Origin of the sequence: Mesorhizobium sp. B3-2-1, from assembly GCF_006439515.1 — a bacterium.
In the GTDB taxonomy this organism is placed as follows: Bacteria; Pseudomonadota; Alphaproteobacteria; order Rhizobiales; family Rhizobiaceae; genus Mesorhizobium.
In genome coordinates, this window is record NZ_VFTI01000037.1 from 1 (window position 1) to 56,900 (window position 56,900).

Annotated in this window: 52 protein-coding genes, 2 tRNA genes and 2 pseudogenes (1 of these 56 running past the window's edge); 32 read left to right on the plus strand and 24 right to left on the minus strand. The window is 63.5% G+C overall.

The features are described 5' to 3' along the window. Positions 1–259: 259 nt before the first annotated feature. Positions 260–658 (plus strand): GFA family protein, encoded by a 399-nt coding sequence (locus FJW08_RS27980; RefSeq protein WP_140813144.1) that lies wholly within the window; start codon positions 260–262, stop codon positions 656–658. Positions 659–677: 19 nt separating this feature from the next. Here the strand turns inward: FJW08_RS27980 and FJW08_RS27985 are convergent, their stop codons facing one another. Then, the gene (locus FJW08_RS27985) at positions 678–1,568 is read right to left on the minus strand and encodes a DMT family transporter (RefSeq protein ID WP_140813145.1); all 891 of its coding nucleotides are present in this window, start codon (positions 1,566–1,568) and stop codon (positions 678–680) included. 106 nt (positions 1,569–1,674) lie between these two features. On the opposite strand from FJW08_RS27985, the gene FJW08_RS27990 reads away from it, so the two are divergent. Continuing rightward, positions 1,675–3,078, plus strand: a complete 1,404-nt coding sequence (locus FJW08_RS27990) for a PLP-dependent aminotransferase family protein (protein WP_140813146.1) — start codon at positions 1,675–1,677, stop codon at positions 3,076–3,078. A gap of 15 nt (positions 3,079–3,093) precedes the next feature. Here FJW08_RS27990 and FJW08_RS27995 read toward each other — a convergent pair whose 3' ends face one another. Continuing rightward, positions 3,094–3,984, minus strand: a complete 891-nt coding sequence (locus FJW08_RS27995) for a LysR family transcriptional regulator (RefSeq protein ID WP_140813147.1) — start codon at positions 3,982–3,984, stop codon at positions 3,094–3,096. Between the two features lie 123 nt (positions 3,985–4,107). Here FJW08_RS27995 and FJW08_RS28000 point away from each other — a divergent pair, with 123 nt between their 5' ends. Continuing rightward, complete coding sequence (locus FJW08_RS28000) at positions 4,108–5,571, plus strand: MFS transporter (protein ID WP_281408466.1); 1,464 nt, start codon at positions 4,108–4,110, stop codon at positions 5,569–5,571. Between the two features lie 45 nt (positions 5,572–5,616). Here the strand turns inward: FJW08_RS28000 and FJW08_RS28005 are convergent, their stop codons facing one another. From FJW08_RS28005 to FJW08_RS28015, 3 genes are all read right to left on the minus strand, one after another. Next, positions 5,617–6,114, minus strand: coding sequence for a MaoC family dehydratase (locus FJW08_RS28005; RefSeq protein ID WP_140813149.1), 498 nt, complete (start codon positions 6,112–6,114; stop codon positions 5,617–5,619). A gap of 257 nt (positions 6,115–6,371) precedes the next feature. Further along, the gene (locus FJW08_RS28010) at positions 6,372–6,800 is read right to left on the minus strand and encodes a phasin family protein (RefSeq protein ID WP_140813150.1); all 429 of its coding nucleotides are present in this window, start codon (positions 6,798–6,800) and stop codon (positions 6,372–6,374) included. Between the two features lie 104 nt (positions 6,801–6,904). Next, positions 6,905–8,200 carry a DUF445 domain-containing protein gene (locus FJW08_RS28015; RefSeq protein ID WP_140813151.1) on the minus strand — a complete coding sequence of 432 codons (1,296 nt, stop codon included), beginning with the start codon at positions 8,198–8,200 and terminating at the stop codon, positions 6,905–6,907. 273 nt (positions 8,201–8,473) lie between these two features. Between FJW08_RS28015 and rirA the strand changes: the two genes are divergently transcribed. Further along, on the plus strand, positions 8,474–8,938 hold the full coding sequence (rirA, locus tag FJW08_RS28020) for an iron-responsive transcriptional regulator RirA (protein ID WP_140813152.1): 465 nt from the start codon (positions 8,474–8,476) through the stop codon (positions 8,936–8,938). A 150-nt stretch (positions 8,939–9,088) separates the two neighbouring features. Here the strand turns inward: rirA and FJW08_RS28025 are convergent. Both FJW08_RS28025 and FJW08_RS28030 read right to left on the minus strand, forming a co-directional pair. Then, positions 9,089–9,879 (minus strand): annotated as a pseudogene (locus FJW08_RS28025) (heme ABC transporter ATP-binding protein). 26 nt (positions 9,880–9,905) lie between these two features. Beyond that, positions 9,906–10,481: pseudogene (locus tag FJW08_RS28030) on the minus strand (iron ABC transporter permease); the annotation flags it as partial. Between FJW08_RS28030 and FJW08_RS28035 the strand changes: the two are divergent. The 3 genes from FJW08_RS28035 (at position 10,459) to FJW08_RS28045 (ending at position 14,161) form a co-directional block, all read left to right on the plus strand. Continuing rightward, on the plus strand, positions 10,459–12,552 hold the full coding sequence (locus tag FJW08_RS28035) for a TonB-dependent hemoglobin/transferrin/lactoferrin family receptor (protein WP_181183076.1): 2,094 nt from the start codon (positions 10,459–10,461) through the stop codon (positions 12,550–12,552). The pseudogene FJW08_RS28030 and the gene FJW08_RS28035 overlap by 23 nt on opposite strands. 127 nt (positions 12,553–12,679) lie before the next feature. Beyond that, positions 12,680–13,789: a TonB family protein gene (locus FJW08_RS28040; protein WP_348642699.1), complete on the plus strand. Its 1,110-nt coding sequence runs from the start codon at positions 12,680–12,682 to the stop codon at positions 13,787–13,789. 57 nt (positions 13,790–13,846) lie between these two features. Continuing rightward, a complete protein-coding gene (locus tag FJW08_RS28045) occupies positions 13,847–14,161 on the plus strand; it encodes an antibiotic biosynthesis monooxygenase (protein ID WP_027144060.1) in 315 nt (104 codons plus the stop codon). 12 nt (positions 14,162–14,173) lie between these two features. Here the strand turns inward: FJW08_RS28045 and putA are convergent, their stop codons facing one another. Beyond that, complete coding sequence (putA, locus tag FJW08_RS28050; RefSeq protein WP_140813153.1) at positions 14,174–17,782, minus strand: bifunctional proline dehydrogenase/L-glutamate gamma-semialdehyde dehydrogenase PutA; 3,609 nt, start codon at positions 17,780–17,782, stop codon at positions 14,174–14,176. A gap of 162 nt (positions 17,783–17,944) precedes the next feature. On the opposite strand from putA, the gene FJW08_RS28055 reads away from it, so the two are divergent. Continuing rightward, entirely contained in the window at positions 17,945–18,397 is a 453-nt protein-coding gene (locus FJW08_RS28055) for an Lrp/AsnC ligand binding domain-containing protein (protein ID WP_027046935.1), read from the plus strand. Positions 18,398–18,401: 4 nt separating this feature from the next. Here the strand turns inward: FJW08_RS28055 and FJW08_RS28060 are convergent, their stop codons facing one another. From FJW08_RS28060 to FJW08_RS28075, 4 genes are all read right to left on the minus strand, one after another. After that, positions 18,402–18,716 carry a helix-turn-helix transcriptional regulator gene (locus FJW08_RS28060; protein ID WP_140758293.1) on the minus strand — a complete coding sequence of 105 codons (315 nt, stop codon included), beginning with the start codon at positions 18,714–18,716 and terminating at the stop codon, positions 18,402–18,404. Then, a complete protein-coding gene (locus FJW08_RS28065; RefSeq protein ID WP_140758292.1) occupies positions 18,713–19,036 on the minus strand; it encodes a type II toxin-antitoxin system RelE/ParE family toxin in 324 nt (107 codons plus the stop codon). The genes FJW08_RS28060 and FJW08_RS28065 overlap by 4 nt, the downstream gene beginning before the upstream one ends. 68 nt (positions 19,037–19,104) lie before the next feature. Further along, a complete protein-coding gene (locus FJW08_RS28070) occupies positions 19,105–20,304 on the minus strand; it encodes a cytochrome c peroxidase (RefSeq protein WP_140813154.1) in 1,200 nt (399 codons plus the stop codon). A gap of 7 nt (positions 20,305–20,311) precedes the next feature. After that, positions 20,312–20,761: a FixH family protein gene (locus tag FJW08_RS28075; RefSeq protein ID WP_140813185.1), complete on the minus strand. Its 450-nt coding sequence runs from the start codon at positions 20,759–20,761 to the stop codon at positions 20,312–20,314. 151 nt (positions 20,762–20,912) lie between these two features. Here FJW08_RS28075 and FJW08_RS28080 point away from each other — a divergent pair, with 151 nt between their 5' ends. Further along, positions 20,913–21,836, plus strand: coding sequence for a sugar kinase (locus FJW08_RS28080; protein WP_140813155.1), 924 nt, complete (start codon positions 20,913–20,915; stop codon positions 21,834–21,836). 5 nt (positions 21,837–21,841) lie between these two features. Here FJW08_RS28080 and FJW08_RS28085 read toward each other — a convergent pair whose 3' ends face one another. The 3 genes from FJW08_RS28085 to FJW08_RS28095 form a co-directional block, all read right to left on the minus strand. After that, entirely contained in the window at positions 21,842–22,864 is a 1,023-nt protein-coding gene (locus tag FJW08_RS28085; protein ID WP_140813156.1) for an aldose epimerase family protein, read from the minus strand. A gap of 85 nt (positions 22,865–22,949) precedes the next feature. Further along, the gene (locus tag FJW08_RS28090; RefSeq protein ID WP_140813157.1) at positions 22,950–24,407 is read right to left on the minus strand and encodes an NAD-dependent succinate-semialdehyde dehydrogenase; all 1,458 of its coding nucleotides are present in this window, start codon (positions 24,405–24,407) and stop codon (positions 22,950–22,952) included. A 183-nt stretch (positions 24,408–24,590) separates the two neighbouring features. Then, entirely contained in the window at positions 24,591–25,541 is a 951-nt protein-coding gene (locus tag FJW08_RS28095; RefSeq protein ID WP_140813158.1) for an AEC family transporter, read from the minus strand. A 255-nt stretch (positions 25,542–25,796) separates the two neighbouring features. On the opposite strand from FJW08_RS28095, the gene FJW08_RS28100 reads away from it, so the two are divergent. From FJW08_RS28100 to FJW08_RS28140, 9 genes are all read left to right on the plus strand, one after another. Next, on the plus strand, positions 25,797–26,345 hold the full coding sequence (locus FJW08_RS28100; protein ID WP_140813159.1) for a histidine phosphatase family protein: 549 nt from the start codon (positions 25,797–25,799) through the stop codon (positions 26,343–26,345). Positions 26,346–26,574: 229 nt separating this feature from the next. Further along, positions 26,575–26,648 (plus strand) — tRNA-Tyr (locus FJW08_RS28105). 2 nt (positions 26,649–26,650) lie between these two features. Further along, positions 26,651–26,718: transfer RNA gene (locus FJW08_RS28110), tRNA-Met, on the plus strand. Between the two features lie 358 nt (positions 26,719–27,076). Then, entirely contained in the window at positions 27,077–28,219 is a 1,143-nt protein-coding gene (locus FJW08_RS28115) for a slipin family protein (RefSeq protein ID WP_181183077.1), read from the plus strand. 175 nt (positions 28,220–28,394) lie between these two features. Next, the gene (locus FJW08_RS28120; protein ID WP_140813160.1) at positions 28,395–28,688 is read left to right on the plus strand and encodes an acyl carrier protein; all 294 of its coding nucleotides are present in this window, start codon (positions 28,395–28,397) and stop codon (positions 28,686–28,688) included. 55 nt (positions 28,689–28,743) lie between these two features. After that, on the plus strand, positions 28,744–29,931 hold the full coding sequence (locus FJW08_RS28125) for a beta-ketoacyl-ACP synthase (RefSeq protein WP_140813161.1): 1,188 nt from the start codon (positions 28,744–28,746) through the stop codon (positions 29,929–29,931). A gap of 45 nt (positions 29,932–29,976) precedes the next feature. After that, positions 29,977–31,248 (plus strand): beta-ketoacyl-ACP synthase, encoded by a 1,272-nt coding sequence (locus tag FJW08_RS28130; RefSeq protein ID WP_140813162.1) that lies wholly within the window; start codon positions 29,977–29,979, stop codon positions 31,246–31,248. A 36-nt stretch (positions 31,249–31,284) separates the two neighbouring features. Then, positions 31,285–32,313 carry a zinc-binding dehydrogenase gene (locus tag FJW08_RS28135; protein ID WP_140813163.1) on the plus strand — a complete coding sequence of 343 codons (1,029 nt, stop codon included), beginning with the start codon at positions 31,285–31,287 and terminating at the stop codon, positions 32,311–32,313. 13 nt (positions 32,314–32,326) lie between these two features. Further along, positions 32,327–33,310, plus strand: coding sequence for a lipid A biosynthesis lauroyl acyltransferase (locus FJW08_RS28140; protein WP_181183074.1), 984 nt, complete (start codon positions 32,327–32,329; stop codon positions 33,308–33,310). Between the two features lie 63 nt (positions 33,311–33,373). Here FJW08_RS28140 and FJW08_RS28145 read toward each other — a convergent pair whose 3' ends face one another. Then, positions 33,374–33,802: a L,D-transpeptidase gene (locus FJW08_RS28145; protein ID WP_140813165.1), complete on the minus strand. Its 429-nt coding sequence runs from the start codon at positions 33,800–33,802 to the stop codon at positions 33,374–33,376. Between the two features lie 214 nt (positions 33,803–34,016). Here FJW08_RS28145 and FJW08_RS28150 point away from each other — a divergent pair, with 214 nt between their 5' ends. From FJW08_RS28150 to FJW08_RS28170, 5 genes are all read left to right on the plus strand, one after another. Then, a complete protein-coding gene (locus FJW08_RS28150; protein WP_140813166.1) occupies positions 34,017–35,297 on the plus strand; it encodes an acetylornithine deacetylase/succinyl-diaminopimelate desuccinylase family protein in 1,281 nt (426 codons plus the stop codon). A gap of 164 nt (positions 35,298–35,461) precedes the next feature. Beyond that, complete coding sequence (locus tag FJW08_RS28155) at positions 35,462–36,943, plus strand: ABC transporter substrate-binding protein (protein WP_140758279.1); 1,482 nt, start codon at positions 35,462–35,464, stop codon at positions 36,941–36,943. A 211-nt stretch (positions 36,944–37,154) separates the two neighbouring features. Further along, positions 37,155–38,102 carry an ABC transporter permease gene (locus FJW08_RS28160; RefSeq protein ID WP_140813187.1) on the plus strand — a complete coding sequence of 316 codons (948 nt, stop codon included), beginning with the start codon at positions 37,155–37,157 and terminating at the stop codon, positions 38,100–38,102. After that, complete coding sequence (locus tag FJW08_RS28165; protein ID WP_140813167.1) at positions 38,099–38,968, plus strand: ABC transporter permease; 870 nt, start codon at positions 38,099–38,101, stop codon at positions 38,966–38,968. The genes FJW08_RS28160 and FJW08_RS28165 overlap by 4 nt, the downstream gene beginning before the upstream one ends. Next, complete coding sequence (locus FJW08_RS28170) at positions 38,965–40,587, plus strand: dipeptide ABC transporter ATP-binding protein (RefSeq protein ID WP_140813168.1); 1,623 nt, start codon at positions 38,965–38,967, stop codon at positions 40,585–40,587. The genes FJW08_RS28165 and FJW08_RS28170 overlap by 4 nt, the downstream gene beginning before the upstream one ends. Before the next feature lie 106 nt (positions 40,588–40,693). On the opposite strand, the gene FJW08_RS28175 is transcribed toward FJW08_RS28170, so the two are convergent. Continuing rightward, positions 40,694–41,125 (minus strand): TerB family tellurite resistance protein, encoded by a 432-nt coding sequence (locus FJW08_RS28175; RefSeq protein WP_140758276.1) that lies wholly within the window; start codon positions 41,123–41,125, stop codon positions 40,694–40,696. A gap of 117 nt (positions 41,126–41,242) precedes the next feature. Between FJW08_RS28175 and FJW08_RS28180 the strand changes: the two genes are divergently transcribed. The 4 genes from FJW08_RS28180 (at position 41,243) to FJW08_RS28195 (ending at position 43,672) form a co-directional block, all read left to right on the plus strand. Continuing rightward, positions 41,243–42,028 (plus strand): TSUP family transporter, encoded by a 786-nt coding sequence (locus tag FJW08_RS28180; RefSeq protein WP_140813169.1) that lies wholly within the window; start codon positions 41,243–41,245, stop codon positions 42,026–42,028. A gap of 51 nt (positions 42,029–42,079) precedes the next feature. Next, on the plus strand, positions 42,080–42,250 hold the full coding sequence (locus FJW08_RS28185; RefSeq protein ID WP_140758274.1) for a hypothetical protein: 171 nt from the start codon (positions 42,080–42,082) through the stop codon (positions 42,248–42,250). 99 nt (positions 42,251–42,349) lie between these two features. Continuing rightward, entirely contained in the window at positions 42,350–43,180 is an 831-nt protein-coding gene (locus FJW08_RS28190; RefSeq protein WP_140813170.1) for an AraC family transcriptional regulator, read from the plus strand. Between the two features lie 72 nt (positions 43,181–43,252). Next, a complete protein-coding gene (locus FJW08_RS28195) occupies positions 43,253–43,672 on the plus strand; it encodes a VOC family protein (RefSeq protein ID WP_140813171.1) in 420 nt (139 codons plus the stop codon). Between the two features lie 127 nt (positions 43,673–43,799). Here the strand turns inward: FJW08_RS28195 and FJW08_RS28200 are convergent, their stop codons facing one another. Continuing rightward, a complete protein-coding gene (locus FJW08_RS28200; protein WP_140758271.1) occupies positions 43,800–45,275 on the minus strand; it encodes a cobyric acid synthase in 1,476 nt (491 codons plus the stop codon). After that, positions 45,275–45,889, minus strand: a complete 615-nt coding sequence (locus FJW08_RS28205; protein ID WP_140758270.1) for a dimethylsulfonioproprionate lyase family protein — start codon at positions 45,887–45,889, stop codon at positions 45,275–45,277. Before FJW08_RS28205 ends, FJW08_RS28200 begins: the two co-directional genes overlap by 1 nt. Positions 45,890–46,025: 136 nt before the next feature. On the opposite strand from FJW08_RS28205, the gene FJW08_RS28210 reads away from it, so the two are divergent. The 3 genes from FJW08_RS28210 to mmsB are packed head-to-tail and all read left to right on the plus strand — an operon-like array spanning position 46,026 to position 48,512. Next, on the plus strand, positions 46,026–47,192 hold the full coding sequence (locus FJW08_RS28210; protein WP_140813172.1) for an isobutyryl-CoA dehydrogenase: 1,167 nt from the start codon (positions 46,026–46,028) through the stop codon (positions 47,190–47,192). Positions 47,193–47,212: 20 nt separating this feature from the next. Then, complete coding sequence (locus FJW08_RS28215) at positions 47,213–47,581, plus strand: four helix bundle protein (RefSeq protein ID WP_140813173.1); 369 nt, start codon at positions 47,213–47,215, stop codon at positions 47,579–47,581. A gap of 46 nt (positions 47,582–47,627) precedes the next feature. Then, entirely contained in the window at positions 47,628–48,512 is an 885-nt protein-coding gene (mmsB, locus tag FJW08_RS28220) for a 3-hydroxyisobutyrate dehydrogenase (protein WP_140813174.1), read from the plus strand. Positions 48,513–48,793: 281 nt separating this feature from the next. On the opposite strand, the gene FJW08_RS28225 is transcribed toward mmsB, so the two are convergent. The 5 genes from FJW08_RS28225 to FJW08_RS28245 all read right to left on the minus strand — a co-directional run bounded on the left by FJW08_RS28225 (position 48,794) and on the right by FJW08_RS28245 (position 54,617). Next, the gene (locus tag FJW08_RS28225; RefSeq protein ID WP_140758266.1) at positions 48,794–49,438 is read right to left on the minus strand and encodes a cytochrome c oxidase assembly factor Coa1 family protein; all 645 of its coding nucleotides are present in this window, start codon (positions 49,436–49,438) and stop codon (positions 48,794–48,796) included. A gap of 224 nt (positions 49,439–49,662) precedes the next feature. Then, positions 49,663–51,042, minus strand: coding sequence for an aspartate aminotransferase family protein (locus tag FJW08_RS28230; protein WP_140813175.1), 1,380 nt, complete (start codon positions 51,040–51,042; stop codon positions 49,663–49,665). Between the two features lie 48 nt (positions 51,043–51,090). Next, positions 51,091–51,216 (minus strand): capsid protein, encoded by a 126-nt coding sequence (locus FJW08_RS28235; protein ID WP_140813176.1) that lies wholly within the window; start codon positions 51,214–51,216, stop codon positions 51,091–51,093. Positions 51,217–51,286: 70 nt separating this feature from the next. Beyond that, complete coding sequence (locus tag FJW08_RS28240; RefSeq protein WP_140813177.1) at positions 51,287–53,356, minus strand: prolyl oligopeptidase family protein; 2,070 nt, start codon at positions 53,354–53,356, stop codon at positions 51,287–51,289. Between the two features lie 100 nt (positions 53,357–53,456). Further along, a complete protein-coding gene (locus tag FJW08_RS28245) occupies positions 53,457–54,617 on the minus strand; it encodes an MFS transporter (RefSeq protein WP_140813188.1) in 1,161 nt (386 codons plus the stop codon). 405 nt (positions 54,618–55,022) lie between these two features. Between FJW08_RS28245 and FJW08_RS28250 the strand changes: the two genes are divergently transcribed. Both FJW08_RS28250 and FJW08_RS28255 read left to right on the plus strand, forming a co-directional pair. Next, positions 55,023–56,600: a trimethylamine methyltransferase family protein gene (locus FJW08_RS28250; RefSeq protein ID WP_140813178.1), complete on the plus strand. Its 1,578-nt coding sequence runs from the start codon at positions 55,023–55,025 to the stop codon at positions 56,598–56,600. Between the two features lie 99 nt (positions 56,601–56,699). Continuing rightward, positions 56,700–56,900: the 5' portion of an FAD-dependent oxidoreductase gene (locus FJW08_RS28255; protein ID WP_140813179.1), read on the plus strand. It continues 2,370 nt past the right edge of the window; only the first 201 of its 2,571 coding nucleotides appear in the window; the start codon lies at positions 56,700–56,702; its stop codon lies beyond the right edge, outside the window.

The window sequence follows — 56,900 nt, forward strand, 5'->3', positions numbered from 1 at the left end:
TCGCCACCCCGCAGATGTCCTCACTGTCAGAAGCTGCCCGCACACGCCCTCAAACCTAAACTGCCAAAGTAGTGCTAGGCTGCGGACTCAAGCGAAGCGACAATCGGATGGCAGCCAAGGCCATGCTCGACAGACAGAAGGCGCCGCTGGTACTTTCATCGGCAATGTCGCAATTGAGCGCCAGCTCGGCGCATCTCATGGCGACTCTCCCACCACGCCCGGTACAACTTATTGGGTCAGTGACTTGAGGAGAGTTTCCATGCGTGGTCATTGCTTATGTGGCGCTATTGCTTTCGAAGTCGATGGGCCGGCGCAAGCATGCGTGGCCTGTCATTGTGAAAGTTGTCGGCGGCAATGTTCCGCGCCGATGACCACCTACATTGGCGTCTTGGACGGCCACTGGCGATGGCTGGGCAAGCCACCGAAAATATTCAATTCCTCTCCCGGTGTGGAAAGAACATTTTGCGATAACTGCGGAACGCCGCTGTCCTTCCGCTCGACGAACATGTCTGGTGTCATGCATTTTTTTGCCGCGGCGATGGAGGAGCCAGAAAAATTCGCACCCACGCTGCATGTCGCTTTTGAGGAGAAGCTCCCTTGGTTGAAACTCGCCGACGGCCTGCCGACACGCGTTGGGCCTGACTATACGAAGAACTAGTCGCGGGTCGGCATCATCACTATGCAGTCGCACGCCGCGGCAAATCCCGCCTGGCGAACTTCTTCGCGCCGAACACGCATGTCACCACGCCGAGCGTGACGACGATCATCATCGGGCTGACCTGCTCGTGCAGCAGCGTCGCCGCCAGTGCGAGCCCGAAAAACGGCTGCAGGAGCTGCAGCTGCCCCACCGCTGCAATGCCGCCTTGGGACAAGCCGCGATACCAGAAGACGAAGCCGATCAGCATGCTGAACAGCGAGACATAGCCAAGACCGATCCAGGCATTGGAGCCGACACTGGCGAAGGATGGCGGCAAGGTCGCAAACGTCAGCACAAGCATCACCGGCAGAGACAGCACCAGCGCCCAGCAGATCACTTGCCAGCCGCCGAGCTTGCGCGACAATGCTGCACCCTCGGCGTAGCCAAGGCCGCAGGCGATGATGGCCGCAAGCATCAGCCCATCGCCGACCGGCGAAGCCGTAACGCCTTGCGCAAGCGCGAAACCCGCCACCAGCGCGCTGCCGAGGCATGAGAACAGCCAGAAGGCCGGCCGGGGCCGTTCACCGCCGCGCAGCACACCGAAGATCGCGGTCGCCAGCGGCAGCAGGCCGACAAAGATGATGGAGTGGGCCGAGGTGACATGCTTCAGCGCCAATGCCGTCAGCAAGGGAAAGCCGACCACCACGCCAAGAGCAACAATGACAAGCGACAGCAAGTCATGACGCGAAGGGCGTTTCTCGCGGAATGCAAGTAGCAGCGCGACGCCAAGCAGACCAGCTATGACCGCGCGGGCCGATGTCAGGAATATCGGATCGAGATCCATCACCGCCACACGCGTAGCCGGCAACGAACCGCTGAAGATCAGCACGCCGATAAATCCGTTCACCCAGCCGCTCGCCGTCTTGTCCATCGCAGGCTCCATTGCTTTCGCCCTCTATCGTGCGGACGCCCATGGTGCGGCCAGAGACAATAGGGTACAATTCGATGAAACTGTAATGGCGGATCGAGCAGTACGGATGACAGACCTTGCTTTGGAAACTGACGGCGCACGCACCCTTGTGGAGAGCGTCATGGCGACCATCCGTCAGCGGATCGCCGCGCGCAGCCTGACACCGGGAACCCGATTGCCGTCGATCCGTGCCTTCGCGAAGTCCATGCGGGTGTCCAAATCCACCGTCGTCGAAGCCTATGAGCGGCTCGCCGCCGAAGGCGCGATTCGCTCACGGCCGGGTTCCGGATTTTATGCCGCCGGCTCTCTGGCGCCGCTGTCTTTGGCCGAGATCGGCCCCCGGTTAGATCGTGCCGTCGATCCGCTCTGGGTTTCGCGCCAGTCGCTGGAGGCAGGCGAGGAGGTCCTGAAACCCGGCTGCGGTTGGCTGCCGGCTTCATGGATGCCACAGGCAGGGCTGCGCCGGGCATTGCGCACGGTCGCGCGTGCCGACGATGTCGCGCTTGCCGATTACGGCACGCCGCTCGGGCTGCCGCCGTTGCGACAACTGCTGGCGCGGCGCATGGCCGGGCACGGCATCGAAGCTTCGCCCGAACAGATCATGCTGACGGAATCGGGCACCCAGGCGATCGACCTGCTCTGCCGGTTCCTGATCGAGCCCGGCGACACGGTGCTGGTCGACGATCCCTGCTATTTCAATTTCCACGCTTTGCTGCGCGCCCATCGCGCCAAGGTCGTCAGCGTTCCCTATACGCCGTCGGGGCCGGACATAGAGTTGTTCGCCCAGGCGCTCGCCGAACATCGGCCGCGCCTCTACATCACCAACTCCGCCATCCACAATCCCACGGGCGCGATCCTGTCTCCGGTGACGGCCCATCGTTTGCTCAAGCTGGCCGACCAGTCGGATCTGACGATCGTCGAGGACGATATCTTCGCCGATTTCGAGCACACCCCTGCCCCCAGGTTGGCGGCGTTCGATGGCCTCAGCCGCGTCGTCCAGATCGGCAGTTTCTCCAAGACGCTATCGGCATCGGTCCGCTGCGGTTTCATCGCCGCGCCCCGCGACTGGATCGAGCGCCTGACCGACCTCAAGATCGCCACGACATTCGGCGGCGGACGGCTGGCGGCCGAACTGGTGCTGACGTTGCTGAAGGACGGCAGCTACCGCAAGCACATGGATTTGCTGCGCGCCCGCCTTGCGCGCGCCATGGTAGAGACCAGCGCCCGGCTGAAAGCGATCGGCATCACGCCCTGGATCGAGCAGCCGGCCGGGCTGTTCCTGTGGTGCGGCCTGCCGGACGGGGTGGACGCGGCCGAAATCGCCCGCCGCGCGCTGGCCGACAACATCGTGCTGGCACCCGGCAACGCGTTCAGCCTGTCGCAGTCCGCCAGCCGCTTCCTGCGCTTCAACGTCGCCCAGTGCGCGGACGAGCGAATTTTCAAGGCGCTCGAAACGGCGATGGCTCGCTGATTTGGCAAGAAATCGTCAGTGCTTCGCACAGACCTCGCGCACGCACTCACGCAACCAGCGTTGCGCCGGGTCGGCATCGAGCCGCGGATGCCAAAGCATGGAGATAGTGACCTCCGCGATGGTGACCGGCAGGGGAAAACTGTGCATGCCGGCGCGCGCTCCTGTCGTATGCCGCTCGGGTAGGCTGGCGATCAGGTCCGAGGCACGCGCCATGGCAAGTGCCGCCGAAAAACCCGAGACCATGCACACCACCGTCCGCCGCAAGCCAATCGTGCCCAAGGCCTCGTCGATCGGCCCTTTCTCGCGGCCGCGCCGCGAAACGCTGATGTGCCGGCTGGCCGCATAGCGCTCGGGCGTCACCTTGCCCTCGCTCAGGGGGTGGCCTGATCGAACAGCGCCGATGAAGCGATCGCGAAACAGCGCCTGTATGCGCAACTCGGGTCCGGTTTCGCCGGCAACGCCGATTTCAAGGTCAATCGCCGCCTCACGCAGCGACATCGCATCCTTGTCGGACTTCGGCGAGAAACGCAGCCGCACCCCCGGCGCATCGGCCTCGATACGGGCGACGAGGCGGGGCGCGAACTCCTCGACGAAGCTTTCGTTGGTACGCAATGTGAAGATCCGGTCCAGGCTCCGGGGATCAAGCAACTGGGTAGGGCGCAGGAGCACCTCCGCGTCCTGGACGACACGGCCGACCTGTCGCCGCAATTCCTCCGCTCGCGGCGTCGCCACCAGGCCGCGCCCGGCACGCACCAGCAGAGGATCGCCCGTTGCCTCGCGCAGCCGCGCCAGCGTCCGGCTCATCGCCGAAGGGCTGAGGCGCAGACGGCGCGCCGCGCGCGCCACGCTGCCCTCGGCCAGCAGGACATCGAGGGCAAACAGCAGATTGAGATCGGGTGATGTCATCGATCGATCATAGCATGATATGGCGTTTGACGCACGGATAAGATGCAAATGCTGCGCCTTCCGCCGCATCAACCACAAGACTAGATCTCCGACAGCTCCGCTTCGAGAGCAGACAGAAAGGAGATCGCCTTGGCAGTCGCTGAGCAAAATCGGGAACTGATATCGACGCCGCGACTGGTCCGGTCCGCCGGCCTGGCGCTGGCGAGCCTGTCGCTTGCGACCCTGCAATCGTCGTTGGGAACCAGCATCGCCAGCGTCGGGCTGCCCTCGCTCATGCAGGCTTTCGATGCATCGTTCCAGTCCGTGCAATGGGTGGTTCTCGCTTATCTGCTCGCCATCACGACGCTGATCGTCGGTGCCGGGCGGCTGGCCGACACGTTCGGGCGCCGGCCGTTGCTGCTTGGCGGCATCGCACTGTTCACGCTGGCATCGGTGCTCTGCGGCCTGGCACCGACGCTCTGGCTGCTGATCGCGGCACGCACCATGCAGGGGCTGGGCGCCGCGCTGATGATGGCGCTGACGCTGGCCTTCGTCGCGGAAACCGTGAGCAAGGAGCGAACCGGCAGCGCCATGGGCCTGCTCGGCGCCATGTCGGCGATCGGCACGACGCTCGGGCCCTCGCTTGGTGGCCTTTTGATCGCCGGCCTCGGCTGGCGGGCGATCTTTCTTGTCAATGTCCCGCTGGGCCTTGTGACCTTCGCTCTCGCCTGGCGTGCCTTGCCGGCGCGTGGCGGAACAATGGAGGCCGGTCGAGGCACGTTTGACGTCACGGGCACAGCTCTGCTGGCCCTTACCTTGGGCGCCTATGCCCTGGCATTGACGCTTGGCAAAGGCAATTTCGGCTTGCTCAATTTGGGCTTGCTGGTCGCGGCTGGTACCGGCGTCATCATGTTCGCCACCACGCAGGCGAAGGCGAAGGCGCCCCTTGTCCAACCCACCAGCTTCCGCGACCCGCAACTGAGCGCCGGCCTGGCCATGAGCTTGATCGTCGCCACGGTGATGATGGCAACCCTGGTGGTGGCGCCGTTCTACCTGTCGCGCGGGCTCGGATTGGATGCCGCGATGGTCGGAATGGCGCTTTCGACCGGGCCACTTGTCTCGACCCTGTCGGCGCTGCTGGCCGGCCGCCTGACCGATCGCTTCGGTGCCCGCAGGATGATGGTCGCCGGCCTGGCCTGCCTCGCCACGGGGACGGTCCTCCTGTCGCTTGCCCTGACCAAGCTCGGCATTGCCAGCTATGTCGTTCCAATCACCGTCACCTGCTTCGGCTACGCCCTGTTCCAGACCTCCAACAACGCAGCAGTCATGGGCGGTGTAAGCGCAAACGAGCGTGGCGTCGTTTCCGGTCTGCTCAACCTGTCGCGCAATCTCGGTCTTATCACCGGCGCATCGCTGATGGGCGTCATATTCGCGGTTGCATCGGCCGGTACGCGACAAGGAACAGGTCAGGACGTTCTGAGTTCCGCTTCGGCCGCCCGGGGCATGCAGGTCACCTTTGAGACGGCAACGGCCCTGGCGCTGGTTGCGCTGCTGCTCGCGCTGCTGTCACTGCGCTTTGCCGGCCGTACGCGGTCCGGGCTGGCGTGACCCGTTTGGCTGTTACCGACGGCGGGCCGCCCAAAGGACCGCCGTTCAGGCCCCCGCCCGCTTACGGCGTTCGTAAAGCATGACCAGCGTTTCAGCCATCAGCGCCGGCTTTTCCTCGCCTTCGATCTCGACCGTGTTCGCTGCCTTCATCAGATACTGGCCTGGGCCCAGGTCTTCCATGGAAAGCAAGGTCGTGCGCAGGCGAATGCGTGCGCCGACCCTGACGGGAGCCAGGAAACGCACCTTGTCGAAACCGTAATTGAAGGCGGCCTGTGTATTCTCGGGCACGATCCCCATGTCGAGGGCCAGCGCGCCGATGATCGACAACGTCAGATAGCCATGCGCGATCGTGGTGCGGAACGGACTTTGCCGCCGCGCCCGTTCAGGATCGACATGAATCCATTGATGGTCGCCCGTGCATTCGGCGAACTGGTTGATACGGTTCTGGTCGACCGTGGTCCATTCCGAGACGCCGAGCTCCTGTCCGGACATCGTTCTCAACTGCTCGTAGGTAGGCGGCGTTTTAGGCCGTACTTCCGTCATTCCTGCTTTCCCGATCGCTTCCAAGCTTCCGGACCACGAACCGGCGGCCTCTGTCAATTCGTACTGCGCAAATCCGTTCCGGCGGATTCGAGCTCATTCGTGCCATGCCTTGCCATGCGATGGCAGGCCGAATTCGGATTTTCCGAGCTTCCAGGTTACCAGGAGTTCATGCCGTGGCGCTAATGCAACTATGTGCAAGGTTGCGGAATCGCGAACCGCCGTGCCCGGCCGCGGGCGGAACGACAATCGATGAGAATCTACTTCTGCCCGTAACCGGCGCGGACATCCTCCATCGCCTCCTTGATGCGCGCCCGCAGGATGTCGATCGATTCGGTGCCTGATTTTCTGGCCAGTTCAGCCACTTCACCCGTGTTCTTGAGCGCGGCCTCGAAGGATTTTCTGGCAAACTCCGTCTGCTTGGCCATTAGCTCCTGCGGATTGCCCGGTGCGCGGTAGCTCTGCGCCATGTCGGCGACCTCGCGCAGCGTGTCCTGCAGCATTTCGCGCTGCTTCGACAACACCGAGGATGCCCCGGCCGCACTGGTCCGTGCCGCCTTCTCCAGCGCTTCGAGATTCTTGCGATGATGGGCAAGGATCGCCTCGACATCGACGTTGGGCACCTTCAGGTCGCGGCCGAACCTGCCGAACATCTCCATGAAGGAATCGGATTCTGCTTGTCTGGCCATGACTGTCTTCTCCCCTTTGCCGCGGTTGCGGACGCCCTCGACGGGAGAATAGCACCCGAACGCCGTGTGTCCATTTCGAACGCACGCCTGGCGGTCGATACGGATCAATTGACCGGGAGCAGCAACTCGATCGTGTAGAGCACGATACCCGCCAGCCCGCCGATGATCATGCCGTTGAAGCGGATATATTGCAGGTCCCTGCCGATGTTCATCTCGATCAGACGTGTCAGTTGCGCCAGATCCCAGCGCTTGACCTGGTCGGCGATGAATTTCGATACGCCGCTCTTCTGGGTCTCGACGAAAGAGGCCAGCGCCACCACGAATCCTCCATTCATGTCGGCCCGGATCTGCGCATCGCCGGCAAGATGGCGGCCGACCTCGACGAACATGTTGGCGAGATGTTCTCGTATCAGCGAATTCGGCGCGTTGGCGTCCTGCTCGATGAACAGGCTGAGGCTCTCCCACATGTCGCCGGCCAGCGCCCGGACTTCGGGTCTGGCGAGGAAATCGCGCTTCATTTTCTCTGCTCGCCTGGCATATTGCTTGGACGTCCGCAGCCGTTCGACGAAACCTTGCGCGAAACGGTCGAATTCGGCGCGCATCGGGTGGTCGGGATCGGCACGCACCTCATCCAGCAACGAGCCCGCCGAGGCGACGATCTTCTTCAGGAGATAGGCATCGGCGCGGAACAGGTTGAACAGCGACGGCAGTTCCTCGCGGATCTTGTCGCGCATCGTCGCCAGCGCCTGTTCGTCGTTGAGGAACCGGCCGATGACCTTGATGAACTCGTCGAACAGCCTCTGGTGGCGGCGGTCGTCGGTGAGCGCCGACAAGAGTTCGGCGGCTAGCGGCGCCAGCGGCACCTTTTCGATCTGCTCGAGCATGCGGCTGGTGACGAAACCGCGCAGACCGGAGTGCTCGACGGCGGCAATCGCCTGCGGCACCAGTCTCACGACGAAGCGCGACAGGTCGGCGGCGCGCTCGGCATCGGCCAGCCAGTCGGCGACGAGCGCCGAAAAATCGACCTCGGCGAGTTTTTCACGCACCGGCTCCGGCGCCAGGAAATTGATCTCGATGAAACGGCCGAGATTGTCGGCGATGCGGTCCTGGTTTTCCGGGATGATGGCGGTATGGGGGATGGGCAGCCCGAGCGGCCGTTTGAACAGCGCCACCACCGCGTACCAGTCGGCAAGGCCGCCGATAGTTGCCGCCTCGGCGAAGGCGGCGACGAAGCCCAGCCACGGATAGCTGCTCTGGAAGGACTTGGCCAAGGCAAAGACGAGCACGCAGAGTGCCAGTGCTGCGGTGGCGACGAACTTTGTCCGCCGTAGCGCGGAAAGCTTGGCGCCCGCGTCGGCATCGAACCGCACTGGCGCCAGGGACTGGTCCGATTGAGCCATGGATGGGCCGCTCCTCGTCGATCTCAAGCCTATCTAGTGCTGCGGCCGCCGGAATGCCCGTGGCGGCCGGTTTGTCCCGGCGTTTGCCCGGCGATGCACATAAAGTTGACGAATTTGTTCATCTATGATGCCCAGCCAGTCTGGAATTATTCCAAGGTATAGGCCATATTCGGACGAGGCCAGTGGCGACTCCGAGGATCCGGATGAAGCCGCGCCAGCAAAGTTCTAGACTCTGGCATGGTTGCACCCGCGCCAGCGCTTCGTGAGGATGAAATGCGGCTTACCCGCCAAACCAACTATGCCATGCGCATCCTGATGTATTGCGCCGCCAACAATGAACGGTTGAGCCGCATCCCGGAGATCGCGGCCGCCTATTCGGTGTCCGAACTGTTTCTGTTCAAAATCCTGCAGCCTTTGGTCGAGAACGGCTTGGTCGAGACCGTGCGCGGCCGGAACGGCGGGGTGCGGCTCGGCCGTGCCGCCGAATCGATAAGCCTCTTCGACGTAGTGCGCGTGACCGAGGAAAGCTTTGCCATGGCGGAGTGCTTCGAGAACGATGCCGCCGAATGCCCGCTGGTCGACAGCTGCGCATTGAACTCGGCTTTGCGCGAAGCGCTCAACGCCTTCTTCGCCGTGCTTGCCCGCCACACGATCGCCGACCTCGTGGCGGCGCGGCCGAATGTGCGCAACCTGCTCGGCATCGACATGTTGATGGAGCGCCGCGCGCCGGCGGCTTGATCCCTGTCGCGTCGTGCGAGGTCGGCTCGGAATCAGGTCGGGTCGAGTCGAAAAAAGTGGCTTCTGAGAACCGGAACGGAGCGTACGTTTGGGTACGCGAGTACTGGAAGCGCAAAAAACCTCCATTTGCAGGCCGGCATCACCTGAACATCATCTGACCAAGGATTGCGGGAGCACGAACGGCACGTCGCCAACCGGCAGCACGCCGACCTTGAGACGGCAGTCGAACACCTTCTCGATCAGGTCGTCGCTCAGCACGCCCCGCGGCGGGCCGGTCGCGGCCAGCCGGCCGCGATGCATCACGAAGATGCGGTCGGCGTACATGGCCGTCAGATTGAGGTCGTGTAGGATCGCGACCACGCCCCCGCCCCTCCTGGCGAAATCGCTGGCGATGTTCATGATGATAAGCTGGTGCTTGATGTCGAGGCTGGAAATCGGCTCATCGAGGAAAAGATAGCGCGTCCTGCCATCGAGCACCGGCGCCCAGACCTGGCACAGCACGCGCGCAAGCTGGACGCGCTGCTGCTCACCACCCGAAAGCTCCTGGTAGAAACGCCCGGCAAAGCCGTCGAGATCGACCCGCGCCAGCGCGCGCTCCGGCAGGCGTTCGTCCTCGCCGGGCAGCACGCCCGAGCGGCCGCCGACGAGGCCAAGCCTGACGATCTCGCGCACGGTGAAGGGAAAGGACAAGGTCGTTGCCTGAGGCAGCACCGCTCGCACGGTCGCGGCCTCGACCGGCGTCATCGCCGACAGATCGCAACCGTTGATGACGATCCGTCCGGTATGGGCGAGATCCCCCGACATCGCCTTGAGAAAGGTCGTCTTGGCCGATCCGTGGGGCCGACGATGGCCGAGATTTCACCCGGCCTGACTTTGAAATCGACGTTGGCGACAATGCGCTTCTTGCCGATCGCCACAGAAACATCGCGCGCTTCGATCATGAAACACTCCTACAGGGTCCCAAATCTCACAGGTCGATCAGGCCGCGTTTGCGCAGCAGGATCCACAGGAAGAACGGCGCGCCTGCTATCGCGGTGACGATGCCGATCGCCGGCGCCACGATGGTGCGCGCGACGGCATCGGCGAGCAGTAGCAGCGAAGCGCCGAGCAGCGCCGAGGCCGGCAGCAGATAGCGATTGTCGGGACCGATCAGCAGGCGCAGCAGATGCGGCACCACGATGCCGACGAAACCGATGCCGCCGCTGACGGCGACGGACGCGCCGACCGCCGCCGAGACACCGATGATGGCCGTGTATTTCAGCCGCTGCACCGGAATGCCGAGATGGCCGGCGGTGGCCTCGCCGAGCGCCAGCGCGTTCAGGCCGCGGGCCAGGAATGGCATCGCCGCAAGTGCCAGAACGATGATCGGCCCGACGGAGGCGATCTTGGCCCATGTCGCACCACCGAGCGATCCCAGTGACCAGAAGGTGAGGTCGCGCAACTGGCGATCGTCGGCCATGAATATCAGGATCCCGGTCAGTGCCATGGCAAGTGCCGCCAGGGCTATACCCGCGAGCAGCATGGTGGCGACCGAGGTTTGCCCGCTGCCGGCGGGCGAGCAGACCGATCAATCGAAGAAGACTGACCAGGAAGAAGCAGCTCCCGCAGGCGCGACGCTGCTCGACAAGATCCTGGTGCTCAGCCGCACCGGCGAAACGACAATCGAATCGCTGGCTTCGGCCAGCCATGTCGACCGGGAGCAGCTCGACCGCCGCATGGCGACGACGCCGAACGAGATGCTTTTCGGTGTGCCCGGTGTCGTCGGGCAGGCAGACGCCAGGCGCGTCAGCACCAGCATCAACATACGCGGCCTGCAGGATTTCGGCCGCGTCGCCGTCATCGTCGACGGCGCGCGCCAGAATTTCCAGCGTTCCGACCACGGCACCCAGTCGACCTTCTACATCGATCCCGAACTGGTCAAATCCGTCGACGTGATCCGTGGTCCGGTCGCCAACACCTATGGCTCGGGTGCCATCGGCGGCGTCGTCTTCTTCGACACCAAGGATGCGGTGGATTTCCTCAAGCCTGACGAGACGTGGGCCGGCTCCGTCACCGGACGCTACGAGAGCAATGGCAAGGGCTGGACATCAAGCGCATCCGGCGCTTATCGCATCAATGAGAACTGGGACGTGTTGGGCAACATCGTCTACCGCGACTACGACAACTACAAGGACGGCGACGGCGACACCGTCAACGGCACTGGTTTCGACGTGCTGAGCGGCCTGCTCAAGACCACCATCCGGCCAACCGAGAACAGTGAGCTCAAGCTCGGCTGGGTCGGATCGAGCGACGGCTGGGACGAGACCAGCGGCGGCGTGCCTGTGAATGATGTCGACCTGAAGTCGAACACCTTCACGGCCCGCTACAACATCACGGACGAAGACAAGAGCTGGCTCGATCTCCACATCAACACCTCCTACAACAAGACCAATCTCGACCTGACCAGTCTCGTGCCGCAGAACCGCTTCGATCCGGTGACCGGGCTTCCCGTGGTGCTGCCGGCAGGATCACAGTCGACATTCGATGTCGGCACGACCGGAATCGATATCTGGAACACGTCAAGGTTCGAAACGAGCGCCATCGCGCATGAACTGACCTATGGCGGCGACTGGGTCGGCGACAACGTCAAGACGAGCGCCGCCGCAGGCGGCGACAGTTTCTACACCCCTTCGGGCAAGCGGAATGTGTCGGGCGCCTACGTCCAGGACAAACTCACCTGGGATTGGCTCGAGGTCATCGCCGGCTTGCGTTACGACAGCTACAGCCTGAAGGATGACACGCACGATATTTCCGGCGACAGGCTATCGCCGCGCGTCACGGTCGGTGTCTCGCCGTTCGGGAGCGCCGGGCTTGCCGGCCTGCAATTCTATGGCACCTATGCGGAAGGCTACCGCTCGCCGTCGATCACGGAGACGCTAATCAGCGGCAACCATCCGGCTGGCGTCAGCTTCCCGTTCCTACCCAATCCAAATCTGCGACCTGAAACCGGCAAGACGACGGAGTTCGGCGTCAATTACAAGCAGAACGACATCATCGAGGCTGGCGACGCGCTTCGTCTCAAGGCCGCCTACTTCAACAACGATGTCGACGATTATATCGAAGGTGTGACGCTGTCACCGTTCGCCCCAGGCAGCGGCTGCCCCTTCGGTCCCGGCATCCCGATCTGCTTCCAGTATCAGAATTTCGCCAAGGCCCAGATCAACGGCTTCGAGCTGGAAGGCGTTTACGAGGCGGGATGGGGCTATGCCGGCCTCTCGGCTTCGATCACGGACGGCCACACCGTTTCCTATAAGGGTGTGGAAGCCGACCTCGCCACCATTCCCTCCTCCCAGGTCACCGCTCAACTCGGCTTGCGCTTCCTCGAGGACAAGCTGACCGTCGGTGGCGAGGTGCAGTACAACGGCAAGCCGAAGGGCAATGCGGTGGCCACCGACTATACGCTGGTCAACGCCTTCGCCAGCTATCAGGCGACCGACGATCTGAAAGTCGATTTCCGTGCCGACAATCTGTTCGACGTCAAATACGCCAACCCGCTGAATGGCAGCACGACCGTCGCTGTCTACGAACCCGGCATCACGCTGAAGCTGGCGGCAACCATGCGATTTGGAGGCTGAGCATGACGGACTTGACGACATCCCTTCGTCTGCTGACCTCGACGCTGGCGATGTCGCTTGCGACGGTTCCGGCGTGGGCTGAACAGTCCGCGCCGGTCCTGACCTAAGGTGGGACTGGAATCCCGCCTTGGCACGACATATCGTGGCCCGGCCTCTGGCCGGCCTTCTGCCGTTCGAGCCAGTCTATCTTGATTTGACAATGTTGCCTGGGCCGCTGCATTTTCCGCCGCGCGACATGCAGAAAACCAGTCTCCTCCCCGATGCCGGCGGCGAGTTGGCCATCGTGCCGGCTGAGCCGCTTGCCCAGACGCGACCGCCTGCCGGCAACGGCAAATGGCCGGCTGCGATCGTCATCTCCTGCCTGCTCCATGCAGGCCTAGCGGCTGCTTTTCTGATCTCGCCGGCCCGCACGTTCGATTCCAGGGAGTCGGAGCAGTCGGAAGGCGGCGATCACACAGGCAACAAGGTGGCCGGGAGTGCCCTGGACAAGGACCCTACGGCAATAGATGTCAGGCTGGTGCCGAACCAGCCGCCGGTCAAACCACATCAGGCAGAGGCGGCTAGGCCGACGCCGCCGACAGAATCTTCGCGGCCCGTGCGGGAAGCCGCGACACAGGATCGAGAGCCCGTCCGTGACGCCGTAAAGCAAGCGTCAGAGCCCTCGCGGGAACCCGCCAAACAGCCAGTGGTCACGCCCGACATATTGGTGGCGGCAACCGCGCGCCCGGACAAGCAGAGCGTGGCCGCCAGCAGCGAAACGCCGGTGCAGCCGAACGCCCGGGCCGAACCGGTCGAAATGCCTGTCGCCGTCCCGGACCAGCCGCCGATCCCCTATGCAAGGCCAACTCCGGCAACCGTCCCTGCGACAGCCGAAAGGAGCGGCACGGCCGATGGCCAGGATCGGCCGGCGCAAGCGGCCAGCAAGGGCAAAAGGCAGAAAGAGGCCGGCAGCGCCGCGGAAGACAGCTACCGCGGCGACGTCTTTCGAAAGCTTGGCAGCGTCAATCGTACTCTCCCGCCATCGCTGCAACTGGCTGCGCGTAACAATGCGGTTGTCGCATTCGTTATAGGCCGGAAGGGCAACATGGATCAGTTGCGCATTCTGGAAAGCTCAGGATCGGCGACTTTCGATGAGGCCGCGCTTGGCATCGTGCGCAAGGCCGCTCCCTTCCCTCCAATTCCGCCACAGGCCGGGACTCCGAGTTTGGAGTTCGAGGTCGGGATCGGCCCGTTTTGAACAGGCCAAGAACAACGTTGCGGCGCCAACCATCAACATCCGCATGAAAGGAACCCCATGTACATCGCCATGAACCGTTTCAAGGTGCAGACCGGCTCCGAGGCCGACTTCGAAGCCGTTTGGAAGAACCGGGATTCCAGCCTTGCCGAGATGAAAGGCTTTCGGGAATTCCATCTGCTGCGCGGCCCGGTCAACGAGGCCGAAGGCTACACGCTGTTTGCTTCGCACACGGTCTGGGCGAGCCACGACGACTTCGTCGCCTGGACCAAGTCGGAGAACTTCCGCGCCGCCCACCGCAATGTCGGGACGACGAAGGTCCATTATCTCGGCCACCCTCAGTTCGAGGGCTTTTCCGTCGTCGAGGGCGCGTAAGCACCGACCAGTCTATGCGGCGGCCAAGAGGCTGGCATTGCCACCCGCGGCGGTGGTGTCGACGCAGACCGCCCGCTCATGCGCATAGGCCGCCGGATTGAGCACCTCGCTGACCAGCGGCACGATCGGCCCGCTGCGCTCGGCGATGACCTTGCGCACGATGCGCGCCGCCTCGGGCGTGCCTGAAAAAGCAACGACATCGACGCGCAGCGAGCGCGCCTCGACAGGATCGGGGCGGCCGTCGATGGCCGCCAGCGGCAGGCCTTTCCCGGTCAATGCGGAGAGGGCAGCCGGGGCACCTGGCGCCACCGCCAGCACCGCATTGCCGGCGGCGAGCGCCTGGATGGTCTGCGCAAGCAGCGTGTCGGCGTCCGGCCCCAGGCACAGCACCCGGCCGCGCGGCGACAGCGACAGCGTGTTGGCCTCGCCGGTCGGGCCAGGCAAATCGACCTGGCCGAAATCGACGCCGGCAGCGGCACCGATCGCCGCCGCGCCCTTGCCGCGCAGATGCTTCCTCAGAATGGCGATCCGGTCCGGCCGCGTCGACCAGCCGCCAAGCGCCGGATCGGGCAGATTGTCGGCCAGTTCGGTCGCTGTCACCCTATGACCCTCGCCGACTTCCGTGCCGGCTTCCGGCCCCTTGCGGAAACGCCTGAGATAGTGCGGGCCGCCGGCCTTTGGCCCGGTGCCCGACAGCCCCTCGCCGCCAAATGGCTGCGAACCGACGACGGCGCCGATCTGGTTGCGATTGACGTAGATGTTGCCGGCATGGATGCCGTCGACGAAATGCTGCACGCGGCCCTCGATGCGCGTATGCAGGCCGAAGGTCAGGCCATAACCCTTGCGGTTGATGGCGGCGATGACGGTGTCGATCTGGTCGGCGTCGAAGGTCGCGACGTGCAGCACCGGCCCGAACACTTCGCGTTCCATCTCCTCGATGCCCTTGACGCGGAAGACGTGCGGCGCGACGAAGCGGCCGTCCTTAGGGGGTTCCAGCTTGGCGATCAGCCGCCCTTGCAGCCCCATCGTCGTGCAATAATCGCGGATCGAACTTTGCGCTTCATCGTCGATCACCGGCCCGACATCGGTCGAAATCCGCCAGGGATCGCCGACATTGAGTGCCTCCATGGCGCCCTTCAGCATCTCCAGCATCTTCTTCTCGACGTCTTTCTGCACATAGAGCACGCGCAGCGCCGAGCAGCGCTGGCCGGCGCTCTGGAACGCCGACGCCAGGATGTCGCGCACCGCCTGTTCGGGCAGTGCGGTGGAATCGACGATCATGGCATTGAGACCGCCGGTCTCGGCAATCAGCATGGCGTCCGGCGCGGCGGTCTCGGCCAGCTGTTTTTCGATCAGCTTGGCAACCTCGGTCGAGCCGGTGAAGCAGACGCCGGCAATACGCGGATCCGCTGTCAGCGGGCCGCCGACCGATGGGCCGTCGCCGGGCAGGAGCTGGATGACGTCTTCCGGCACGCCGGCCTCGCGCAGCATCTCGACGGCGCGGAAGGCGATCAGCGGCGTCTGCTCGGCCGGTTTGGCGATCACCGAATTGCCGGTGACGAGTGCTGCCGCGATCTGGCCGGTGAAGATGGCGAGCGGGAAATTCCACGGCGAAATGCACACGATCGCGCCGCGCGCTTGCGTGCCCGCCTCGGCATTCGTCGCCTCGGCGGCGTAGTAGCGCAGGAAGTCGACGGCCTCGCGCACTTCGGCGATGCCGTCGGCCAGCGATTTGCCGGCCTCGCGCGTCGCGAGCGCAAAGAACTCGACGGCATTGGCCTCGTAAAGGTCGGCCGCACGGTCGAGGATCGCGGCACGCTCGGCGGCCGGCCGTTTTGCCCAGGCCGGCTGCGCCTCCACCGCGATTCGTACGGCGGTCGCGACTTGCTTGGCGGCGGCCTCGTGAACCGTGCCGACGACCTCGGAAGGCTTTGCCGGATTGACGATCGGGCGCTGCTTGCCGTAGCCGGCGGCGCGCGTGATCGGCTTGGCGTGCCAGCGATCGCGACCCGCGAATGCCGATTTGGCCCGGTCGATCGCTGCCAGCGTCACCGTATCGGTGATGTCGAACCCTTTCGAGTTGCGACGGCCCGCGCCAAAAATCTGGGAAGGCCGAGTGATCGCCGGATTGGCGGCGGGACCCTGGTGTTCGACCGTTTCCAGTGGATCACGCGCGATGTCCTCCGGCTCGACCTCCTCGTCGGTCAGCTGATGCACGAAAGAGGAATTGGCGCCATTCTCCAGCAGGCGGCGGACCAGATAGGCAAGCAGGTCCGAATGCGCTCCAACCGGAGCATAGATGCGGCAGCGCGTGCCTTCGGCCTTGCGCACCGTTTCGTGCAGCGCCTCCCCCATACCGTGCAGGCGTTGGAATTCGAAGGTGTCGCGGTTGTCGGCCATCGACAGAATGGCGGCGACGGTGTGGGCATTGTGGGTGGCGAATTGCGGATAGATTCGATCGGTCATGCCAAGCAGTTTTTTCGCGCATGCGATGTAGGAAACGTCGGTGTTGGCCTTGCGCGTGAACACGGGATAGCCTGACAGTCCGAGCGTCTGCGCCCGCTTGACCTCGGTGTCCCAATAGGCGCCCTTGACCAGCCGAACCATGATGTTGCGGTTGTACTTTTTGGCCAATTCATAGAGCCAGTCGATGGTGAAAGCCGCGCGCGGGCCATAGGCCTGCACGACGACGCCAAAACCGTTCCAACCGGCGAGCTCCGGCTCCGCCAGCACGCGCTCGACCACATCGAGCGAAAGGTCGAGACGATCCGCCTCCTCGGCATCGATGTTGAGGCCCATCCGCGAATGTCTAGCCGCGAGAGCGAGCGACAGCAGCCGCTCGGCCATCACAGGCAGCATTTCTTCCTTCTGCGCCACCTCGTAGCGCGGATGCAGCGCCGAGAGCTTGACCGAGATGCCGTGGTTAAAGCGGATATCGGGGCCGTTGGAGCCGGAATCGAGCGAGGAAATGGCGTCGGCATAGGCCTTGTGGTAGCGCAGCGCATCCGCCTCGGTACGGGCGGCCTCCCCCAGCATGTCGAAGGAATAGAGGTAACCCTTCTGGATCATCGGCCGGCCGCGCTTGACGGCTTCGGCGATGGTGCGGCCGAGTACGAACTGCTCGCCCATCTCGCGCATGGCGGCGGCCACCGCCTTGCGGATGACCGGTTCGCCAAGACGGCGCACCATCGAGCGCAGCGTGCCTTCGATGCCGCCCTCGCCTTCGTCGAGCACCCTGCCGGTCAGCATCAGCGCCCAGGTCGAGGCGTTGACGAAGATCGAGCTCGAACCGCCTGAATGCGCCGACCAGTCGTGCGGCGCGATCTTGTCGGCGATGAGATCGTCCATCGTCTCGGTATCGGGCACGCGCAGCAGCGCCTCGGCCAGGCACATCAGCGCCACGCCTTCCTTGGTGGAGAGACCATAGGCGGAGAGGAAGACTTCCATCAGGCGGGGATCGGTGGAGCCCCGCACCGCCCGCACCAGGTCGGCCGCGCGGACCGAGATCGCCTTGCGGTCTCCTGCCGAAAGCCCGGTCGCCTCGGCTAATCGCTTAACCGCTGCGTCTTCGTCGGGCAAATAGTTGGCACGGATCTGCTGGCGGATGGCGTCGAGCGGCATGGCGGTCCTATGAGCAAGCATAAGGGAACGGGCCGGCGGTCACCGGACCGAATGGCGCAAGCTAGCACAAGTACCAGATTTCAGGCGATCTGAAAAAATCGACAGCGTAGATCAATTGACCTATGATAGCGCTAAGAATCGCTGATTTAGGCTACAGTTTCGATGACAGAAGACCAATTGGACCGCATCGACAGGAACATCCTGTCGGCGCTGGCCGGCAATGGCCGGCTTTCCATGTCGGAACTGGCCGCCAAGGTCGGCCTGTCGAAGACACCGGTGCAGGCGCGGGTGAAGCGGCTGGAGAAGGACGGCTATATCAGGGGATACCAGGCGATCATCGACCGCGAGCGCATGGGCGAAGGCCATGTCGCCTTCGTCCAGGTGAAATTGTCGGACACCCGATCCGCCGCGCTCGATGCCTTCAACCGGTCCGTACAGGCCGTGCCGGAGATCGAGCAGTGCCACATGATGGCATCGAGCTTCGACTATCTCCTGAAGGTCCGTACCCGGGACATCGCCGCCTACCGTCGCGTGCTCGGCGAGCGCATCTCGGCCCTGCCCCATGTCGCCCAGACCTCGACCTTCGTGGCGATGGAAACGGTGAAGGACCGGTAGACACTTAATGGCCGGCGCGTGACTTCGGCTTGCCCGGCTCGAAGCTGATGCGCAATTTCGATCCGGTCGCCTTTGCGAAGCGCTGCAAGGTTCGGGTCGAGGGCATGTTTCGGCCGCTCTCCAGGCGAGCGATCACGGCTTGTGTAGTTCCCATGGCCGCAGCGACCTGTTCCTGAGTCATATCGGCGTCGCCTCGTGCCCTGATCAAAGCTTCGGCTATGGCGAATTCTTCCTCCAACGCATCGTATTCGACAACGAATTGAGGGTCCTTGAACCACTCCTTGGCGGCGTCCTCGACTGAAATTGCTTTTCGGCTCATGGAACCTCCTTCGCTCGCTTTAGGGCAAGCTCGATCTCGTTTCGCGGCGTCTTCTGGGTCTTCTTGGCAAACACCCGCACCACAACCACGCGGCGTTCGAAAGCAGTGACATAGACCGCGCGAGCAATGCCATCCCGGCCCTTCATCCGCATTTCCCAGAGCGGGCCTTCCAGATGCTTCACATATGGTTCATGGACTTTCTGCAGCCCATGCACTTCGATCAGCCGCGATATCCGCAGAAAACTGGCGAGAATATCTTTTGGCTGGGCCTCCAGCTCCCGTCTCACCTCGACATTGAGAAACTCGACTGACCAGCTCATCGGGTTACAACATATCTTTTTTGCAATATTTTTTCAACTGCTCAGCATGCGACTGACAGTCCTTGGCGTCATTCCGACAGCGTCTTCAGGAAGGCCACCAGCGCGGCGCGCTCGCGGTCCGACAGCTCCAGTGGATGGACCTCGGATGTCCCCTCCACACTTGGCGCGGCCTTGGCGTAGTGCGCCACAACCTCGTCGAGCGATGAAAACTGCCCGGCATGCATGTAGGGCGGCCGCGTCGCCGCACCGCGCAACGACGGCGTCTTGTAGGCGCGCACAAGTTCCGGCGCATCCTTGACCATGAAGCGCAGTTCGCCGCAGGCACTGGCATCGCCATCGCGATAGGCGCCGAAGCAGTTGAACGGGTCGGCCTCGACCTGGGCCACCGCATCGACCCGCCCACGGTCCGCCGGCAGGCCGGCAACCGGCGGCACACCCGTGTTGTGAAAACCGTTGTCGCTGAAGCGCGGGCCGTTGTGGCAGGTCACGCAATTGGCCTTGCCGATGAACAGTTTCAGCCCAAGGATTTCTTCTTGCGAAAAGGCCGCGTCGCCTGTCGGTTCGGCGCCCGTGGCAAGGTCCAGCGCAAAGCGGTCGAAGCGCGTCGGCGCCGGCTCGATCGAGCGTTCGAAAGCGGCGATCGCCTTGCCGATATTGGCGTAGATGCGGTTGACCGCATTACGCTGCGCGTCGCTCATCGCGTTCCAGGCTGCCCTTTCCACATCGCTTCCAAGCGGGCTGGCATTCGGCGGAATGCCAGACAAATCAGGCAATGGCCCGAAGATCCGCTCATAGCGTTCGCCGAAGCGTGTCTTCATGTAATGCGCATGGGCGGTGCGGTTTCCCGCCTGTTCCAACGGGTTTTCGAGCGGTGTCAGCGCCTGCGCCCACAGGCTGTCGCGACGTCCGTCCCAGAAGAACCAGGGGTCGCGCGCCACACCGGCCAGGGGCATGGTGCGCCGGTTGGTGCGGCCGACGCCCACCGCTTGCGGCAGGTCATCCTGGAACTGGCGGTCGATCTTGTGGCAGGTCGAGCAAGACACCGTGCCATCCCGGCTCATCCCGACGTCGAAGAACAGCGTCGAGCCGAGTGCGGCGGCGGCTGGCACATCCGCAAAGCGATTGGTGGTGTCCGGCTTTAGCGCCGGCAGTGTGTTCAATGCCAGCGAAGCAATCGTTTTCTTCTCGGCGTCGGAAAAATCCGGCTTGCCGCAACCGGCAAGGATGGCCGCCACCGTCAGTGCCAAAAAGCAGAAAAAGCGCCTCATCGACCGCTCACAGCACCACGTTGAACAGCACAGTGTCGGAGCCCGCGCCGGACGATATGGCAAAACGCAGTTGCCACCAGCCGCTCATGGTGAATTTCACCCCTTCGATGCGGTAGCGTCCCTCGCCTAGATAGTCGGTCGCCTGAGGGCTGGTCGGCAGACCGTGATTGTGTTGCGGCATTCCGCCGGAGATGCCGATCGCGGCGCGCTCCACCGAAGCCCCTGTCTTTGTCTTCAGCGTCAGCAGCCAGGATTCCAGCTCGCCCTGCCGCACCACGCCGTGTTCCGGCACGAAACTCGCTACATACAACCCGTTGTCGGTTTTCTTCGTCCGCGAGACATCCGGGCCGACGGGCTGTGCCGAATGCGGCGCGGTCAGATAAACGGCCGCCAGCACGCCGACCAGCAAAGCAGCCAGACCAAGACCCGCCAACAGATAACGCCATAACGATGCCAAACCGGTTCCTCTTCCGCGGATAACGTTCTGCCGGGCGGATCGCATCCCGCCAGCCTGTGGGAAAACGCTGTGGCGCAAAAATGCCTGCTTGCCAAGCATGGCGCTGCGGCCGGCAAAAAGCTACAGCACGCAAATCACTGGAGGATTGCAGATGGTCGGAAACGGCGTCGCCTCGATCGGCGAATGCATGCTGGAACTGTCGGGCCAGACCGGCCCGAACTGGCGCATGGGCTTTGCCGGCGACACGTTCAACACACTGTGGGCGCTGCATGCGCTGAGCGCTGACCGGCCGGCAACCTATGTCTCGGCTTTCGGCGACGACCCTTTCTCGCAAGGCCAGATCGCTTTCTTCGCCGAAAACGGCATCCGCATCGGTTCCAGCCCGGTCATACCGGGCGCACGCCCCGGCCTCTATGCGATCACGCTGACCGGCGCAGAGCGTTCCTTCACCTACTGGCGCGGCGACGCCGCCGCCAGGCAGCTCGCGTCGGATCCAGCAGCACTGTCGAAAAATCTGGAAAATCAGGCGCTTGTGTACTTTTCTGGAATTACCTTGGCAATTCTGGACGATGTCGCGCGCAAGACACTGCTTGCAGCGGTGACCAAGGCACGCGCGGCGGGCTCGCAGATCGCCTTCGATCCTAACTATCGGCCACGGCTCTGGCGCAGCCGCGAGGATGCGCAGGCAGCGATCGTCGAAGCGCTTGCCGTCACCGACATCGCATTGCCGACCTTCCCGGACGAGCAAATGCTGTTCGGCGATGACACGCCGCAGGCGACCGCTGATCGCCTCGGTCAATTGGTCAAGGAGGTCGTGGTCAAGAACGGCGAAGCACCGGCGTTGATTGCCGAGGGTGGAGCGCTGCGGGAGGTCGCCGCAATCCATGTCGCGATGCCCGTGGATACGACAGGTGCCGGGGATTCCTTCAACGGCGGCTATCTCGCCGCACGGCTCGCCGGGTTTGGTCCGACGGACGCTGTCCGGCACGCGCACCGCGTTGCCGCCGCCGTCGTGCAGGTCCGCGGGGCGCTGGCGCCGTTCGAGACGCTACGAGCGGCGTTCGACAAGTCCTGAAAAAGCTAACCCTGCCGGAACCGGTATTCGGTCACGTGGTGGTAGATTGCGCCCGGCCATAGCGTCGCCTGCGGGAAATAGGGCCGGTTCGGCGCGTCCGGCCATATTTGCGGCTCCAGGCAAAAACCGCTGAAGGCCTTGTAATTTCGTCCTTCCAGGCCGGTGCGTGGCGTCACATATTGGCCGGTATAGAGCTGAACACCAGGCTCCGTGGTCCAGACTTCCATCTCGACGCCGGAATTCGCCCCTTGCACCCACGCTGCCTGCTTGAGCGGCCCGCGTGTCGCGGCCAGGCAGAAATTCTGGTCGTAGGGAAGCTGCTCACCCTCGGTCTCCATGCGCAGCGGCCGCGCATGGCGAAAATCGAAAGGCGTGCCATCGACCGGCTTCACCACGCCGGTCGGGATCATGTCGCCGTCGACAGGCAGATAGGCGCCGGCGTTCAGCATCATCCTGTGGTCGAGAATGTCGCCCGTGCCGCCATCATCGAGGTTGAAGTAGGAATGCTGGGTGAGATTGCACGGCGTCGGCTCCTCGCAGGTCGCCGTCAGTTCGACGCTCAGCGTGCCGGGAATTTTCAGCCGGTAGGTGCAGGTAACGTCGAGCGCGCCGGGAAAGCCCATCGCGCCATCGGGATCATGCAGCGTCAGCGTGACAAAATCCCTGCCATGCAGTGAAACCGTCCATGGCCGGTGGGAGTAGCCTTGCGAGCCGCCATGCAGCGTATGCTTGTCCAGGAAGTTGCGCTCGGTCTGGTACCGGTTGCCGCCAATCGTGAAGCGGCCGTCGCCGATGCGGTTGGCGTAGCGCCCAACCACGGCCCCGAAGAAGCCAGTGTCGGTCTCATAGGCCTCCAGATTGCTGTAGCCGAGGACCAACGGCGCATCATGCCCGGTCAGGCGAAGGTCCTGGACGATGGCGCCAAGCCCGATGATGTTGGCGGTGAGGCCGCCGCCCCTGATGGTGAAGCGGCGGATCGGTTCGCCCGCCTGCGTCGTGCCGAAAACCTCGCCGTCCTTCATCATCATGCCCGCAAATGCCAGTGGATCCAAAGGACTTCGGCTGGTTGTTCAGCCTGAGGCAGGTTTACCAGCCTGCCCCAGCACGAGCCTATCAGAGGCCGAGGCCGCCGATGCACACATATTTGGTATCGAGGTAGTCCTCAATGCCCTGATGTCCGCCTTCCTTGCCAAGTCCGGATTCCTTGACGCCGCCGAACGGTGCCTCCGGGGTGGTGATGAGGCCTTCATTGACGCCGACCATGCCGTATTTCAGGCCTTCCATGACCCGGAAGGCGCGGCCGAGATCGCCCGTATAGAAATAGCAGGCAAGGCCGAACTCGGTGTCGTTGGCAAGCGCGACGGCCTCTTCCTCGGTTTCGAACTTGAACACGGGTGCGACCGGGCCAAAGATCTCTTCCTTCATGAAGCGCATTTTCGGCGTCGCGTTGGCGATGACCGTCGGCTGGAAGAATGAGCCGCCGAGCGCGTGGCGATGACCGCCTGCGACGACCTTGCCGCCCTTCGAAGTGGCATCGGCGATCAGCTCCTCGACCTTCTCGACCGCCTTCTCGTCGATCAGCGGCCCCTGCTGGACGCCTTCCTCAAGGCCCGAGCCGACCTTCAGGCCGTCGCTGGCCGCGGCGAGCTTCTCGACGAACTTGTCGTAAACACCTGCCTGGACGAGGAAGCGGTTGGTGCAGACGCAGGTCTGGCCGGAATTGCGGTATTTGGCGGTGATCGCGCCGGCCACGGCACGGTCGATGTCGGCGTCGTCGAAGACGATGAACGGCGCATTGCCGCCGAGTTCCATAGACACCTTCTTGACGGTGACCGACGATTTCTGGATCAGGATCTTGCCGACCTCCGTCGAGCCGGTGAAGGTGATCTTCTTGACCAGCGGATTGGCGCAGATCTCGTCGCCGATCTCGCCGGCGGCGCCCGTCAGGATGTTGACGACGCCCTTGGGAAAGCCCACTTCCTCGGCCAGCGCGCCCCAGGCGAGGCCGGAATACGGCGTCTGCGAGGCCGGTTTGACGACGGCGGTGCAGCCTGCGGCAAGTGCGGGACCGAGCTTGCGGGCCAGCATCGAGGACGGGAAATTCCACGGCGTGATGGCGGCGATGACTCCGACCGGCTCCTTGGTCACCAGGATGCGGCGGTCCGCCCATGGCGAGGGCACGACGTCGCCGTAAGTGCGGCGGCCTTCTTCGGCGAACCACAGGATGTAGGCGGCAGCCGAACCGATCTCGCCCTTGGATTCGAACAGCGACTTGCCCTGCTCGATGGTGAGCAGTTCGGCCAGCACGTCCTGATTGTCCATCATCGCGTCATGCAGCTTGCGCAGCAGCTTGGAGCGCTCGAGCGCGGTCGTCTTGCGCCAGGTCTTGAAAGCTTCGTCGGCGGCCTCGATGGCGCGGCGTGTCTCGGCCTTGCCCGACTTCGGCACCGTGCCGATCTTGAGGCCGGTAGCCGGATTGTTCACATCGACCGTCTGGCCGCTGTCGGCCTGCACCCACTCGCCGTTGATGAGATTGGCCTGGCGCACGAAATGGCTGGTTTTCTGAAGCATGGTCTAGCCTCCGTTCGGCGCTCACGGGCCGCTATCTGGATGTCTTCGGTAAAGCGCAGGCAGGGCCGCACGCTGGAGCCATTGCTCTTAACCTAGGGAAAGCCCCGCAAGCAATCGCAAGATGGCATATAGGGGTTGGACCAGCGCAAGACGAGGGCGGGTTGGCATGCGCCGTCGTCAATCTCACCCGAAGACATGCAGGACCACCGTCAGCCAGAAAGCGGTGGTGAGGACGGCGCAGGCAGTCGCGATGGTCATCTGGTTCGACGCCAGTGCCTGGCCGGTGTTGAACTGGACGGCGATGAGATAGGAGTTGATGCCGGAGGGCAGCGCCGCCACCACGACCGCCACCTTGGCCGTCAATGGCGGCAGGCCGAGCAGCCAGACGAAGGCAAGAACCAGAGCCGGCATCAGGAACAGCTTCAGCACCGAAAGCGCCAGCGCCGGGCGAACATTGCCCGATATGCCGAAGCGGCGCAGGCTTAGCCCCATGGCAAACAGCGCCACCGGCCCGGCCGTATTCGCCAGCGCATCGACCAGCCGCATGACGAGACTAGGCAACGGCACGCCGCTGAGCCGCCATGCCAGCCCCAGGAGAATGCCGATGATCAGCGGGTTGATGAACAGCCGTCTCAGGAAGCCGCGCAGGACCCGCAACGGATGCACATGTTCGCCGCCGCCCCGGCCGAACATCTCGAACAGCACGATCGAAGCCATCATCATGATCGGCAGATGCACCGAGACCAGCAGCGACAGCACTTCGAAGCCGCTCGGACCGAATATGCCAAGGATGAAGGGGGCACCGAGCAGCACGATATTGGAATAGGCCGACGACACCCCGCCGACCACCCCGGCGCGCGCATCGCGGCCGAAGATCCGCGTGGTGACGACATGGCCCGCGGCCCAGGTGATCGCCGCGGCGGTGAAATAGGCACCCCATAGCGGCCATGGCGCCACGCCGTGGAAATCGGCCTTGACCATGGTCTGGAACAGAAGCAGCGGCATTGCCACCGAGACCGCGAAGTCGGATATCCCCTCGCCGCTCGCCGGCCTCAAATAGCCTGTGAGCCCAGCGAGATAGCCGAGCGCGACAAGACTGAAGACGAACAGGACGGTTTCGGTGAGCGGAGACATTTTTCAGGGATAGGCGACCCACGGTCGCGGCGCAATCGCGCCCGAATTTGATCATCGTCGGCAGGCAAGCTTTACCGAAGCCGGCTACACGATCCCCATGCCGCTCACCGACCAGAAGATCGATCTGGTGAAGCAGCAGCTCGCCAAAAAGTGAGGCATGAGACGCGGCCGACGCCTGGCTTGTCTTTGTGCCCGCTTTCCAATCCCTATATGCGAATGGTTGGGACCCGATGCGGACTCATGGAAGGGGTGGCGATGATCCGGTTAGCCTTGGCGTTGTTCCTGCTTGTGGTCCCCGCCGCCGCGCACGCGACGGACGCCGGCTGGGCGCTGCTGCGCGACGGCGGCCATGTCGTGCTGCTGCGCCACGCCATGGTCACCGGCACCACCGACCCCGCCAATTTCGACATCGGCAATTGCGCCACCCAGGTCAATCTGTCGGCGCGCGGCAAGCAGCAGGCAAGCAAGATCGGCGCCCTGTTTGCCGCCCGCGCGGCTCCCATCGAGCGCATTCTGTCCAGCCGCTATTGCCGCTGCCTCGACACGGCACGCACCGCCTTCGAGGCCGAGCCGGAGCCTTTTCCACCGCTCGACCTCCTGAAGGGCGACGATGCACAGAAAGCAGCGCAGATCGCCGCCATCATGAAGGAAATCCGCGCCTATTCCGGCTCCGACAATCTGGTCCTGGTCACCCATCTGGAAAACATCGTGGCGCTCACGGGCGTCGCGCCGCGCGAGGGCGAGGCGGTGGTCGTCGAACCGCAGGGCGACGGCCTGCGCGTGCTTGGCCGCGTCACCTTCTGAGGCTGCAGCTCCCGATTGCAGACGCGGCCTCCAGCGTTGCCAAAATGCCACACCGAAAAGAAGCCGCGAATTCGACATGTCAATGCCGCTTGCGACAACCCGTCGCAGGGGCTATAGGCGCGCTCCCGGTCACGAAAACCGAAGCGAGCACAACGGTTGGAGCTTTCGTCTCCGCCCGTGCAGGCGGCTTTGCCGCCCTGTGTACGGCGCCGCTTTGGGGATTGGGATCGCGGATGTAGCTCAACTGGGAGAGCGCCGGACGTAATCCGGAGGTTGTGGGTTCGAGTCCCGTCGTCTGCACCACGGATAGCTCAGCTGGGAGAGCATCAGACTCATAATCTGACTGTCGAAGGTTCGATTCCTTCTCCATTGGCCTGATAAGCCAGCACCTACCAGGTGTTATCTGAAACGGTCCGGGGACTGGAATGCTGAAGACCTAACGGACGGCCAAAGCCTTCGGGCCAAGGCCGTGTCGAAAGGTCTGACGCCATCGGCTCGCGGCCAGGCTCGCGGTGATGGTCAAGGCGCAGCGTCGCCGGCAACGGAGACTTTTGGCCTCCGGCGCCCGCTTCACTGCCCCGCGATCCGCTCCCGAGGACCCGCCACGGATTGATGCCACCAGTCCCCGGATCATTCGTGCCGGAATTGGAAGTGACACGAGAAACGAAGGGAAGATCGACGCATGACGTGACGCCTCGCATGGGGCCATGCCCGACAGGAGTAAGACAATGATGACCATTCTCGACAAGGTTCTTGGACGCGAGCGCGTCCTCGTAAAGGAAAACGAACGTGATCTCACCCTCTACAAGGGAGAGATCAAGGCTGTCCTGCTGCCGGGTGAGCACTTGCTCGCCAACCGGAACCAGAGCCTTGAGGTGTCCCGGCACGATCTGAAGAACCCGGAATTCGTTTCGGCGTACGAGAAGGCGTTGTTCGACAAGCTCCCGGACGTGGCCGCGCGTCATTTCACCGTCGTCCGCACCGGGCGCACGGAGGTCGCAATCATCGAGCGTGACGGCAACCTCCATTCCGTGCTGGCGCCGGACCGCAAGCTGGTGCTGTGGACCGATGCCGGACCGTGGAAGGTGACGATGATCGAAACGTCGGCCGATCTTGCCATCGATCCGGCGGTCATGCGCCGGCTCGGCCAGGCCCGGAAGGCGGAGTTGATGTCCGTCCATCCGGTTCTGGATGGTCAGGCCGGATTGCTGTTCGTCGACGGTGTCCTTGTGCGGACGCTTGCCGCTGGCGTGCACGGCTTCTGGAACGTCGGACGGATGGTGCAGATCAAGGTCGTCGACCTCAAGCGCCAGTCGCTCGACGTCGCCGGGCAGGAAGTGCTGACCAGGGATCGCGTCACGATCCGCGTCAACATCGCCGCCGAATACCGGGTCGTCGATCCGGTCAAGGCGGTGAGCGCGGTGAAGGACTTCTCCGAGGCCCTCTACCGTGCCCTGCAATACGCCTTCCGCAAGACGTTGGGCGCGCTCACCCTCGACCAGATCCTTGAAAAGAAGGTGACGGTCGACGAAGAGGCGGCGGCCAAGGTCCGGGCCGACATGGCCGAGATCGGGGTCGAGGTCAGCGATATCGCGCTCAAGGATGTCATCTTGCCGGGCGAGATGCGCGAGATCCTCAACCAGGTGGTTTCGGCCGAAAAGCAGGCCGAGGCCAATGTCATCCGCCGCCGCGAGGAGACGAACGCCACGCGTTCCCTGCTCAACACGGCCAGGGTGATGGCGGAGAACCCGGTGATGCTGCGGCTGAAGGAGCTCGAGGCTCTGGAAACCATCGCCGGCAAGGTCGAGCGGCTGACCGTCCACAACGGAACGGGCGGGCTGTTGAACGACCTGGTCAAGCTCCGCGACGGCTGAGCTTACGCCGCGTCAATGGAAGGGCCGCCGGGTCAACCGGCGGCCCTTCTTGCATTTCCTGGGCGCCCTGCCCATCTGCGCCCGGCTTATCAGGCCTTTTCCTGCCGGAAAAAACCGATTAGACAGCGCCCAAACGAATGCGGACAGATTCCACCCGCAAAGAAGGAAAAGCCCCTTGTCCACCACGAACTCCACCACGTTCGACAAAGTCGCGAAGATCATTGCCGACACCAGCGAGATCGATATCGACACCATCACGCCCGAGAGCCATACCATTGACGATCTCGGTATCGACAGCCTCGACTTCCTCGACATCGTCTTCGCCATCGACAAGGAATTCGGCATCAAGGTGCCGCTGGAAAAGTGGACCCAGGAAGTCAATGACGGCAAGGCTTCGACCGATGATTACTTCGTCATGAGGAACCTTTGCGCCAAGATCGACGCGCTGGTTGCCGCCAAGACCGCCTGAGGTCATCAGGGCGCGTGACTTGACGCGCTCCGTCGCCTGACCCACAAAGCCGCCCATGAGCAGCCCCCACGACGTCGTCATCACTGGTATCGGCCTTGTTTCCTCGCTGGGGGAAGGTCCCGACGCCCATTGGCAGAAGCTGGCGCAACCCGGCCGGGAGCCGGTGCTCGAAGCCGCGCGCTTTGCACCCTACACCGTCCATCCGCTGCCCGAGATCGACTGGAACCTTCAGATCGCCAAGCGCGGCGACCAGCGCCAGATGGAGACATGGCAGAGGCTCGGCACCTATGCCGCCGGACTTGCGCTGGACGATGCCGGCATCAAGGGCAATGACGAACTCTGCACGACCATGGACATGGTTGTGGCGGCCGGCGGCGGCGAGCGCGACGAAGCGGTCGACGCCGACATTCTCGCCGCTTCGGAAAACCGCAACGACCGCGACGTGCTGCTCAACGAGAAGCTGACCACCGAGCTGCGCCCAACGCTGTTCCTGGCGCAGCTGTCCAATCTGCTGGCCGGCAACATCTCCATCGTCCACAAGGTGACGGGGTCCTCGCGCACCTTCATGGGCGAGGAAGGCGCTGGCGTCGCCGCCGTCGAGACCGCGGCCGCGCGTATCCGCTCCGGCCAGTCGACGCACATCCTGGTCGGCGGCGCCTTTCAGACCGAACATTCCGACATGCTGCTCGGCTATGAGCTTGCCGGTTATCTGCATCGCGGCCCGTGGAAGCCTGTCTGGCAAAGGCAGGGCGCCGAGGGCGGCGGCGTGGTGTCGGGTTCCGGCGGCGCCTTCCTGGTGCTTGAGCAGCGCGAACACGCGGCAAGCCGGGGGCGCAAGATTTACGCCGAGCTCGGACAAGTCGTGTCCGGCCGCGCCAGGCGGTCGCGCGGAGAACTCGATGCCGAGATCGCCGCTTTGCTCAAGCAGGCGTCGCCTGGCGGCAAGCTGCTCGCCATGTCGGGCGCGTCCGGCGCACATGCGGCGACCATTGCCGAGAAAGCGGCGCTCGACGCCAATCCGGCAATCGCCGCGCGCGGCTTCTCGACGCTGACCGGGCATATGAAGGAAGCACAGTTCCCATTCGCCGTGGCGCTGGCGGCATTGGCTGTCGACCGCAAGGCCGCTTACCCTGTTTTTGACGCTACGGCCGAAAAGCCATTCGAAGGCATTCCCGCGAGCGTCCTTGCAACGGCGATCGGCTATCACCAATTCGAGGGCATGGCGCTGGTCAACGCCGCCTGAGGCGGCGTTTCGCGATCATGCCGCAGAGATAAGAGGGGCTCCCGGATGGCCAATTTCAGAGATCACATGGGCAGGCCCATTGTCGCCGTCACCGGCATCGGGGTGGTGACCTCGCTCGGCGTCGGCAAATCGGATAATTGGGCAGCGCTGACTTCGGGCAAGTCAGGCATCCACCCGATCACCCGTTTCCCGGTCGATCACCTCAACACGCGTATCTCCGGCATGGTCGACTTTCTTGCATCGAGTTCGAAGGGCGCCAGCCCCCTCACCTACGAACTGGCCGAGACGGCCGCGAGCGAGGCGGTGGCCGAATCAGGCCTTGATTCGAGCGATTTCGGCGGTCCTCTCTTCCTTGCCTCACCGCCGGTCGAACTCGACTGGCACGAGCGCTTCGCGCTCTACAATTCCGACAAGCAGGATTCCGGCGCCGAAAGGCTGCTGCGCGTGGCGCGCGGCCTGAAGGAACTCGATGTCTTCGAAACCACGCAGTTCGGCTCGATCGCCGACCGGCTCGCCGACCGGTTCGGCACGCGCGGCCTGCCGATCACGCTCTCGACGGCTTGCGCGTCCGGCGCCACCGCCATCCAGCTCGGCGTCGAGGCGATCCGTCGTGGCGAATGCAACCGGGCGCTGTCGATCGGCGCCGACGGCTCGGCGACCGCCGAGGCGTTGATCCGATTCTCGCTGCTGTCGGCTCTCTCCACCCACAACGACAATCCGGAAAAGGCTTCCAAGCCATTTTCCAAGGACCGTGACGGCTTCGTATTGGCGGAGGGGTCCGGCGCTCTGGTGCTGGAATCGCTGGAGGCGGCACTTGCTCGTGGCGCCGCCGTTCTCGGCATCCTCAGCGGTTGTGGCGAAAAGGCCGACGATTTCCACCGCACCCGCTCCAAGCCGGACGGTTCGCCGGCGATTGCCGCTGTCCGGGCGGCACTTGCCGACGCGGGCCTCGGCCAGGACGAGATCGACTATGTCAACGCCCATGGCACCTCGACGCCGGAAAACGACAAGATGGAGCACCTGTCGCTGTCGACGGTGTTTGGCGAGCGCATCGGCTCGATGCCCATCTCGTCCAACAAGTCGATGATCGGCCATACACTGTCGGCGGCGGGCGCGGTCGAAGCGGCGTTTTCGCTGATGACGATGCGCGAAAGCGTCATTCCCCCGACCATCAACTATGATAATCCCGACCCCGCGATCGTGCTCGATGTCGTGCCGAACAAGAAGCGCGATGCGCAGGTTCGCACCGTTCTGTCGAACTCCTTCGGCTTCGGCGGCCAGAACACTTGCCTTGTCATGGCGCGGGAACCGGTCTAAGCGAGCCCTTTCCGCTTAACAGAACCGACAGGCTCCATGCGCGCACTGCAACTTATCGAGGACCGCCGCCTTGAAACGGTGGACCTGCCGCCCCCGCCGCCACCCGCACTTGGCGAAGTGACGCTGCGCATCAAGGCGGTGGCGCTGAACCATATCGACGTCTGGGGTTGGCGTGGCATGGCCTTCGCCAAGCGCAAGCTGCCGCTGGTCGTCGGCGCCGAGGCCTCGGGCGAGGTCGAGGCGGTCGGCCCCGGCGTTTCCAGCCTGCTGCCCGGACAATTGGTGTCGATCTACGGCGCTCGCACCTGCGGCCTCTGCCGTGCCTGCCGCGAAGGTCGCGACAATCTGTGCGAACATGTTTCGGGCGTTCACGGCTTCCATCTCGATGGCTTCGCGCAGGAGAAGATCAACCTGCCGGCGCGCCTGCTGGTCCCCGCCCCGCCCGGCGTGACCGATATCGGGGCCGCGGTGGCGCCCGTTACTTTTGGCACTGTCGAGCACATGCTGTTCGATAATGCCAGGCTGCAGCCGGGCGAGACGATCCTCGTCCATGCCGGCGGATCGGGCATCGGCTCGGCGGCTATCCAGTTGGCCAAGCGAATGGGCTGCACGATCATCACCACGGTCGGCTCGAACGACAAGATCGACAAGGCCAAGGCGCTCGGCGCCGACCATGTCATCAACTATCGTGACGATCGCTTCGAAGGCGTCGTGCGCAAGCTGACGAAGAAGAAAGGCGTCGACGTCGTGTTCGAACATGTCGGCGCCGACACCTTTGCCGGCTCGATGCTGTGCCTGAAGCGCGGTGGCCGCCTGGTGACCTGCGGCTCAACCTCGGGCGTGTCGACGCAGATCAACCTGATGCAACTCTTCCAGCAGCAGTTGAAACTGTTCGGATCCTTCGGTTGCCGCATGGAGAACATGGCCAACGCCATGCAGAAGATGGCCGCGGGACAAGTCGCGCCGGTCATCGACACCGAGGTCGGCTTCGACGATATCGATGCCGCGTTGAAGCGCATGGAAGGCCGCGACGTCTTCGGCAAGATCATCCTGCGCGTCGCCTAGAGCCTCGATTTCCGTGCTCAAGAAGCTTCGCCGCGATCTGAAATTTCGCTATGGCAGACAACTGCGCCAGGTGAATTACTGGCTTGTCGCGCGCGCGGCGATGGTCATCATGTCGCTGCTGCGCCTGCTGCCGGTCGACAGCGCGCTGAATTTTGCCGACCGCACGGCTCGCCTCATCGGCCCAAGGGTCGGACGCCACCAGGTCGCCATCGACAATCTGCGCAAGGCCTATCCGCAAAAGAGCGACGGCGAAATCCAGGCCATCGCCTCCGACATGTGGGGCAACATGGCCCGCCTTGCCGCAGAATATATCTTCCTCGACGCCCTGTTCGACTATGACCCCGCGGCCGGCAAGCCGGGTCGGATCGAGGTCAAGGGAACAGAGCATTTCGTCGAGATCGCGGCCGAGAAGCAGCCGCACATCGTCTTCACCGGCCATCTCGGCAATTTCGAGCTGCTGCCGGTGGCGGCCGCGACCTTTGGCATGAACATCACGGCGCTGTTTCGCCCGCCCAACAACCCCTATCTTGCCGACTACATCCTTTCGACAAGGCGATCGACCATGGGAGGCTTGCTGCCTTCGATGGCCGGTGCGTCGTTCGCGCTCGCGGGGGTCTTGGAGAATGGCGGCAATATCGGCGTTCTCGTCGACCAGAAATTCTCCAACGGCCTGGACACCACCTTCTTCGGCCGCCCCTGCCAGAGCAACCGCGTGCTCGGCACCCTTGCCCGCCACTATGACTGCGATGTCTACCCGGCACGTTGCGTCAGGTTACCGGGCAACCGCTTCCGGCTCGAGATCGAGGACAAGCTGGTCCTGCCGCGCACCGCCGACGGGAGCGTCGACGTGCATGCCACCACCCAGATGCTGAACGACGTCGTCGAGCGCTGGGTGCGCGAGGATCCCGGCCAGTGGATGTGGTTCCACAAAAGGTGGGAGATCAGCAACTGGCGGCGCAAGAAGCGCGCCAAGCCGGTTCCCGTCTCAGACGCTTGAACAGCCGCCGGCGGGAACGCGAGTTCCTCCGCCAGCAGACAATATCAGCGAACAGCCAATCGTCTAGTTGGTGACGACAATGCGCGTATTGCCGAATCCGACCTCGCGCACCATCGAATAGAATGCCGCGGCATTTGCCGTATGCAGCCTTACGCAGCCATGCGAGGCCGGGCGACCGAGCTGCCTGACGGCGCCTGTTCCATGGATCGCATAACCACCATGGAAGAATACGGAATATGGCATCGGCGACATATGGTATTTTTTCGAATACCACATCCGTGCGGTCCGCTGCGGCCGGTAGGTGCCACGCGGCGTGAAATAACCTGGACGCGCCGTGGACACCGTCCACCGGTAAACCTCCAGGCCATATCTCACTGTCATAGTCTGCGATGACACATCGATCTTTGCTTCAAGCATCGCCGCCTGGCTCGCCACAGATGTGCCAAACAACGCGGTTGCCAGCACCGCGGACACAAGTAAAAACTTCTTCATGCGATCAAACCCCTTTGATTGCCCCTTGCCTGCCCGCCATCACGTTCTTTTTTCTTTTTAATGGCGGTGAACGGATAACACACACTCCTTGACCAATTGGCCAATCCAAAGCCGTGAATTTGAACGATTTCCCGCGATAGTTGCCGCAAGGACACGCTGCACGGTTTGATCGACGGGCTTGCAAAACCGTGGCGATCGCTGCTCAACTCGCGGCATGAACGAGCGACTCCTCGAGGCAATCGATAACAGGCGCGACGAGTTGGTGGCGCTGACCGCCGACCTGATCCGTTTTCCGACCATCAATCCACCCGGCGATGCCTACCGGCCATGCGCCGAGTACATTGGCGCGCGGCTTCGGAAATGCGGCTTCGAGACCGAGTTCATCCGCGCCGAAGGCACGCCCGGCGACACCGATCGCTATCCGCGCGTCAATGTCGTCGCCCGCTTCGACGGCCGGTCACCCGGCGCCTGCGTCCACTTCAATTCGCATATCGACGTGGTCGAGGCTGGCGAAGGCTGGACCGTGGATCCCTTTGCCGGCGTCATCAGGGACGGCAAGATCTATGGCCGCGGCGCCTGCGACATGAAGGGCGGCCTCGCCGCCTCCATCATCGCTGTCGAAGCCTTCATGGAGGTCTTCCCCGACTTTCCCGGCGCCATCGAGATTTCGGGCACGGTCGATGAGGAGTCCGGCGGCTTCGGCGGCGTCGCCCATCTGGCCGGGCTCGGCTATTTCTCGAAACCCAGGGTCGACCATGTCATCATTCCTGAACCATTGAACAAGGACCGCATCTGCCTTGGCCATCGCGGCGTCTGGTGGGCTGAGATCGAGACCAAGGGCGAGATCGCGCATGGCTCGATGCCGTTTCTCGGCGACAATGCGGTGCGCCACATGGGCGCCGTCCTGCGAGCCTTCGAGGACGAGTTGTTTCCGGCGCTCGACCGCAAGACGACGCGCATGCCGGTGGTGCCGGAAGGCGCCAGGCGCTCGACCATGAACATCAATTCCATCCATGGCGGCCAGACCGAGGATTTCCGGCCCGGCCTGCCCTCGCCCAACGTGCCCGATTCCTGCCGGCTGACCATCGACCGCCGCTTCCTGCTCGAGGAGGATCTGGCCACGGTCAAAAGCGAAGTGACCGGCATTCTCGAACGGCTGAAGCGCGAGCGCAAAAAATTCGACTACGAAATCCGCGACCTGATGGAAGTGCTGCCGCTGATGACCGAGCGCGACGCACCCGTGGTCAAGGCGGTGGCGCAAGGCATTCATGCGATCTTCGACCGCGAGCCCGGCTACGTCATTTCGCCAGGCACCTACGACCAGAAGCATATCGCCCGTATCGGCCATATCTACGACTGCATCGCCTATGGCCCGGGCATTCTCGACCTTGCCCACCGGCCGGACGAATGGGTCGGCATATCGGACATGGTGGAATCGGCCAAGGTGATGGCGATCGGGCTCAACGTGCTGCTGCGTGGTACAGTCGCTGGATAATGTCCGCACACGGCCAAGCTTGGATCGATCGGCGAGGCCGCCGGGAGAAAGACATTCCCGGCCCTGCCGCCGCGCAGCACGAAACGCAATTTACTCCCGCGCGAAATCACGCTTCTATCCCTTAGGTTTGAGCGCATGTTTGAGCTGATAGGGAGAGTCGCGCGATGAAATTGTGGAAAACCATTCTGGCCGCCGCGGCCGTGCTGATGCTGGCCGCCGGCACTCAGGCGTTCGCGGCGCGGACCGACCTGGTCATCGGCATTCCGCTCGAACCACCGCATCTCGATCCGACTGCGGGTGCGGCGGCCGCGATCGACGAGGTGCTTTACGCCAATGTCTTCGAAGGGCTGACGCGCATCGGCCCGAAGGGTGAGGTGCTGCCGGATTTGGCCGAAAGCTGGACCATTTCCGATGACGGCAAGGTCTACACCTTCAAGCTGCACACCGGCGTCAAATTCCACGACGGCGCCGATTTCAGCGCCGACGACGTGAAATTCTCGCTCGACCGGGCCCGCGCCGACAATTCGGTCAATGCGCAGAAGGGCCTGTTCGCGGCCATCGACAAGGTCGAGATCATCGATCCCGCAACGGTCAAGGTCACGCTGAAGAACCCGCAAGGGTCCTTCCTCTACAATATGGGCTGGGGCGACGCGGTGATGGTGTCGCCGAAATCCGCCGAAACCAACAAGGAGAAACCGATCGGCACCGGCCCGTTCAAGTTCCAGAACTGGGCCAAGGGATCATCGATCACCCTGGTAAAAGCAGACCATTACTGGGGCGCTCCGGTTTTCCTCGACAAGGTCGAGTTCCGCATCGTCCCGGATGCCGCGGCCTATGTGCCGGCGCTGCTGTCCGGCGACATCCAGGCCTTCCCCTTTTTCGATCCCGACAGCCTGGCACAGGTCAAGGACGACCCGCGGTTCAAGGTGGTGATCGGCTCGACCGAGGGCGAGACCATCCTGGCGATCAACAACAAGAAGCCGCCTTTCGACAAGCTGCAGGTCAGGCAGGCGATCTCCTACGCGCTCGACCGCAAGGCGATCATCGACGGCGCCTCGGCCGGCCTTGGCCTGCCGATCGGCTCGCACATGTCGCCAGCCAACAAGGACTATGTCGACCTCACCGGCCTCTATCCGCACAATGTCGACAAGGCCAAGGAGTTGCTGAAGGAAGCCGGGCTGGAGAACGGCTTCAAGGCGACGTTGAAACTGCCGCCGCCCAGCTATGCACGGCTGGGTGGCGAGATCATCGCCTCGGAACTTCGCGATGTCGGCATCAACCTCGAGATCATCCCGGTCGAATGGGCGCAGTGGCTGGACCAGGTGTTCACCAAGAAGGACTACGACCTGACCATCGTCTCCCACACCGAACCCAACGACATCGATATCTATTCGCGCAAGGACTACTACTTCAACTACGACAACCCGACCTTCGACAAGATAATCGCCGACCTCAACCTCACCTCCGACGAAACCAAGCGCAAGGAACTGCTTGGCGAGGCACAGAAGATCTTGGCCGACGACGCCGTGGTCGGCTTCCTCTACGAATTGCCCAAGGTTGGCGTTTGGGACGCCAAATTGCAGGGCCTGTGGGAGAACGCGCCGATCCAGGCCAATGATCTCACCAAGGTGAAATGGAGCGAGTGAGGCTTGTGGTGCGGCAGCGGTTGCGCGGGACTTCCCTTCTTCCCTTGTGGGAGAAGGTGGATTGGCGCAAAGCGCCAAGACGGATGAGGGGTGCTGGAACAAACTCAACCTGCAATTCGTCCAGCACCCCTCATCCGACCTCGCTTCGCGAGGCCACCTTCTCCCACAAGGGGAGAAGGAAGAACGCCATGCTGCCGCCTCCTCGCCTCCCATGACTGCCTACCTCCTCAAGCGCCTCGCCATCGCCCTTGCCACGCTGATCCTCGCCTCGATGGTGGTGTTCGCCGTGCTGGAAGTCCTCCCCGGCGACCCTGCGCGGCTGATGCTGGGCATGAACGCCAGCGCCGACCAGGTGGAACTCTTGCGCAACCAGATGGGCCTCAACGCGCCTCTGGCTTGGCGTTACCTGCACTGGGCCGGCGGCCTGCTCAGCCTCGATTTCGGCCGCTCCTATACCTATTCGGTGCCGGTCATCGATCTCGTGCGTGAACGGCTCGCCGTCTCGCTGCCGCTGGCGCTGATCGCGCTGGCGCTCTCCACCATCCTCGCCATTCCGGTCGGCCTGTTTTCCGCCAGCCGGCGCGGACGGGCCGGCGACACGATTTCGATGGGCGTGGCGCAGCTTGGCGTCGCCGTGCCCAATTTCTGGTTCGCGCTGATGCTGATCTATGTCTTCGCCGTCTGGCTGCGCCTGGTCCCGGCCGGTGGTTTTCCCGGTTGGAGTGCCGGTGCCTGGCCAGCGCTGAAATCGCTGCTTCTGCCGGCGGTGGCGCTTGCCTTGCCGCAAGCGGCGATCCTGGCGCGCGTCACCCGCTCGGCGCTGATCGAGGTGCTGAACGAGGACTATATCCGCACCGCCCGCGCCAAGGGCTTGCCCTATCGCGCCGTGCTGTGGCGGCACGCGCTGCGCAACGCCATGATCCCGGTGCTGACCATCCTTGGCCTGCAATTCGCCTTCCTGCTCGCCGGCACCATCATCATCGAGAATGTCTTCTATTTGCCAGGGCTCGGCCGGTTGGTGTTCCAGGCGATCACCCAGCGCGATCTGATCGTCGTCGAAAGCGTCGTCATGCTGCTGGTCGCGGCCGTCATCGCCGTCAACCTCGTCGTCGACCTTTCCTACGCGGTGGTCGATCCCCGCCTGAGGACCCGGCAATGACGCTGCGCATCGATATCCCCGACGAGACGTTCCGCAGCATCCTGGCCAAGGCGTTTGGAAATACCGCATTCGTCGCCGGCTTCATCATCACCGTGCTGATCCTGGCGATGGCCATCGTCTCCTATGTCTGGACGCCTTACGATGTGACGAAGCTGGTCATAGCGGACAAGACGCAAGGCCCCTCGCTGGCCCATTGGTCCGGCACCGACCATTTCGGCCGCGACATCCTGTCGATGATCATGGTCGGCGCCCGCAACTCGATTGCCGTGGCGCTGGTCGCCGTCGGCATCGGCATGGGGATCGGCGTGCCGCTCGGCGCCTTCGCGGCGGCGCGCGGCGGCCTCGTCGACGAGGCGCTGATGCGCGTCAACGACCTCGTCTTCGCCTTCCCCGCGCTGCTGTCGGCGATCATGATCACCGCCATTTTCGGGCCGGGTGCCGTCAACGCCATCATCGCCATCGGTATCTTCAACATTCCGGTCTTTGCCCGCGTTGCCCGCGCCGGCGCGCTTGCCATCTGGCCGCGCGAATTCATCCTTGCCGCGCGCGTCGCCGGCAAGAGCAGCACGCAGATATCGATCGAACACGTGCTGCCCAACATCGCCACGTTGCTGCTGGTGCAAGGCACAATCCAGTTCGCGCTGGGCATCCTGGCCGAAGCCGGGCTTTCCTATCTCGGGCTCGGCGCGCAGCCGCCAATGCCGAGCTGGGGCCGCATGCTGTTCGACGCGCAGACGCGCATGGTGGTGGCGCCGTGGATGGCGATCTTCCCCGGCATGGCGATCGTCGTCACCGTGCTCGGCCTGAACCTCCTGGGCGACGGCATCGCCGACATTCTCGACCCGAAATCGCGGCGGCAGCGATGAGCCTGCTCGAAGTCGACAATCTGTCGCTGACCATCGGCGACACCCCAATCCTGAAGAACATAGAGCTGTCCGTCGCTCCAGGCGGGGTGATGGGATTGGTCGGCGAATCCGGCTCCGGCAAATCGATGACCGCGCTGACGGTGATGCGGCTCCTGCCCCATGCCGCACGCGCCACCGGCCGCGTCACATTCGACGGCATCGATATCCTGACGGCAACCGAGGACCAGATGTGCGCCCTGCGCGGCGACGACATCGGCATGGTGTTCCAGGAACCGATGACAGCGCTCAATCCAGTCAAGACGATCGGCGAACAGGTGGCCGAAGGCATACGCTGGCACGTTAGGGCGAGCCGCGCCGAGGCCGAGGAGCGGGCGCGAAAAATGCTCGACCGCGTCGGCCTGCCCGAAGCGAAATTCCCGCTGTCGCGCTATCCGCACGAACTGTCCGGCGGCCAGCGCCAGCGCGTCGTCATCGCCATCGCCTACGCGCTGAAGCCGAAGCTGCTGATCGCCGATGAGCCGACGACGGCGCTCGACGTGGTGCTGCAGGCGCAGATCCTCGACCTCCTGCGCGACCTCGTGGCGGAGAACCGCATGGGCCTGCTGCTGATCTCGCATGATCTGGCTGTCGTGACCGAGATGGCGGACCGCATCACCATCCTGCGCCATGGCGAGGTGATGGAAGCAGGCGACACCGCGCGCACGCTCTCCGGTCAGCTCCACCCCTATACGCGCCAACTGGCGCAGGCTTCGATGCATGTTCCGGCGCGCGCCAGGCCTCACAGTGTCGGGACGGACAAACCTTTGCTCCAGGTCGAAGGCGTCACCCGCGATTACCCCGGCCGCCGCATCTCGCTGTTCAGGCGCGCGCCTGCTATCCGCGCGGTCGACAACGTCTCCCTGTCGATGGCGCCGGGCCAGTCGGTGGCGCTGGTCGGCCGCTCCGGCTGCGGTAAGTCGACCCTTGCCCGCATGATCCTGGCACTGGACAGACCGGGTTCAGGCACGATCCGGTTTCGCGGCGAAGCCATCACCGGCAAGAGCGAAGCCGAGCTGAAGCCGGCCAGGCGCGACATGCAGGTCGTTTTCCAGGACCCCTACGGCTCCTTCGATCCACGCCAGAAGGTCGAGAGGCTGGTCGCCGAGCCGTTGCATGTCCTGGCGAAAAAACCGACGCGCGCCGAGCGCCGGGAGATGGTGGCGCATGCGCTCCACGAGGTCGGCCTCGACCAACGCGACATGGACAAATACCCGCACGAGTTTTCGGGCGGCCAGCGTCAGCGCCTGTCGATCGCCCGCGCCATCATCACCCGCCCGAAACTGGTGGTCGCCGACGAGCCGGTCTCGGCGCTCGATGTCTCGATCCGCGCCCAGATCCTCGACCTGTTCGCCGATCTCAACCAGAAGCTTGGCATCGCCTATCTCTTCATCACCCATGACCTTACCGTCGCCCGCGCCATCACGGATGAAGTGCTGGTCATGCATGACGGCAAGATCGTCGAGCGCGGCAAGACCAACGAAGTGCTGGACCACCCGCAATCCGAGGCCGCCAGGGCGCTGGTCACCGCCGCCCCGGATTTGCATCGCGCGATCGCTCGTCGGCTGCAGGAACAGGGGTGAGCAGCCGGTTCGCGAAGCGAATCCATCGTGCCGGTGGCACGATGGAAGGCCGCGAACGCCGGGGAGCTGCCGCAGGCAGTAGGCCCCCCGGCCGGGACATCCGCCCCTACTCGTCCGGCTTCACGACATCGACCGGGCTGATGTCGAGCAAATCGAGCGTGCGGCGCAACAGGCGCACCTCGGTTTCGGCCAGCTGCGAATCCGCCTTGGCGATCTCGGCCATGTGCTGCGCCAATTGCTTGCGCCGCTCGATGTCGAGGTCGCGGAACAGCGCGATCGCCTGCGAGCCGTTGGTCTCGTAGCCGAATTCGTTGAGATATTCGATGACGCTGTCGATGCTGGTTTCCGGAATGCCGAAGGCATCCTTGCAGATGCGCCGGAAGGCAACCATCTCGCTCTCGCTGACCGTGCCGTCGGCCAGGATCATGCGGAACAGCATCAGCAGCTCCGCCGACAGGACGGGATCGTCCGCGACCTTGCGCACGCCAGGGTCGCCGTCGAAGATCGAGCGTATCTGGTCCAGCAACGCGAATGCCATGAACGGCCCTTTCCGATTCCCTTCAAATAGAATTAGCGCGGAATCGGCCTTGCGCAAACGGGGTGGTCGTGGTCGAACGCGCGCTATCTCAGCCGACCGGACATCTCGACCCATCAGATGATCGACCTCACCGCCCAGTCCATCGCCATGCTCGCCTTCGCGGCTTTCGCCGCGGGTTTTGTCGATTCGATTGCCGGCGGCGGCGGACTGATCACCATTCCGGCGCTGCTACTGGCCGGTTTCTCGCCGGTCGAGGCGCTTGGAACCAACAAACTGCAAGGCATGTTCGGCTCCGGGTCGGCGACGATCCACTATGCCTCGAAAGGCCATGTCGATCTGCGCCGGCAATTGCCATCGGCGCTGCTTGCCCTTGCCGGCGGTGCCATCGGCGCATTGCTGGCCACGATCGTGCCCGGCGACCTGCTGCGCGCGGCCCTGCCGCTGGTGCTGATTGCCATCGCGCTATATTTCGCCCTCAAGCCCAACATGAACGATGTCGACCGCGCCGAGCGCCTGTCGCCCTTCCTGTTCGGCGTGACCCTGGTGCCGGCAATCGGCTTCTATGACGGCGTGTTCGGGCCGGGGGCCGGTTCCTTCTACATGCTGGCCTTCGTCGCTCTTGCCGGCTACGGCGTGCTCAAGGCGACCGCGCACACCAAGCTGCTCAATTTCGCCTCCAACATTGGCGGCTTCATCGTTTTTGCCGCCGTCGGCGTCATCTCGTGGAAAATCGGCCTGATGATGGGCGTTGCCCAGTTCCTCGGCGCCCGGCTTGGTGCCAGCCTTGCCATGCGCATTGGCGCCAAACTGATCAAGCCGCTGCTGGTCATCGTCTGCGTGGCTCTGGCGGTGAAGCTGCTGGCGGATCCGGCCAACCCGCTGCGCGTCATGATTGGTGTGTGATCACGCGCCTGTTACAATGACATTGTTCGAATCATGTTGGAGGGACCAGACATGAATCTCAGCGCGCCTACCCAGATTGTCTTCATCATCTCCCTTGTTATCGCCATCATCGGTCTTCTCGCCGGGTTTGGCGTCCTTGCGTTCATTCCGCTCGCATCGGTGTGGATCATGCTCGTCGCCTACATCGTGCTCGCCGCCGGCTGCCTGATGCGCGGCGCGTAAATACCAGAAATCCTGGATAACGTGGAGCGCCCGGTCAAAAGCCGGGCGCTTTTGATGTTGGGCGGTGGTCTGCTAGATTCTTCACTGCGGAGGAAAGCGATGCCGGTGGAGATGCAACACCGCAAGGAACGCGACCAGTCCATTGCCGGTCGCTTCGAGATGCTGCGGCGCGTCCCCGGCGCTGAACTCGCCGGTGTCGTCACTGACATCTGCGGTTACCGCGAAACTGCTCCCGGCCATTTTCGCAATGTCGAGTATGCATCGCTGACGGTGCCGTTGGTGATCAGCTTCGCCGAACCGTTCGCCATCGGCCTCGGCAGGGCGCCTGATGACAATGACCGCTTCGCCAGTTTCGCCGCCGGCCTTTTCGCCGGGCCGGTGATGATCGAATCCTTCGGCGGAGCCTGCTGCGTTCAGGTCAATTTCACCCCTCTTGGCGCATGCCGCTTCTTCCGCCTGCCGATGAGCGAATTGACTGACAGCATGGTCGTCCTCGATGACTTGCTTGGCGCGGAAGGCGCGGCGCTGCGCGAACGGCTCGGCAACGCGCCTGATTGGACGGCACGTTTCGATATTGCCGAAGCCTTCGTTGCCGCTCGCCTTGAGAGCGCCATTGAGACTCCGCTCGAAATCGCCTGGGCCTATGACCGCATCATCGCGTCCGGCGGCCGGACCCGGATTGCATCCATTGCCGAGCGGCTGGGCTGGAGCCGCAAACACCTCGTCGACAAATTCTCCGACGCGACCGGCATCGGCCCCAAGACGCTATCGCGCATCGTCCGTTTCAACCGGGCGCTCCGCCTGTCGAGGCGGCCGACCGCCGACTGGGCCGATGTCGCCGCCGATTGCGGCTATGCCGATCAGGCGCATCTGGTGCGCGAGTTCCGCGTTCTTGCCGGCGAGACGCCGACGGCACTTTCGGCCAGGTAACATTTCTTCAAGACGCCGGAACGGCCTTCGAACAGTGTGAGGAATAGACCAACCCAGATGAAGGAGGTTCCCATGCCCGCAACCACTGAAGCCCCCCGCCTCTACCCTGCCCTGCGTTACAAAAACGCGGCGAAAATGATCGACTGGCTCTGTGAAGCCTTCGGCTTCAGCGTTCGCGCCCGCTATGGCGAAGGCGATGTCGTGCACCATGCCGAACTGCTCTTCGGCTCTTCGATGATCATGTTGGGCACGGTACGCGACGACGACTACGGCAAGATGGTCGGCGAACCCGGTTCAGGCGGCGGCAAGTCGATCTATATCGCCGTCGACGATGCCGACGCCGCCTACGCCAAAGCCAGAAAGGGCGGCGCGACGATCATCCAGGAACTGACGAACCGCGATTATGGCAGCCGCGAATTCATCTGCCGTGATCCCGAAGGCAATGTCTGGTCGTTCGGCACCTACTGGCCGAAGGCAGGTGAAAAGGCTTGAATCAGCATGCTTGTGTCCGCCAAGTCGCGGCATGGATCCTCGGGTCTGCGCCGCGTCGCTGCGCTCCTTGCTCCGCCCGTGGATGACGAAGTGTCGGGCGTTTCAGCTGATCGCCTATGTTACGGGCTTACCGAGCAAGCCCAAAAATCGCGTCACAGTCGAGATGGCCCTCCAGCTCGGCCGCGACCTCGTCCAGCGCCCGCTCGACCTCGGCCCGGTAATCGATGCCCCCGCCTTTGATGCCGAGGCTTTCGAGGAATTTTCCCCGAAAGGCATCGGCGCCGAACAGACCGTGCATATAGGTGCCGATCACCTTGCCGTCGGCGGAGATCGCACCATCCTCGACGCCGTTGATGATCGCCGACGGTCGCCTGGTGTCCGGGCCGGTGGTGCGGCCGAGATGAATCTCGTAGCCCTCGAGCGGCAGGTCGAACGGCACCGAGCGGGCGCTGACATTGCGCACCGTCTTCTCCGGCTCCATCACCGTTTCGATATCGAGCAAACCCAGCCCTTCGGCCTCGGTGACGCTGCCTTCGATGCCGTCGGGATCGCGCACCACGCGGCCGAGCATCTGGAAGCCGCCGCAAATGCCGACGACATGGCCGCCGCGCTTGCGGTGCGCCGCTAAGTCCCGGTCCCAGGCATTCTCGCGAAACTTCAAGAGGTCGCCGATCGTCGACTTGGAGCCGGGAATGACCACCAGCCCGGCATCGGCCGGCAGCTTCTTTCCCGGAGGCACGAAGACCACCTCGACCTGCGGCTCGGCCTTGAGCGGGTCGAGATCGTCGAAATTGGCGATGCGGCCAAGCACCGGCACCGCCACTTTCAGCGCGCGCGCTTCGCCGGACGCCAGCCGCTCCAGCACCACCGAATCCTCCGAGGGCAGCCGGGCCGCCGCCTTCAGCCACGGCACGACGCCAAAACAGCGCCATCCCGTGAATTTCTCGATCGCCTTCAGGCCGTCATCGAACAGCGAAACATCGCCCCGGAACTTGTTGATGAGGTAGCCGACGATCATGCGCCGGTCCTCTTCCGGCAGGATCAGATGCGTTCCGGCGACCGAGGCGATGACGCCGCCGCGATCGATGTCGCCGACCAGCACCACCGGCACGTCGGCGCGCGTGGCAAAACCCATATTGGCGATGTCGCGACTTCTGAGGTTGATTTCGGCTGGCGAGCCGGCACCCTCGACGATGACGAGATCGGCGCCCTCGCCGACCTTGCCCCAGGAATCGAGCACCGCATCCATCAGCCGGCTCTTCAGCGCCTGATAGTCGCGCGCCCGCGCTTCGCCGAACACCTTGCCCTGGACGATGACCTGGGCGCCGACATCGGTCTGCGGCTTGAGCAGCACCGGGTTCATATGGACCGACGGCGTAACCCCGCAAGCGATCGCCTGCAGCCATTGCGCGCGGCCGATCTCGCCGCCGTCATGGTTGTTGTCACCGGGAATATCGGCAACGGCAGCGTTGTTCGACATGTTCTGCGGCTTGAACGGCCGCACCTTCAGGCCGCGATTCCTGGCGGCGCGGCACAGCCCGGCGACCAGCACCGTCTTGCCGACATCCGAACCCGTGCCTTGCAGCATGATTGCCCTAGTCATCAGCTCCGGCCCTGCGTCGCGGTTCCGGTAATCGTGGATTTCTGCGCCAGCGGCCCGCCGCGCCAGATATAAAGCGCCAGCAACGGTTCCTTGCCCGTGCGCATGGCATGGTTGACATTGGAAGCGTGGTGGACGACCTCGCCGGCTTCACGCGTGCGAAAGCCGCCCTCGCCCATGCGCCATTCGGTGCCGCCGGTCAGCGGAATATAGATCTCCTCGGCAACGTGATGGTGGTCGGGATAGACGATCCCGGGCCCAAGGATCAGCAGGCCGGCCGCGACAACGTCATTGGCGAAATGGCCGCGCGTGCCGAAGATTTCCAGCCAGCCGTAATTGTCGATGAAATCTTTTCCGAAATCCGCTTCGCTGTAAGTCTGCCCCCAATGGAGGTCGTTGCGCTGCCGTGCCAGCAATTGCACCAGCGGTTTCGCGGCCGTCGGCGCCAGCTCAGTCGCGCGATCCAAATGGCGCAGGCAGCCAAGCGCATGCGGCTCCAGATCGCGGGCCGGCATGTCCCAGCCGATGCGCGCCACGGCCTCGCGCACCGGGGTGTCATCGACGGAAGCAAGATAGGCGTGGAACTGTCCCAACAGCTCATCGAATTTTGTCGTCACATCTTGCTCCGGGCATGCATTGGTGCACAGCCGCTCCGCGGAAGGTCGGGTTGCGCGGCGGCATCATTGGTCTAGATTGGTGCGCGCGCAAAGCCAAAAAAGACAGGCCAGCAGGTCAGACATCAGGGAGCACGCCATGGACGCCGCGGTCGATGCGAGCACCAGCCAGTTCGAACTCAACGAGGAACAGCGCGCCATCCAGGAGATGGCGCAGGCCTTCGCCGCAGATCGCGTCGCGCCGAACGCGCTCGACTGGGATCGCAGGAAACACTTCCCCGCCGACGTGATCCGTGAAACCGGACCGCTCGGACTCGGCGGCATCTATATCAGGGACGACGTCGGCGGTTCCGCGCTCGGCCGGCTCGACGCGGTGTTGATCTTCGAAGCGCTGTCACATGCCGATCCGGCCTTTTCTTCCTTCATCTCGATCCACAACATGGTGGCTTCGATGATCGACCGTTTCGGCAATGAAGAACAACGCCAGCGCTTCCTGCCGAAGCTCACCTCCATGGAATGGCTGGCGAGCTATTGCCTGACCGAGCCGGGTTCCGGCTCCGATGCCGCCGCATTGAAGACGCGCGCGGTGAAGAGCGGCGGCGACTATGTTCTCAACGGCGCCAAGCAGTTCATCTCCGGCGCCGGCGACAGCGATGTCTACGCCGTCATGGTGCGCACCGGCGCCGACGGCCCGAAAGGCATCTCCACCATCGTCGTGCCCAAGGATGCGCCCGGCCTCTCCTTTGGCGCCAACGAGCACAAGATGGGCTGGCACATGCAGTCAACCCGCCAGGTCATCTTCGAGGATTGCAAGGTGCCGGCGGAAAACCTCCTGTCGGGCGAAGGCGCCGGCTTCGGCATCGCCATGGCCGGGCTCGACGGGGGCCGCCTGAACATCGCCGCCTGTTCGCTGGGCGGTGCGCAGTCGGCGCTCGACAAGGCCCTGTCTTATACGGCCGAACGCAAGGCCTTCGGCTCGAAGATCAACCAGTTCCAGGCGCTGCAGTTCAGGCTGGCCGACATGGAGACAGAGTTGCAGGCCGCGCGCATCTTCCTTTATGCGGCGGCCTCGAAGCTCGATCGCAAGGCGCCGGACGCCGGCAAATGGTCGGCGATGGCCAAGCGCTTCGTCACCGACACCGGCTTCAACGTCGCCAACGATGCGCTGCAATTGCTCGGCGGCTACGGCTATCTGCATGATTACGGCATCGAGAAGCTGGTGCGCGATCTGCGCGTCCACCAGATTCTCGAAGGCACCAACGAGATTATGCGCGTCATCATCGCGCGCGCACTGATAGGACGGTAAAGGCTGTAGGCAGTAGGCAGATGACCGGCACGATCAATTCGTACAAGGATCTTATCGTATGGCAGCAGGCGATGGATCTGGCCGTCGCGACATACGCCTTGACTAAAGCATGGCCTAAAGAGGAATTGTATGGCCTGACCAGCCAAATCCGCCGCTCTGCAACCTCTATTCCTGCAAACATTGCAGAAGGCTATGGCCGGGACAATCGAGGCTCATATCAGCAATTTCTCAGGATCGCCCAAGGCTCCCTGAAGGAGTTTGAGACCCACCTCCAGATCGCCGAGCGCATCGGTCTTGCCACGCAAGATCAAGCTGACCGCATGCTGTTAGCAACCGAGGGCATCGGAAAAATGCTTCGCCAACTCATCAGCAAACTTGCGCCGGAATAGATTGCCTACTGCCTACTGCCTACTTACCCAATCACGGAGCGCCACTATGACCACCATCGCCTTCATCGGCCTCGGTAACATGGGCAACCCAATGGCCGCCAACCTGGTCAAGGCGGGACATGTCGTGCATGGCTTCGACCTGATCCCGGAGAACCTCACCGTCGCGCGCGAACACGGTGTCGTCGTCATGGCCAACGCGACCGCCGCGACAAAGGACGCCGATGTGGTGATCACCATGCTGCCCGCCGGCAAGCACGTGCTGTCGGTCTATGAGGATATCGCTCCCAAGGCGAAGAAGAATGCCTTGTTCATCGATTCCTCGACCATCGACGTGGACTCCGCCCGCAAGGCGCATGCCATCGCAGCGAAGCAAGGCCTGCTCTCGATCGATGCGCCGGTTTCCGGTGGCACCGGTGGCGCCACGGCCGGCACATTGACCTTCATGGCCGGGGGCTCCGAAAACGCCTTCGCCGCCGCCGAGCCGGTCCTGAAGCCGATGGCCGGCCGCATCGTCCATTGCGGCGGTGACGGCGCCGGCCAGGCCGCCAAGATCTGCAACAACATGATCCTCGGCATTTCGATGATCGGCGTCGCCGAGGCTTTCGTACTGGCGGAAAAACTCGGCCTGTCGCATCAGGCGCTGTTCGACGTCGCCTCGACATCTTCGGGCCAGTGCTGGTCGCTGACCACCTATTGCCCGGTGCCCGGCCCGGTGCCCACTTCGCCCGCCAACAGGGATTACAAGCCGGGATTTGCGGCGGCTCTTATGCTGAAGGACCTGAAATTGTCCCAGGAAGCAGCGGTTGGCGCGGGCGCGGTGACGCCGCTCGGCGCCGAAGCGGCGCAGCTCTATGCCTTGTTCAACGCCCAGGGCCATGGCGGCGCCGATTTCTCCGGTATAATTAATTTTCTGCGCGGCAATTCAGCGTAAACAGCGGATTCGATGGAGTTTTTTCGGACCTTCCCAGAGAGAGCACCGTAAATTTAGATTTGCTTAAGTTCTCGATAACTCCGCGGTAACGATGTCTCTATAAAACGGATTGCGAGGCGGACATATCGCATCCGCCCGGCGCTCCGGATCAGGTCTCGCGTACCGGAGCCCGTAAGTTTCGCAAGTGTCTTCGTAGCGAAACGCCATGCGTATCTGGCAAAGCCGCGTTCCCGATGGGGCGCGGTTTTTGCATTCCGGCCCCTTTATCATCCACGGTCCGTCTATATTCCGATCGCCGCACCCGGGATCGGCACGTGATCTTCATTGGTCAGCACGATCGGTGCATCGACGCCATCCACGCGGACCACGAGCAGGCGCGTGCTCCAAGTGCCAGCATTGCGAACCAGATGAGAAAACACGGTGCCTTTGCCCTTGGCGCCGTGGACGGGAATGCTGAATTGGGCGTCGCCCGCGCCATTCGCATTGACGTTGAGGTGGCCTCCGACCCAGAAATTGTTGGTCACATCGTCGCCGATGGCGGCCTTCACCCGGGTATCGGCGCGGACGGCGTCCATGGTCATGCGGAAGGCGTCGCTGCCTTTGAGCACGAAAGGGATGCTGCCGACCATCGTCGCACAGCCGCCGATGCTGACCACCCAGACGGCAAGGCCGGCGATCGCCCAGTTGCGCTGCGTCTTGCGGAACTGCTCGGCGTCGCGCCAGGCACGATTCCGCCAAGCCCAGCGGCTGCCGCGCGCGCCGAGCACGATGATCATGATGAGGTTGACGACGGGGATCAGCGCCAGCAGCGCGATGAAGGTGCTGTTGCCAATGCCCCAAATCCAGTTGAGGAAGAAGGCGCCCCAGTTCCAGCGATCGAGTTCGGCTGGAATTTCAGCCGGCTGGTTGAGCGGTTGTCCGGCCATGTTGTTCCCCATCGGTGCGTATGCCGATTGGTTCTAGCGCATGACTTCGTCGATGCGCAAAGAAGTTCCGCAGCGTCCGCTTCAAGCCTTTGTCAAAGCCGGCGAAAATTCGCCTTCACCGCGCGGCTGGCCGGTTCGCCGAAGGCGAAATTCGTTCCCGGCCACGACGCATACTTCCAGGAATTGGGCGTTTCTTCGTAGAAACGCCCAATCGAGATTTGCTCTTACCGCCTGCGCAGGTCCGCCTGCGCCAGGTCGAGCGCCTTGCCGATGCGCTCGCAGGCCATGTCGATGGTGTCGCGGGTCCAGATCAGCGGCGGCGACAGGATCATCGTGTCGCCGGTGGCGCGCAGCATCATGCCGTTGGCGATCGCATGATCGCGCACCGTCACCGCGGCACTCCCCGACGGCAGGAAGCGCTCCTTCGTCGCCTTGTCCTTGACGATCTCGATGGCACCCATCAGGCCGATCGACCGCACCTCGCCGACCAGGTCATGCCCGGCAATACGCTCCTGCAAAGCCCTGGCGAAATAGGGTCCGGTGTCGTTCCTGACGCGATCGACCAAGCCTTCCTGTTCGATGATCTCGAGGTTCTTCAGCGCCACGGCACAGGCCACGGGGTGCCCCGAATAGGTGTAGCCATGGTTGAACTCGCCGCCCTTCTCGACCAGCGTCGAGGCAATGCGGTCGCCAACCAGCAGCGCCGACAGGGGCTGATAGCCCGATGTCAGCGCCTTGGCCGTGGTGATGGTGTCCGCTTCGATGCCGAAGGTCTGGGCTGCGAACCATTCGCCGGTACGGCCATAGCCGGTGATGACCTCGTCCAGCATCAAAAGCACATCGTATTTGCGGCAGATGCGCTGCACTTCGGGCCAGTAGCTCGCCGGCGGGATCTTGACGCCGCCCGCGCCCATCACCGGCTCGCCGATGAAAGCCGCGACCTTGTCGGCGCCGGCCTCGAGGATGGCATCCTCGACGGACTTTGCCGCGCGCAGGCCGAAATCGTGGTCGCTTTCGCCAGGCAGCGCCAGCTCATAGGCATAGGGCATCATCACATGGACGATGTTGGGCACCGCGCCGTTGAGCTGCTTGTGCATGGCATCCATGCCGCCGAGCGAAGTGCCGGCGATGGTCGAGCCGTGATAGGCCATCTTGCGCGAGATGACGCGGTTCTTCTCCGGCTTGCCTTCCAGCACCCAATAGTGGCGCACGAGGCGCAACGCGGTGTCGTTGGCCTCCGAACCGGACGAGCCATAAAACACCTGATTGACGTTGTGTGGCGCGATCTCGGCCAGCTTCTTCGACAACAGCACCGGCGTCGGCGTCGAACATTTGAAGAAGGAATTGTAGTAAGGCAGCTCCTTCATCTGGGCATAGGCGGCCTCGGCCAGTTCGTCACGGCCGTAGCCGATATTGACGCACCACAGGCCGGCCATGCCGTCCAGCAGTTCCGTCCCTTCGGAATCGTAGATGAACGGACCCTTGGCGTGGGTGATGACGCGCGCGCCTGCCTCACGCAGCTCCTTGTGGTCGGTGAAGGGATGGAGATGATGCGCGGCGTCGATCTGCTGAAGCTGCTTCAGCGAATAGTTCTGATAGGTCATGTCTGATCTTTCCTCTGAAATCATTCCGGCGGTGCCGGGGCGAATTCGTCAGAGGACGACAGGTGGCGAATAGCCGATGCGGGCGCACAGCCGCAAAAGCTCGGCGCGCAGCGTGCGTGACGACGGTGTCACCGCGACGCGGAATGCGCGAGCTGATAATCTAGCGAGAGCCATGAAGGGCACCTTAGAGCAAAGGATGGTCGAGGAGAACTACCCTTTGCTCTAGTGGTGCCATGGAATGAGGTCAGGCTTCGCCGCTCAACGCCCGCTGCAGGAACACATACTTCATCGCGGTCTGCGCTGCCTGCGGCCGGCGGTCGCCGCGCCCGCCATGTCCGCCTTCAGTCTCCTCGAAGAACAGCGTCTTGCCGTGTCCTGCGTCCTGCAGGCGGGCGGCCATCTTGCGCGCATGGCCCGGATGGACCCGGTCGTCCGCGGTCGAGGTGGTCAGCAGTACCGGGGGATAGACGGCATCCGCCTTGACATGTTGATAGGGCGAATAGGCGGAAAGCCATTTGACGTCTTCCGGGTTTGACGGATCGCCATATTCGGCCATCCACGAAGCGCCCGGCGGCAGTTCGGTGTAGCGCAGCATGTCGAGCAGCGGCACCTCGATGATGACTGCGCCGAAAAGCTCGGGATGCTGCGTCAGGGAAGCGCCGGTCAGCAGGCCGCCATTGGAGCCGCCCTGGATGCCAAGCGATTGAGGCGTTGCGATGCCACGCCTGACGACATCCTCAGCCACCGCGGCAAAGTCGTCGAAGCCGTTCTGGCGCTTGCCTTTCAGCGCCGCCTGGTGCCAGGCCGGGCCGAACTCGCCACCGCCGCGAATACAGGCCTGCACATAGGCATTGCCTTTCTCCAGCCACAGCCTGCCGCGCACGCCGGCATAGCCGGGCAACAGCGGCACTTCGAAGCCGCCATAGCCGTAGAGCAGCGTCGGCACCGGCCCGTTCTGGTCGCGCCGCCTGACGACGAAGTAAGGGATCATCGTGCCGTCCTTCGAGCGTGCCTCGAACTGTTCCGAGATAAGCGGCGAGGCATCGAAGCGGGCCGGCTGCGACTTCACCGTGGCAAGCGTCTCGCCATCGTCATCGGACCAGATGATCGAACTGGGCGTCAGGAAATCGGTGAAGGAAAAGGAGACGGTGGAGCCGAAATGCTCGGCATGGCTGATGCCGACCGTGCCGTTTTCGGGCAGCGCAACAGGTTTCAGCGACCAGGCGTCATCCTTACGCTCGCAAACGAGAACCTTGCCGCGGACATTGTCCATCAGGTTGATGAACAGGCGGTCCTGCGTGCGGCTGATACCGGCGATCGAGACGCGATATGCCGGCGCCAGCAACGTTTCGATCGGGCCAAAACTGCCGGTTTCGATCCAATACGCGAAATCGATCGAATAAAGCCCGTCCGGCTGGCACGCGGTGCCGTCCGGCGCCATCCATGGGGTACGCACCCCGAACACCAGTTGATCCCTAAAGAGCGCGGTGTCAGTGACGTCGTCGGGCAGCGGGATCCGGCGGTTCTCGCCCGAAGGCAGGCGCAGGAAACTGTGCGATGCGAAGAAGTTGAGTGTCCGCGCCAGAAACAGGTGACGCTTCTCGCCGTCGAACTCGACCCCGGCGCCCACGGCAAGATCCTCTGTCTTTCCCTCGAAGATCGGGGTCGCCTCTTCCAGCTTGGTGCCGCGCTTCCAGAGCTTGACCACGCGCGGATATCCGGACTCGGTCTTGTCGGCCTCTTCGAATGCGGCCGAGACGATGACCGTATCCTCGTCCAGCCAGCCAAAGCCCGATTTCGAGGCCGGCGCCTGAAAACCGCCTTCCACGAAGGACTTGGCCGCGATGTCGAACTCGCGCATCGCGCTGGCGTCACCGCCATCGGGCGACATCGAGACCAGGCAGAGGTTGAAATCGGGGTAAAGCCTGACAGCGCCGCCGAACACCCACTTTATCCCCTCCTTCGCCGCCAGTTGATCGAAGTCGATGATCGTTTCCCAGTCAGGCTTGTCGGTCTTGTAGGAAGCGACCGTCGTGCGCCGCCACAGGCCGAGCGCATTGGTCTTGTCCTGCCAGAAATTGTAGACATGGCCCGCGATTGCCGCGCCAACCGCGATATTGTCCTCCGCAGTCATCAGGTCGAGCGCCGTCTGGAACGACGCCTGGTAGGATGGATCGCCCTGCAATTCCGCCACCGTGAACTCGTTCTGGCTATGAACCCAGTCGAGCGACTGTTTGCTGGTCCTGTCTTCCAGCCAGAGGAAGGGATCGCCGGCCTTCTGATAAGGCTGAGCTTTGGTCGTCGAAGAGATCATGCAGGTCTCCGGGGGATTCTGGGCGGCTTTGCCTACATCGCCTTGGCGGCGCCGACATTCAAGATGCAATATGGTCTTTTGCGGTCCGCGTCACGTTGCTTCACAGAACCCGCCGGCGGATGATCGTCGCCAGCGCCAGCATAGCGCAGATCGCACCCAGCGTGGCCGGCAGGCCGCCCGCGCCGAGCACATCCATCACGCCGCCGGTAAGCGGCGGGACCAGAATGCCGCCGACGCCCCACATCAGGGAGAATGCCGCATTGCCGGCGACCAGCGCCGAGCCGGCAAAGCGCTCGCCAAGCTCGATGATCGACATCGTGTAGATGCCGTAGGACACAGCGCCCCAGACGAAGACGCAGGGCCAGACCAGCGGGGTTTCGATCAGCACCGGCAACAGCGCACAGCCGAACAGCGTCAGCAAGACGCAGAGGAAGCGCACCAGGCGGGCCGTCAGCCGCTCGGCCAGCAGGCCAAGCGGCACCTGCATGGCAATGTTGCCGGCGATCATGACCGAAAGCAGCGCGGACATGCGAGCCTCCGCGATGCCATGATGCGTGCCATAGACAGGCAGCAGCGCCAGCACCGCCTGTTCGAAGCCGGCGGCCACGATTACCGCCGACAGAAGCAGCCAGGCGAGCGGCATGAAACCCATCACCGAAACCTGATGCCCGGCCTCGTCCACCCTGGGCAGCCGCGGCAGAACCAACGCCAGGCAGAAGCCGCAGAGCACGAAGGCGCCAATGCCGAGAAGGAACGGCGGCCAGCCTTCCGTGCCGACGGCAAGCAGGCAAAGCGGGCCGGTCGCGAAGCCGGCGGAAATGATCGTCGAATAGAGACCCATGATGCGGCCGCGCCGGGCCGGCGGTGCCAGCGCGATCACCCAGATTTCGCTGAGCACATAGAGCGGATTGGTCACCACGCCGATCAGGAAGCGCAGCGGAAACCAGAGATAGACATTCTGCGTCCAGCCGATCAGCGCCAGCACGACAGCCGAAAGCACCGCGCAAGTGAGCGCCGTGCGCCCTGCCCCGAACCGGCGCGCCAGGCCGGGTATCAGCGGCGATGACAGGATGAAGCCGACAGCGGTCATTGCGGCCGACAGGCCGATCATCGCTGGCGAGACACCCTGGCGCTGCAGGATGAAGCTCAGCAGCGGATAGGACAGCCCCTGCGCGATGGCGAACACGGACACGGTGGCGATCACACCGGTGATCGCTGCCCACTGCATCGTCTCGTCGCTTCTCGTGTCCACCAAGTCCATATCCATGATGCCGTCGCGGTTGCAGACTTAGCGGTTCGTTCCAATGGCGGTAAGCCTTGCAGCCCGAACGACGCTCGGCTCCAGCCAAACCCTGTCAGGAGCCTCTGCGGCTGGCTGATTTATGGAGCGCGAAGACGACCAGCAAAGCGTCGAGGGCGACGATCACGGTGCCGGCGGCCTCCCTGCCGACAGGCGTTACTGGCTACGTGCTCGATCAGGGGAAAGAAAGGGCCGGCGAGGAAGATCCGCTTGCGCCAACGGATGAATGATCAAGGCGGATGTCGTGGCCACGCAGCTGCCGTTCGGACATGTCGCTTCCCTCGCCCTAGTGGTCGCCGCCTCCGCAATGGCCGGACGGGCGCCGGTCCATTATGCCGCCCGTTATCGCATCCTACGAGGACCATCATGACCGCCGTCCTACAACCCTCAGAACCGGCTTTGGCACCCGACCGTGCCCGCCGTGGCGGTCGCGCCGGAAAGCGTGCCGGTGGCTCGGCCGCGTTCGAACAGCCGGCCTTCCGCCAGCTGAAAAATCCCCTGACGCCGACCAAGCTGGTTTCCGAGGACGAGCTGGAATCGATCCACCTCGCCTCCTTGCGCGTGCTCAGGGAAATCGGTGTCGATGTGCTGCACGACGAAGCCCGCCGCATCATGAAGGCGAATGGCGCCGATGTGCGCGAGGGCTCGGAGCGCGTGCGCTTCGACAGCGACATGATCCTGGAGCTGGTGTCGAACTGCCCGTCCGAATTCACCATCCATGCCCGCAACCCCGCGCACAATGTGCGCTTCGGCGGCGACAATCTGATCATCTCGATGATGGCCTCGGCCCCCAATTGCTCCGACATCGATCGCGGCCGGCGGCCAGGCAACCAGCAGGACTATCGCAATTTCCTGCGCCTGGCCCAGATGCACAACATCCTGAATTGCACCGGCGGCTATCCGGTCGAGCCGACCGACATCCACCCGTCGGTCCGCCATCTCGAATGCATCCGCGACCTCGCAACGCTGACCGACAAGGTGTTCCACATCTATTCGCTCGGCAAGGAGCGCAATGTCGACGGCATCGAGATCACCCGCATCGCGCGCGGCATCAGCCACGAGCAGTTGCTCGAGGAGCCGTCCGTCTTCACCATCATCAACACCAATTCACCGCTCAAGCTCGACGTGCCGATGATGGAAGGCATCATCCAGATGTCGAGCAAGGGCCAGGTCGTCATCGTCACGCCCTTCACCCTGTCTGGGGCGATGGCGCCCGTCACCATCGCCGGCGCGCTGGTGCAGCAGAATGCCGAGGCGCTGTCCGGCATCGCCTTCGCCCAGATGGTGCGCAAGGGTGCACCGGTCGGCTATGGCGGCTTCACCTCCAATGTCGACATGAAGTCCGGTTCACCGGCTTTCGGCACGCCCGAATACATGAAGGCGCAGCTCGTCGGCGGCCAGCTTGCCCGCCGCTACAACATCCCATACCGCACCTCGAACACCTGCGCCGCCAACACGGTCGACGCGCAGGCCGCCTATGAAAGCGTGTTCTCGCTGTGGGGCGCCATCCAGGGCGGCGGCAATCTGATGATGCATGCCGCCGGCTGGCTCGAAGGCGGCCTGCGCTGCTCCTACGAGAAGACCATTCTGGATATCGACCTGTTGCAGATGGTGGCCGAATTCCTGACCCCGCTCGACCTCTCCGAAGAGGCGCTTGGCTTCGACGCCATCCAGTCGGTCGGCCCCGGTGGCCACTTCTTCGGCACCCAGCACACGCAGGACCGCTACAAGACCGCCTTCTATTCGCCGATCCTGTCCGACTGGCGCAATTTCGAGACCTGGGCCGAAGCCGGCTCGCCGACGGCGCTGGAAAAGGCCAACAAGGTGTGGAAGGAGCGGCTGGCATCCTATGACGAGCCTTACATGGACCCTGCCATCCGCGAGGAACTCAACGCCTTCGTTCAGAAGCGCACCGCCGAAGGCGGCGCACCGACGGACTTCTAGACGGACCACCTTCCAGGGGCTGTTCAGCTTCGCTGCGAAGCGTGCCGCACGGGCCTGTAAAATATCTGATTCAGTTTACACGAAAACGGACCTATCTTCATGAAATCCCATTTAAAAGCGGTTGTCATCGGCGGCGGCGTCGTCGGCTGCTCGGTGCTCTATCATCTGGCCAAGGCCGGCTGGACCGACGTCATGCTGATCGAGCGCTCTGAGCTAACCTCGGGCTCGTCCTGGCACGCGGCCGGTGGCTTCCATACGCTGAACGGCGATCCGAACGTCGCCAAGCTGCAGGCCTACACG

Bases quoted from the DNA above. Each gene is read 5' to 3' on its own strand.
- FJW08_RS27980 (WP_140813144.1), top strand. From the start codon at position 260: ATGCGTGGTCATTGCTTATGTGGCGCTATTGCTTTCGAAGTCGATGGG.
- FJW08_RS27985 (WP_140813145.1), bottom strand. From the start codon at position 1,568: ATGGACAAGACGGCGAGCGGCTGGGTGAACGGATTTATCGGCGTGCTG.
- FJW08_RS27990 (WP_140813146.1), top strand. From the start codon at position 1,675: ATGACAGACCTTGCTTTGGAAACTGACGGCGCACGCACCCTTGTGGAG.
- FJW08_RS27995 (WP_140813147.1), bottom strand. From the start codon at position 3,984: ATGACATCACCCGATCTCAATCTGCTGTTTGCCCTCGATGTCCTGCTG.
- FJW08_RS28005 (WP_140813149.1), bottom strand. From the start codon at position 6,114: ATGACGGAAGTACGGCCTAAAACGCCGCCTACCTACGAGCAGTTGAGA.
- FJW08_RS28010 (WP_140813150.1), bottom strand. From the start codon at position 6,800: ATGGCCAGACAAGCAGAATCCGATTCCTTCATGGAGATGTTCGGCAGG.
- FJW08_RS28015 (WP_140813151.1), bottom strand. From the start codon at position 8,200: ATGGCTCAATCGGACCAGTCCCTGGCGCCAGTGCGGTTCGATGCCGAC.
- rirA (WP_140813152.1), top strand. From the start codon at position 8,474: ATGCGGCTTACCCGCCAAACCAACTATGCCATGCGCATCCTGATGTAT.
- FJW08_RS28035 (WP_181183076.1), top strand. From the start codon at position 10,459: ATGGTGGCGACCGAGGTTTGCCCGCTGCCGGCGGGCGAGCAGACCGAT.
- FJW08_RS28045 (WP_027144060.1), top strand. From the start codon at position 13,847: ATGTACATCGCCATGAACCGTTTCAAGGTGCAGACCGGCTCCGAGGCC.
- putA (WP_140813153.1), bottom strand. From the start codon at position 17,782: ATGCCGCTCGACGCCATCCGCCAGCAGATCCGTGCCAACTATTTGCCC.
- FJW08_RS28055 (WP_027046935.1), top strand. From the start codon at position 17,945: ATGACAGAAGACCAATTGGACCGCATCGACAGGAACATCCTGTCGGCG.
- FJW08_RS28060 (WP_140758293.1), bottom strand. From the start codon at position 18,716: ATGAGCCGAAAAGCAATTTCAGTCGAGGACGCCGCCAAGGAGTGGTTC.
- FJW08_RS28065 (WP_140758292.1), bottom strand. From the start codon at position 19,036: ATGAGCTGGTCAGTCGAGTTTCTCAATGTCGAGGTGAGACGGGAGCTG.
- FJW08_RS28070 (WP_140813154.1), bottom strand. From the start codon at position 20,304: ATGAGGCGCTTTTTCTGCTTTTTGGCACTGACGGTGGCGGCCATCCTT.
- FJW08_RS28080 (WP_140813155.1), top strand. From the start codon at position 20,913: ATGGTCGGAAACGGCGTCGCCTCGATCGGCGAATGCATGCTGGAACTG.
- FJW08_RS28085 (WP_140813156.1), bottom strand. From the start codon at position 22,864: ATGATGATGAAGGACGGCGAGGTTTTCGGCACGACGCAGGCGGGCGAA.
- FJW08_RS28090 (WP_140813157.1), bottom strand. From the start codon at position 24,407: ATGCTTCAGAAAACCAGCCATTTCGTGCGCCAGGCCAATCTCATCAAC.
- FJW08_RS28095 (WP_140813158.1), bottom strand. From the start codon at position 25,541: ATGTCTCCGCTCACCGAAACCGTCCTGTTCGTCTTCAGTCTTGTCGCG.
- FJW08_RS28100 (WP_140813159.1), top strand. From the start codon at position 25,797: ATGATCCGGTTAGCCTTGGCGTTGTTCCTGCTTGTGGTCCCCGCCGCC.
- FJW08_RS28115 (WP_181183077.1), top strand. From the start codon at position 27,077: ATGACCATTCTCGACAAGGTTCTTGGACGCGAGCGCGTCCTCGTAAAG.
- FJW08_RS28125 (WP_140813161.1), top strand. From the start codon at position 28,744: ATGAGCAGCCCCCACGACGTCGTCATCACTGGTATCGGCCTTGTTTCC.
- FJW08_RS28130 (WP_140813162.1), top strand. From the start codon at position 29,977: ATGGCCAATTTCAGAGATCACATGGGCAGGCCCATTGTCGCCGTCACC.
- FJW08_RS28135 (WP_140813163.1), top strand. From the start codon at position 31,285: ATGCGCGCACTGCAACTTATCGAGGACCGCCGCCTTGAAACGGTGGAC.
- FJW08_RS28145 (WP_140813165.1), bottom strand. From the start codon at position 33,802: ATGAAGAAGTTTTTACTTGTGTCCGCGGTGCTGGCAACCGCGTTGTTT.
- FJW08_RS28150 (WP_140813166.1), top strand. From the start codon at position 34,017: ATGAACGAGCGACTCCTCGAGGCAATCGATAACAGGCGCGACGAGTTG.
- FJW08_RS28155 (WP_140758279.1), top strand. From the start codon at position 35,462: ATGAAATTGTGGAAAACCATTCTGGCCGCCGCGGCCGTGCTGATGCTG.
- FJW08_RS28160 (WP_140813187.1), top strand. From the start codon at position 37,155: ATGACTGCCTACCTCCTCAAGCGCCTCGCCATCGCCCTTGCCACGCTG.
- FJW08_RS28165 (WP_140813167.1), top strand. From the start codon at position 38,099: ATGACGCTGCGCATCGATATCCCCGACGAGACGTTCCGCAGCATCCTG.
- FJW08_RS28170 (WP_140813168.1), top strand. From the start codon at position 38,965: ATGAGCCTGCTCGAAGTCGACAATCTGTCGCTGACCATCGGCGACACC.
- FJW08_RS28175 (WP_140758276.1), bottom strand. From the start codon at position 41,125: ATGGCATTCGCGTTGCTGGACCAGATACGCTCGATCTTCGACGGCGAC.
- FJW08_RS28180 (WP_140813169.1), top strand. From the start codon at position 41,243: ATGATCGACCTCACCGCCCAGTCCATCGCCATGCTCGCCTTCGCGGCT.
- FJW08_RS28185 (WP_140758274.1), top strand. From the start codon at position 42,080: ATGAATCTCAGCGCGCCTACCCAGATTGTCTTCATCATCTCCCTTGTT.
- FJW08_RS28190 (WP_140813170.1), top strand. From the start codon at position 42,350: ATGCCGGTGGAGATGCAACACCGCAAGGAACGCGACCAGTCCATTGCC.
- FJW08_RS28195 (WP_140813171.1), top strand. From the start codon at position 43,253: ATGCCCGCAACCACTGAAGCCCCCCGCCTCTACCCTGCCCTGCGTTAC.
- FJW08_RS28200 (WP_140758271.1), bottom strand. From the start codon at position 45,275: ATGACTAGGGCAATCATGCTGCAAGGCACGGGTTCGGATGTCGGCAAG.
- FJW08_RS28210 (WP_140813172.1), top strand. From the start codon at position 46,026: ATGGACGCCGCGGTCGATGCGAGCACCAGCCAGTTCGAACTCAACGAG.
- FJW08_RS28215 (WP_140813173.1), top strand. From the start codon at position 47,213: ATGACCGGCACGATCAATTCGTACAAGGATCTTATCGTATGGCAGCAG.
- mmsB (WP_140813174.1), top strand. From the start codon at position 47,628: ATGACCACCATCGCCTTCATCGGCCTCGGTAACATGGGCAACCCAATG.
- FJW08_RS28225 (WP_140758266.1), bottom strand. From the start codon at position 49,438: ATGGCCGGACAACCGCTCAACCAGCCGGCTGAAATTCCAGCCGAACTC.
- FJW08_RS28230 (WP_140813175.1), bottom strand. From the start codon at position 51,042: ATGACCTATCAGAACTATTCGCTGAAGCAGCTTCAGCAGATCGACGCC.
- FJW08_RS28235 (WP_140813176.1), bottom strand. From the start codon at position 51,216: ATGGCTCTCGCTAGATTATCAGCTCGCGCATTCCGCGTCGCGGTGACA.
- FJW08_RS28240 (WP_140813177.1), bottom strand. From the start codon at position 53,356: ATGATCTCTTCGACGACCAAAGCTCAGCCTTATCAGAAGGCCGGCGAT.
- FJW08_RS28245 (WP_140813188.1), bottom strand. From the start codon at position 54,617: ATGGACTTGGTGGACACGAGAAGCGACGAGACGATGCAGTGGGCAGCG.
- FJW08_RS28250 (WP_140813178.1), top strand. From the start codon at position 55,023: ATGACCGCCGTCCTACAACCCTCAGAACCGGCTTTGGCACCCGACCGT.